The sequence below is a fragment of the Pseudomonas umsongensis genome, from assembly GCF_012647205.1.
In the GTDB taxonomy this organism is placed as follows: Bacteria; Pseudomonadota; Gammaproteobacteria; order Pseudomonadales; family Pseudomonadaceae; genus Aquipseudomonas; species Aquipseudomonas umsongensis.
The window spans coordinates 6580886-6637056 of record NZ_CP051487.1 but is presented as its reverse complement, the minus strand read 5'-3'; the positions used below and the strand labels follow the sequence as shown (position 1 = coordinate 6637056).

Here is a 56171-nt window from a genome sequence, read left to right as displayed (position 1 = left end):
TCGACCAGTGCCTGAATCTGCAAGTCAGGAACCTCTTGGCGCAAGCGCTCGCCGAGACTTGCTCCCAGGCTGTAAGCGAGATCGTGAGCGTCTTTTTCCGGGTTTTTTTCGGCGGCTTGGGCTACGGAAAAAAACACGCAAAACGATAAAAACAGGTAGCGCGACATCGACACTCTCCAGCCTGGGATGCGGCCGATTATGCCAGTGCGAATGCATTCAAAGGTGAACTGCTTTTGCGCCAGCGCAGAACATTTTCAGTTCGTTGCAACGCAGCGCTTTGGATACTGTCAAGATGCCCTAGCGGCGGTAGCAGCAGAGGTCTAGTATGAGCCGCACTCACCCCAGCCAGGAGGTAAACCATGTCGGCCACCAAGAAGCCTGTAAGTACTCCGTTGCACCTGCTCCAACAACTCTCGGGCAGCCTGCTCGAGCATCTGGAAAACGCTTGTTCCGAAGCTTTGGCTGATGCTGAAAAATTGCTCGCCAAACTGGAAAAGCAGCGCGGAAAAGCGCAAGAGAAACTGCACAAATCCCGCACCAAATTGCAGGACGCAGCGGCGGCCGGAAAGGCCAAGGCGCAAGCCAAGGCCAAGGGCGCGGTGAAAGAGCTCGAGGACCTGCTTGATGCACTCAAGGATCGTCAATCGGAAACTCGCGGCTACATCCTGCAACTCAAGCGCGACGCCCAGGAAAGCCTGAAACTGGCCCAGGGTGTTGGTCGCGTTCAAGAGGCTGTCGGCAAGGCGTTGTCCCTGCGTTCGGCCAAGCCAGCTGCGGCTCCTGCGAAGAAAGCCGCTGCCAAACCGGTTGCCGCAAAAGCACCGGCCAAGCCTGCCGCCAAACCTGCCGCCAAGGCACCGGTGAAAGCCGCAGCCAAACCTGCTGCAACCTCTGCAGCGAAAAAACCTGTCGCGGCCAGTGCTGCAAAACCGGCTGCTAGAACCGCTGCTGCCAAACCTGCTGCCAAGCCAGCTGCTGCCAAAACAGCGGCCGCGAAACCGGCTGCCAAACCGGCCGCCAAAACCGCCGCTGCGAAACCTGCCGTAGCCAAAACCGCAGCCGCCAAACCAGCCGCTAGAACTGCCGCTGCGAAACCGGCTGCCAAACCTGCCGTGGCGAAAACCGCTGCCAAGCCTGCTGCAAAACCAGCGGCCAAACCGGCGGCGAAAGCAGCTGCGAAACCTGCTGCAAAACCAGCGGCTAAAACCGCTGCGGCCAAACCAGCCACCGCCGCAAAACCTGCCGCGGCGAAACCGGCAGCAAAACCCGCCGCTGCAAAGCCAGCAGCAAAACCGGCAGCGAAACCAGCAGCGAAACCTGCCGTGAAAAAACCGACCGCTGTTGCCAAGCCGGCTCCGGCCCCTGCTGCCAAGCCAGCGACGCCAGCGCCATCCGCTTCGGCTGCTCCTACGCCGACAGCAACAACCTCGACAGCCTCCACCGCGCCAACGCCAGTGGCACCGTCGAACTCCAGCACCAACCCAACCAGCGCTTCTTAAGTGCCGGTTACCGCGACGCGCAGCTGATGCAGCGCGTCGCGGTGCAGGTGGGCGGCATCTGCCGTCACACCTTCCAGCCAGATCGCCAGGTCGGTCGCGACACCGTGCGGCCAATCCCGAGACGATCGCTCCAGGCGCAACAGCAGATTTCTCTCGGCCTCCAATTCTAGTGCCTTGACCTGTTCGCGCAGCAAGTGCAGCTCGGCATCCTGTTCGGCGGCAACCTTCCATTGCACGCGCAGCGCCCGCAACGGTTGCACGACATCGACGTCCCAGGCTTGTGCCACACCGCGAAGTTTCTCCAGGCGCTGTTCATCGCAGGCGATACCCCGCTGTCCCAGCCATGCCGCGCACAGCAGCAGACACACGCTGACGCCGGCCGCCTGCATTTGCAGGCATGCCTGTTCAACGCCCGGACGGGCATAAAGGGACAGGGAAAAGCTCCACAGGTCAGAGGACATAGTGCTACTCGCGCTAGTTGCGAGCGAAGCTGGTAGACTCCGCCGCCATTATGATTCGACTTCAGAACCTGACTTTACAGCGTGGCCCGCAACGTCTGCTAGAAGACGCCGAGCTGACCCTGCACGCCGGCCAGAAAGCCGGCCTCATCGGTGCCAACGGCGCCGGCAAATCGAGCCTGTTCGCCTTGCTTCGGGGTGAGCTGCACCCGGACTCGGGCGATTGCTTCCTGCCGGCCGACTGGCGTATCGCCCACATGCGCCAGGAGGTCGACACGCTCGAACGCCTGGCGGTCGACTACGTGCTCGATGGCGACTTGCGCCTGCGCCAGGTGCAACGTGACCTGGCGGCAGCCGAAGCGGCCCATGACGGTGCCGCACAGGCCCGCTACCACTCCGAGCTGGACAGCGCCGACGGGTACACCGCTGACGCAAGGGCGCGCAAGCTGCTGGCCGGCCTGGGCTTCACCAACGAGCAGATGGATCGCCAGGTCGGCGATTTCTCCGGTGGCTGGCGGATGCGCCTGAACCTGGCGCAGGCCTTGATGTGTCCTTCGGACCTGCTGTTGCTCGACGAACCGACTAACCACCTGGACCTCGACGCCATCATCTGGCTCGAGGAGTGGCTCAAAAGCTATCCTGGCACCTTGATGCTGATTTCCCACGACCGGGACTTCCTCGATGCCGTGGTCGATCACGTGGCTCACGTCGATCAACGCAAGATCACCCTCTATCGCGGCGGCTACAGCGCCTTCGAGCGTGCCCGAGCCGAACGCCTGGCCCAGCAACAACAGGCCTATGAGAAGCAGCAGGCGCAACGGGCGCACATGGAAAGCTACATCGCCCGCTTCAAGGCCCAGGCGACCAAGGCCCGCCAGGCCCAGAGCCGGATCAAGGCCCTGGAGCGCATGGAAGAGCTGACGGCGGCGCACGTCGACTCGCCGTTCGACTTCGTCTTCCGCGAGTCGCAGAAGATTTCCAGCCCGCTGATCGACCTGTCTGATGCCCGCCTGGGTTACGGCGAGAAAACCGTGCTGGAGAAGGTCAAGCTGCAACTGACTCCCGGTGCGCGCATCGGTTTGCTTGGCCCGAACGGCGCCGGTAAATCGACCTTGATCAAAAACCTTGCCGGTGAGCTCTCGCCTCTGGCGGGCCGCTTGACCCGTGGCGAAAATACCGTCGTTGGTTACTTCGCGCAGCACCAGCTTGACTCCCTGGATGCCAAGGCCAGCCCGTTGCTGCACTTGCAACGCCTGGCGCCAACCGAGCGCGAACAGACCCTGCGTGACTTTCTCGGGGGCTTTGACTTCCGCGGCGCGCGGATCGACGAGCCTGTACTGAATTTCTCCGGTGGCGAAAAGGCGCGCCTGGCGCTGGCGCTGATTGCCTGGGACCGGCCGAACCTGTTGCTGCTCGACGAACCGACCAACCACCTGGACCTGGAAATGCGCCTGGCGCTGACCATGGCCTTGCAGGAATTCAGTGGTGCGGTACTGGTGGTCTCCCACGATCGCCATTTGCTCAAAAGCACTACCGACAATTTCTATCTGGTGGCAGACGGCAAGGTCGAAGAGTTCGACGGTGACCTGGAAGACTACACCCGCTGGCTGGTGGAGTATCGCCAGCGCAATGCGCCGGTCAGCAACACCCCGGTTAACCCGGACAAGACCGACAAGAAAGCCCAGCGTCAGGCTGCCGCTGCATTGCGCCAGCAACTGGCGCCGCACAAGCGTGAGGCTGACAAGCTCGAAGCCGAGCTGGGCAAGCTGCACGAGAAACTCGCGAAGATCGATGCCAGCCTTGGCGACAGCGATATCTACGAGCCGATGCGCAAAAACGAGTTGCGTGACTTGCTGGCCGAGCAAGCCAAGCTGAAGGTGCGCGAAGGGGAGCTGGAAGAAGCCTGGATGGAAGCCCTGGAACTGCTGGAAAGCATGCAGGCGGAGCTGGAGGCGCTGTCCTGATGGAGGCGTTCAAGCTGCCGCTGCCAGCGATGTGGATCGAGCCGATCTGGCTCGCTGTGCAAATCCTGCTGATCCTGTTGGCTGGCTACATCGCCCAGCGTTTCGTTGCCAAGTGCCTGACCCGTCTCGGTGAGCGCTATCCGTTTCCGCCGCAGTTGCTGATGCCGCTGCGCGGCGGCCTGCGTTGGCTGATCATGGGCAGTGCATTGATTTTTGTGCTGGAGCGCCTGGGGGTTTCGGCCACGGTGCTCTGGACCGCGCTGTCGGGATTCGTCGCGGTGGCGGCGGTGGCGTTTTTCGCCATGTGGAGCGTGCTCTCCAATCTGTTGTGCGCGATCCTGATCTTCACAGTCGGGCCGTTTCGCCTGGGCGATGTGGTCGAGTTGGTGGACACCACCGACAAGCCCGGCGTCAAAGGCCGGGTAGTGGCGATCAATCTGCTGTACACCACGTTGATCGAGGCTGAAGAGCTGGGTACTGGTAGCGCGATGGTGCAGGTGCCCAACAGTTTGTTCTTCCAGCGATCGGTGCGGCGTTGGCGCGGGACTGACGTGTTTCCTTCCAGCGGGTTTGAAAAGTAGGCCTTCTGTTGCCTGATACACCGCCTTCGCGAGCAGGCTCGCTCCCACACTCGACCAGGTTCAACCAGGAGAGACGCAAGCCAAGGTGGGAGCGAGCCTGCTCGCGAAAGGGACCTAAAGGCATACAACGCTGGTCGGCAGTCGCCACTTCCTTCAAAAAATCGGTAGTCATCCACCCAAAGCCGCATTAGCTTAGACATCTGTCACGAGTCCGAGTCGAGGTGTGCAATGGAGCTTCAAACATGGCTGGCGTTTTTTGCCGCCTGCTGGGTGATCAGTCTTTCTCCCGGTGCCGGCGCCATTGCGTCGATGTCCAGTGGCCTGCAGTACGGTTTCTGGCGCGGCTACTGGAACGCCCTGGGCTTGCAGTTGGGCCTTGCTGTGCAGATTGCCATTGTTGGTGCCGGTGTCGGCGCGATTCTCACGGCGTCGGCCACTGCTTTCCATGCGATTAAATGGTTCGGTGTGGCCTACCTGGTTTATCTCGCCATCAAACAATGGCGTGCGCTACCCAGCGATATGAGCGATGACGCGGCGATCCGGCAGATTGGCAAGCCAATGGCCCTGGTGTTCCGAGGCTTCCTGGTGAACATCAGCAACCCCAAGGCGTTGGTGTTCATGCTGGCGGTGTTGCCTCAGTTCATTGATCCGCACGCGCCACTGCTGATCCAGTACGTGATCATCGGTGTCACCATGGTCTGCGTGGACCTGATCGTCATGGCCGGTTACACCGGTTTGGCTTCGAAGGTGCTGCGTATGTTGCGCACGCCGAAACAGCAACGGCGCATGAACCGTACCTTTGCCGGGCTGTTCATTGGCGCGGCGGCGTTCATGGCCACCCTGCGTAAAGCCACGGTTTAAGCATCAAGCACAAAAAAGGCGACCTCTTCAGGTCGCCTTTTGCGTTTATGCGCTGTCGTGCAATCGACGACAAAGCTTGAGTGAAACTGATTGGGAGTGAACAATATGTTACTTCGTATTTCCAATTGAGATTCGTTCATGATTGCCCCGTCCCGATTCCTGGCCTGGCTGTTAGCGCCGGTGTTTGCCCTGTGCAGCTTTAATCTGCTGGCCGACACCGTGGAAGGCGCTCCGCAAGCGCTGCACTTGCTCGATTACCTCGGCGCGGACTATCCGCAAGCAGTGCAGGCAGGCAAGGTCGTCAACGAATCCGAATACCGCGAACAGCTGGAGTTTGTCCAGGTGTTGCAAGGCTTGATCGCCGGCATGCCGGCCAAACCGGAAAAAGCCGGGCTGGAGCAGGGCGTCAGCGCGCTGCGCGAGGCGATCTCCGCGCGTCGGGACGGTGCGGACGTTGCCCGCCAGGCTCGGCAACTCGGCGCAAAATTGGCCGTGGCCTATGAAGTCAGCCAGGCGCCGATCATTACCCCGGACCCGACTCGCGGCGCGCCACTGTACGCCCAGCATTGTTCGGTGTGCCACGGCGAAACCGGCGCTGGCGATGGTCCGGCGGGTGTGGGGCTAACCCCAGCGCCGGCCAATTTGCGAGATAACACGCGCCTGGATCACCTGAGCCTCTACGCGATCTACAACACACTGGGCCTGGGGGTAGAAGGCACCGATATGCCGGCTTTCGGCGATCAGCTCGATGATCGTCAGCGTTGGGACCTGGCAACCTATATCGCCAGCTTCAGCGCCGATCCTCAGGCCGCCAGTAGCGACAAGACCTACAACATTGCCGATCTGGCCCGTCAGACGCCGGCCGAAGTGCAGGCCGCCGACGGTCCGCAAGGCGCAGCGACTTTCCGCGCGCAACGGGCTCAGCCGCCGCAAGCCAAGCGTGGCCCGGCGCAGTTGCTCGACTACACCGCGACTACCCTGGACAAGAGCGTCGCGGCCTACCGCGCAGGCGATCACGATCAAGCCTACGACCTGTCGGTAGCGGCGTACCTGGAAGGCTTCGAGCTGGTCGAAAGCTCCCTGGACAACGTCGATGCCAACGTGCGCAAAGACACTGAAAAGTCGCTGATGGCTTACCGTCAATCATTACAGGATGGCCTGCCGGTGGAGCAGGTGGAACAGCGCCTGGAGGCGGCCAAGGCCAAGTTGAAAGCGTCTGCCGGATTGTTGGGCAGCGATGGTTTGAGCTGGTCGCTGAGCTTCATTTCCGGCCTGCTGATTCTGTTGCGCGAAGGCCTGGAAGCCATCCTGGTGCTGGCGGCGATTCTCGCCTTCCTGCGTAATACCGGCCAACAGTCGGCGGTACGAAGTGTCAATGTCGGTTGGGGCCTGGCCCTGTTGGCCGGTCTGGGTACCTGGGCGCTGGCGGCGTATGTGATTGATGTCAGCGGCTCGCAGCGTGAGTTGCTGGAGGGTGCAACGGCCCTGTTCGCCAGCGTCATGGTGTTGTGGCTCGGTGTGTGGATGCATGACCGTCGTCATGCCGCGGCCTGGCAGGATTACATCAAGAGCAGCCTGGTGGGCGGTGGTGGACGTTTCGGTTTTGCGATCCTGGCGTTTTTCTCGGTGTATCGCGAACTGTTCGAAGTGATCCTGTTCTATGAAACCCTGTGGTTGCAGGCTGGCCCTGCGGGCCATGACGCAGTACTGGCCGGTGGTGCGACGGCGCTGGTGTTGTTGGTAGGCCTGGCCTGGGTGATCCTGCGCGGCTCGGCGAAACTGCCGTTGGCGCTGTTCTTCAGCATCAACGCCGGCCTGCTCTGTGCCTTGTCGGTGGTGTTCGCCGGGCATGGCGTGAAGGCGTTGCAGGAAGCCGGTATCTTCGGCACGCGGCCGGTGCCGTTCTTTGAGTTCGATTGGTTGGGGATTCATGCGGATGCGTATTCGCTGAGTGCGCAGGCGGTGGCGATCGTTGCGATCGTTGTGTTGTATGGTCGTAGTCGTGTGGCTGAAAAGCGGCGGGTTACGGCTTAACAGCATTCGCTTCGCTCATATTCGCGAGCAGGCTCGCTCCCACAGGATTTGCGTATAACCTGTGGGAGCGAGCCTGCTCGCGAAGCTTTTTAGAGAGGACAAGAACATGCGCGTATGGATCGATGCCGACGCCTGCCCCCGGGCGGCCAAGGACCTGGTGGTGAAGTTCGCCCTCAAGCGCCAGTTCGAAGTAGTGCTGGTGGCCGGCCAGCCACAGATCAAGCCCGGCCTGGCGCTGGTGAAGTTGATCGTGGTGCCAAGTGGCCCTGATGCGGCCGACGACTACCTCGTGGAGCACGCGGTACCTGGTGAGCTGGTGATCTGCAGCGATGTGCCGCTGGCCGACCGCTTGGTGAAAAAAGGCGTTGCTGCGCTGGACCCGAGGGGCAAGGAGTTCGATGCGCAGAACATGGGCGATCGCCTGGCCGTGCGCAACCTGTTCACCGATTTGCGCGAACAGGGGCAGATGAGTGGCGGGCCAGCGCCGTTTGGTGAGCGGGAAAAGCAGGCGTTTGCCAATGCGCTGGACCGGATCCTTACAAGGCTGACCCGCCAAGCTTGAACCTTGTAAAGAACCCTGTGGGAGCGGGCTTGCTCGCGAATGCGGTGTATTAGTCACCCTCATTGTTGAATGACACACCGCTTTCGCGAGCAAGCCCGCTCCCACATTTAATCGATGTCAGGCGTCGTTTTCGTGGGTCAGTTCGAGCACCCGGTCGACCAGTTTGTTAATGCCCGAAGCCGCTTCGCTGATCGATTGCGCCAGCATGTAGGCCGGTGTCGTCACCAGTTTGCGCGCCTTGTCTTCGACGATATCGCTCACGGCACATTCCTTGTGGGTGGCGCCCATCTTGTTCAGGGCCGCTGCCGTTTCTGCGTCGTTGCCGATGGTGCATGTCACGCCGGGACCATAGATTTTCGCCGCCAGGGCAGGTGAAATGCAGATCAGGCCGACCGGTTTGCCGGCCTCGGCAAAGGCTTCGGTCAATGCCAGGACATCCGGTTGCACCGTGCAGCCAGTACCTTCGATGGCAAAGTTGGAGAGGTTCTTGGCCGAGCCGAAGCCGCCGGGAATGATCAGTGCATCGAACTCCTCGGCGTCGGCTTCGCGGATATCCTTGATCTCGCCGCGGGCTATACGGGCAGACTCCACCAGCACATTGCGCGACTCGGGCATTTCTTCGCCGGTCAGGTGGTTGATCACGTGCAGCTGCGCGATATTCGGGGCAAAACACTGCACCTGCGCGCCACGCTGGTCCAGGCGCAGCAGGGTCACCACACTTTCGTAAATCTCGGCGCCGTCGTATACGCCACAACCGGAAAGGATCACTGCAACTTTTTTGCTCATGGGCTTTTCTCCAGATTCATGGCGTTAAATGTCCACTAATTTGTCACTCGTTGCCATAGGGATAATTCGAGGCTACACATAGGATCTGTCCTCAAGATTCCGACCAGGGCGCGTCATGGACTTCATTCTGTATGCGGTGCCGTTTTTCTTTGTGCTGATCGCTGTCGAGCTGCTGGCCGACCGTTGGCGCGGGGTCAGCAACTATCGGCTGGCGGACGCGATCAACAGCATCAGCACCGGTGTGCTGTCGACCACCACCGGCCTGCTGACAAAAGGCGTAGGGCTGGTGACCTATGCGTTCGCCCTCAAGCACCTGGCACTGTTCGAGCTCTCGCCCGACAGCATCTGGGTCTGGGTGTTTGCCTTCGTCTTTTACGATTTCTGCTACTACTGGCTGCACCGCATGGGCCACGAGCGCAACATCCTCTGGGCCGCGCATTCGGTGCATCACCAGAGCGAGGACTACAACCTCTCCACCGCCTTGCGCCAGACCAGCACCGGATTCCTCCTGAGCTGGATCTTCTACCTCCCCATGGCCGTCGTCGGTGTGCCGTTGCTGGTGTTCGTCAGCGTCGCGGCGCTTAACCTGCTGTACCAGTTCTGGGTGCATACCCGGCACATTCCCAAGCTCGGCTGGTTCGAGTGGTTTTTCGTCACGCCATCCAATCATCGGGCTCACCATGCACAGAACGCTCTCTACATGGATCGCAACTACGGCGGTGTGTTCATTATTTGGGACCGTCTATTTGGCTCTTTCCAGGAAGAAGACGACAACGAGCCAGTGATTTTCGGCGTAACAACACCGCTGGCGAGCTGGAACCCGGTGTGGGCCAACGTGCAGTTCTACGCACAGTTGTGGGCGGATGCGCGGCGCGCCGAAAGTACCTGGGACAAGCTGCGGATCTGGTTCATGCGCACCGGCTGGCGACCGGCGGACGTGGCGGCCAAGTACCCGATGAACAAGCCGGACCTGAGCCAGTTCCGCAAATTTGAAGTGCCGTTGGACGGGCGTCAGCAGCTCTACGTGCTGTTACAGTTCTGCGTTTATATCGCGTTAGGCAGCTATTTGATGAACCTCGCGCCCAATCTGTCGACGGCCGCGTTGGTGTTGGGCTGGGGAGCTGTGGCGCTGGGCCTGTTCGTGCTGGGCGTGGCCCTGGAGAATCGCCCGTGGGCGCTGAAGCTGGAGTTGCTGCGGCTGGCATCGAATGTGCCACTGGTATGGCTGGCGCCGCTGGTGGGGCTGTGGCCGGCCAGCGCGGTGGGCTGGGTCGGCCTGCTCAGTTACAGTCTGATCAGCGGTATCGGGCTCTACTGCTGCAGAAACCGTTTTACTCGATTGGCGTCTTAGGGTTGCCGGCATTGTGCTGTTGGGCTTTCAGGGCTTGCTCGTCGGCATAGATCTGCCTGGCCAGGCGAGCATTCTTGAACCGGCGGCGCAGCCACAGGCCCAACCCGAGGACGAGCAGGGCACCGAGCACCCACAGTTCGTATTTCTTGATGCTGCCGAGCATCCCTTCCAGTACCGCGCCAAAGTGATAGGCCGCCGCCGCCAGTGCGGTGGCCCAGATCGCAGCGCCAATTCCGTTGAGCAGCAGATAACGGCCCGGCGGATAGCCAGACAGGCCGATTGCCACCGGCATCACGGTGCGCAGGCCATAGACGAAGCGAAAGCTCAGGACCCAGATATCCGGATGCTTGCGAATGTGCTCGAGCGCCCGATCACCCATTAACTGCCAGCGCGGCTTGCGTGCCAGCAGCTTGCGCCCGTGCTTGCGTCCCAGGAAGTACCACAGCTGATCGCCGGCATAACTGCCGAAGAACGCCACGACCACCACCAGGTTGATGTCCATGTATCCACGGAACGCGAGGAAGCCCGCGAGCACCAGGATGGTTTCGCCTTCGAAGAATGTGCCTAGAAATAGGGCAAAGTAGCCGAAGTCATGCAGAAATTGTTGGAGCATTGTCTGGGTGCTGGCGAAATGAACGCGCAGCCTAACCCTTCGTACACATTCAGGAAAGTGTCCAAATGTGTCTCGACGTGAACATTTCCTACAAGGACAATGGAATGCGGCTACCTGTCACAGGTTGCACACAACTGTCATGTGATCGTCATAATGGCCGCTTATAACTGTCACGCTCGCCCGTCCGCGCGGGCTCAGGAGTCTGCCGTGAGCTTTACCCCCGCCAACCGCTTGTTCCCCGCAACCCGCCTGCGCCGCAACCGTCGCGATGATTTTTCGCGTCGACTGGTCCGTGAAAACGTGTTGACCGTCGATGATCTGATCCTGCCGGTGTTCGTACTGGACGGTGAAAACCGTCGCGAAACGGTGGCCTCGATGCCGGGCGTCGAACGCCTGACCATCGATCTGTTGCTGGAAGAGGCAGCCAAGTGGGTCGAGCTGGGCATTCCGGCGCTGGCGCTGTTCCCGGTGACACCTCCAGAGCTCAAATCGCTGGATGGCGCCGAAGCCTGGAACCCCGAAGGCATTGCCCAGCGCGCCACCCGCGCCCTGCGTGCACAGTTTCCTGAGCTGGGCGTGATTACCGACGTCGCGCTGGACCCGTTCACCACCCACGGCCAGGACGGCATTCTCGACGAAGAAGGCTATGTGCAGAACGACATCACCGTCGACGCACTGGTCAGGCAAGCCCTGTCCCATGCCGAAGCTGGCGCCCAGGTGGTTGCGCCTTCGGACATGATGGACGGTCGCATCCAGGCTATCCGCGAGGCCCTCGAAGTGGCCGGTCACGTCAACGTACGGATCATGGCCTATTCGGCGAAGTACGCCAGCGCCTATTACGGCCCGTTTCGCGATGCGGTCGGTTCGGCACTGAACCTGGGCAAGGCCAACAAGGCCTCCTATCAGATGGACCCGGCCAACAGCAACGAAGCCCTGCACGAAGTGGCGGCTGACTTGTCAGAAGGCGCAGACATGGTCATGGTCAAGCCAGGCATGCCCTATCTGGACATCCTCTGCCGGGTCAAAGAAGAATTCAAAGTGCCGACTTTTGTTTATCAAGTCAGTGGCGAATACGCCATGCACATGGCGGCGATCCAGAATGGCTGGTTGAGCGAAGGGGTTATCCTCGAATCCCTGACCGCTTTTAAACGCGCAGGTGCTGATGGCATCCTGACATATTTTGCCGTTCGTGCTGCTCAACTGTTACGAGAGCAACAATAGCCCTCCCAGGAACATTCGATGAATACCGAAGTACTCACTGAAGTTGCCGTAAAAGACGCCCAGCCTGTGGTGGAGCAAGTCGACGAGACCCCGCCGGAGCTGGAGCCAGCTCCGCCCGCGGCGGTCGTCGAGACCGCTGTGGCAGCGCCAGCGATTGCCATTCCCGGCCTGGATGACAGCAGCCTGTACATCCACCGCGAGCTGTCGCAACTGCAGTTCAACATCCGCGTGTTGGAACAGGCACTGGACGAGTCATACCCGTTGCTGGAGCGCCTGAAATTTCTGCTGATCTTCTCCAGCAACCTGGACGAGTTCTTCGAGATTCGTGTCGCCGGCCTCAAGAAGCAGATCACCTTCGCCCGGGAGCAAGCGGGTGCCGACGGCTTGCAACCGCACCAGGCCCTGGCCCGCATCAGTGAACTGGTACACGGTCACGTCGATCGTCAGTACGCGATCCTGAACGACATCCTGCTGCCGGAGCTGGAAAAACATCAGGTCCGCTTCATTCGTCGCCGTCACTGGACGACCAAGCTCAAGACCTGGGTGCGCCGCTATTTCCGTGACGAGATCGCCCCGATCATCACCCCGATCGGCCTCGACCCGACGCACCCGTTCCCTTTGTTGGTGAACAAAAGCCTTAACTTCATCGTCGAGCTCGAGGGTATCGACGCCTTTGGTCGCGACTCCGGCCTGGCGATCATCCCGGCACCGCGCCTGCTGCCGCGGGTGATCAAGGTGCCGGAAGAAGTCGGCGGCCCTGGCGACAACTATGTATTCCTGTCGTCGATGATCCACGCTCACGCCGATGACTTGTTCCAGGGCATGAAGGTCAAGGGCTGCTATCAGTTCCGCCTGACCCGAAACGCCGACCTGGCGCTGGACTCGGAAGATGTCGAAGACCTGGCGCGTGCCCTGCGCGGCGAGCTGTTCTCCCGTCGTTATGGCGACGCGGTGCGATTGGAAGTCGCCGATACCTGCCCGAAACACCTGTCCGACTACCTGCTCAAGCAATTCAACCTCAGCGAGAGCGAGCTTTATCAGGTCAACGGCCCGGTGAACCTGACGCGTCTGTTCAGCATTACTGGCCTGGACAGCCAGCGCGAGCTGCAATACACACCGTTCACCCCGCAGATTCCGAAACTGCTGCAGAACAGCGAAAACATTTTCAGCGTGATCAGCAAGCAGGACATCCTGTTGCTGCACCCGTTCGAGTCGTTCACTCCGGTGGTCGACCTGCTGCGCCAGGCCGCCAAGGACCCGCACGTATTAGCGGTGCGTCAGACCCTGTATCGCTCCGGCGCCAACTCGGAAATCGTCGATGCGTTGGTGGATGCGGCGCGTAACGGCAAGGAGGTCACCGCGGTGATCGAATTGCGCGCGCGGTTCGACGAAGAGTCCAACCTGCAGCTGGCCAGCCGTCTGCAAGCGGCCGGTGCGGTGGTGATCTACGGTGTGGTCGGCTTCAAGACCCACGCCAAGATGATGCTGATCCTGCGCCGCGAAGCGGGTGAGATCGTGCGTTACGCCCACCTCGGTACGGGTAACTATCACGCCGGCAACGCTCGCCTGTATACCGACTACAGCCTGCTGACCTCCGACGACGCCCTGTGCGAAGACGTCGGAAAACTGTTCAGCCAGTTGATCGGCATGGGCAAGACGCTGCGCATGAAAAAGCTGCTGCATGCGCCGTTTACCCTGAAAAAGGGCATGCTCGACATGATTGCCCGCGAAACCCAGTTCGCCCTCGAGGGCAAGCCGGCGCACATCATCGCCAAGTTCAACTCGCTGACCGATCCGAAGATCATCCGCGCGTTGTACAAGGCCAGCCAGTCGGGTGTGCGCATCGACTTGGTGGTGCGTGGCATGTGCTGCCTGCGGCCGGGCATCGCCGGGGTGTCGCACAATATCCATGTGCGCTCGATCATCGGTCGCTTCCTGGAGCACACCCGGGTCTTCTATTTCCTTAATGGCGGCGAAGAGCAGATGTTCCTCTCCAGCGCTGACTGGATGGAGCGCAACCTCGACAAGCGCGTCGAGACTTGCTTCCCGGTAGAGGGCAAGAAGCTGATCATGCGGGTCAAGAAAGAGCTCGAGCTGTACCTCACCGACAACACCCACAGCTGGAGCCTGCAGTCGGACGGCCGTTACATCCGCAATACACCGACCGGCAACCAGAACCCGCGCAGTGCGCAGGCTACCTTGCTGGAGCGGTTGGGTAGCCCGATCCTGGCGGTTCGGTAACACCGGCACGAGGTAAAAAAATGGCGATCCCTTTGGATCGCCATTTTTGTTTCCACCCTGTAGGAGCTGCCGCAGGCTGCGATCTTTTGATCTTGTTTTGAAGGGCAAAATCAAAAGATCGCAGCCTGCGGCAGCTCCTACAGGTTCAGCGCACGGTCAGTACGGTGTCTACGCGGGTAAGCCACTGCGCTTCGATCTCGAAGTCGGCCTGGGTCAGTTGGTTGTCCTCCAACCAGTTTTCCGGGAAAACAACTTCCAGGTGGTTGCCATTGGCGTTCAGTTCCACCTGAGGCATTTGCTGGGTGCCGCGGATGTGATGGAACAGGATCGCGAAGCGTAGCAACACGCAAAGACGAATCAGCTTGATGCCGTCATCGCCGAATTCGGCGAACTTGTCCTTGGGAATGTTGCGGCGGTGGCCGCGCACCAGGAGTGCAAGCATCAGTTGGTCTTCGCGGGAGAAACCGGCCAGGTCCGAGTGCTCGATCAGGTAGGCGCCATGCTTGTGGTACTGGTAGTGGGCAATGTCCAGGCCCACCTCATGCACCTTGGCCGCCCAGCCGAGCAGTTCGCGCCAGACGCCGTCTTCCAGGTCCCAGTCCTTGGCCACCTGATCGAAGGCATGCAGGGCCTTGCGTTCGACTCGCACCGCTTGTTCCAGGTCGACGTGATAACGCTCCATCAGCGACGTCAGGGTGCGTTCACGCACGTCTTCGTGATGATGACGACCCAGCAGGTCATAGAGAACGCCTTCGCGCAACGCGCCTTCACAGTGGTCCATGCGTTGCAGTTCAAGTGAATCGAAGATGGCTTCGAGGATGGCCAGGCCGGCCGGGAAAATCGCCCGACGGTCCGGCTTGATGCCCTCGAAGTCGATTTTCTCGACATCGCCAAGCTTGATCAGCTTGCGCTTGAGCCAGGCCAACCCTTCGGCATTCACTTCACCGGTGCCGTGGCCGCCGGCTTTCAGCGCCAGGCCGATGGCGCGGATGGTGCCCGAGGAGCCGATGGCTTCATCCCAGGTCAGGCGATGCAGGGCGTGTTCAATGCTCATGATCTCCAGCCGCGCCGCGGTATACGCCTGGGCGTAGCGGGCCGGGGTGATCTTGCCGTCCTTGAAATAGCGCTGGGTGTAGCTGACGCAACCCATCTGCAGGCTTTCGCGCAACAAGGGCTCGAATCTCTGCCCGATGATGAACTCGGTGCTGCCACCGCCGATGTCGGCCACCAGGCGTTTGCCCGGGGTGTCGGCGAGGGTGTGGGACACGCCCAGATAGATCAGGCGCGCTTCTTCACGGCCGGAGATGACTTCCACCGGGTGGCCGAGGATTTCTTCGGCGCGGTGGATGAATTCGTTGCGGTTACGGGCTTCACGCAGGGCGTTGGTGCCGACGATCCGCACGGCGCCTGGGGGCATACCGTTGATCAGTTGGGCGAAACGCTTGAGGCAATCGAGCCCGCGTTGCATGGATTCTTCGCTGAGGTGGCGTTCGTCGTCGATACCGGCGGCCAACTGAACCTTCTCCCCGAGACGTTCGAGAATGCGGATTTCGCCGTTCTGGGCCTTGGCCACGACCATGTGAAAGCTGTTGGAGCCCAGGTCGATTGCGGCGATCAAGGACAGATTCTTGGCTTGGGATTGCGGCATGGTCAGGGGTCTCGGTCGATAACCTCGACATCCTGCCACGATCAAAGGCTGCCGCCAACGCGTTGTGTTCAAAGCCGATCGTTCCCACGCTCTGCGTGGGAATGCAGCCCGGGACGCTCTGCGTCCCAAAGCGGACGCGGAGCGTCCGTTGAGGCATTCCCACGCGGAGCGTGGGAATGATCAGGTGGTCGCCTCAACCGTCCCAATGAAATTCGCCAACTCCACCGTCCGCGGATTGGCAAACAACTCCTTTGGATCGCCCACCTCATGCACCAAACCTTGATGCATGAACACCAACTTATCCCCAACCTCCCGGGCAAAGCGCATTTCATGGGTGACCATGATCAGCGTCATGCCTTCCTTGGCCAGTTGCCGAACCACGCTCAGCACTTCGTTGACCAACTCTGGGTCGAGCGCCGAGGTGATTTCGTCGCACAGCAGCACCTTGGGCGACATCGCCAGCGCACGGGCAATCGCCACCCGCTGTTGCTGCCCGCCGGACAGGCGATCGGGGAAGGCATCGAACTTCTCCCCAAGCCCGACCCGTTCCAGCATCTGTCGCGCCAGTTCGGCAGCCTGTGTCTTCGGTACTTTCTGCACCACCTGCGGCGCAAGCATCACGTTCTCGCCCACCGTCAGGTGCGGGAACAGGTTGAACTGCTGGAACACCATCCCGACTTTCTGGCGCAGGCTGCGCAGGTCGGCGCGGGCGGCGTCGAGGTATTCGCCGTCGACTTCGATGACGCCATCGTTGATCGATTCCAGGCCGTTGAGGGTGCGCAGCAAGGTCGACTTGCCCGAGCCGCTGCGGCCGATGATCGCCACCACCTGGCCTTGCTCGACACTCAGGTCGATGCCTTTGAGCACATGGTGGTCGCCATAGTATTTATGCAGGGCGGAAATTCTAAGCAGAGGCATGCAGTCTCCTTTCCAGGTAGCGCGCACTGAGGGACAAGGGGTAGCAGAGCAGGAAGTAGCCGAGGGCGACCAGGCCGTAGACCATGAAGGGCTCGAAGGTGGCGTTGGCCAACATGCCGCCGGTCTTGGTCAGTTCGGTGAAACCGATGATCGAGGTCACGGCGGTGCCCTTTACCACTTGCACGGAGAAGCCCACGGTCGGCGCCACGGCGATGCGCAACGCTTGTGGCAGGATCACGTAGCGCAATTGCTCCAGGGGATTGAGCGCCAGGCTCGACGAGGCTTCCCATTGGCCGTTGGGGATCGACTCGACGCAACCCCGCCAGATTTCCGCCAGGTAGGCGCTGGTGAACAACGTCAAGGCGATTGCCGCCGCGGCCCAAGGCGAAATCTCCACCCCGGCCAGCGCTACACCGAAGAACACCAGGAACAGCTGCATCAACAGCGGCGTGCCCTGGAACAATTCGATGTAGGTACGGGCAACGCTGCGCGGCAAGGCTTTTTTCGAGAGGCGCATGACCATGATCAACAAGCCGATCAGCCCGCCGCCAACGAACGCCACCAGCGACAACGCCAGTGTCCATTGCAGGCCCGTGAGCAGGTTGCGCACGATGTCCCAGAAGGTGAAATCGCTCATCGGCCGCTCCTCACAATGAACCGGTAGCCGATCCAGTTCAGCAACTGGCGGATCAGCAAGGCCATGCACAGATAGAGCAGCGTGGTCAGTGCATAGGTTTCAAAGGCGCGGAAGTTGCGTGACTGGATGAAGTTGGCAGCGAAGCTCAGCTCTTCAGTGGCGATCTGCGAACAGACCGCCGAACCGAGCATGACGATGATGATCTGGCTGCTCAGGGCCGGCCAGACCTTGCCCAGCGCCGGCAGCAGCACCACATGGCGGAAGGCTTCGAAGCGCGTCATCGCCAGGGCCGCCGCGGCCTCCAGCTGACCTCGCGGGACCGCCTGGACGCCGGCCCGGATGATCTCGGTGGAATAGGCGCCCAGATTGATCACCATCGCCAGCACGGCGGCCTGCCACTCGGAAATCTGCACACCCAGGGAGGGCAGGCCGAAGAAGATGAAAAACAACTGCACCAGAAACGGCGTATTGCGGATCAACTCGACATAGACCGCAAAAAAACCGGCGAAGGGTCGGATGTTCCACGCCCGCACCAGTGCCCCGACGATGCCCAGGCCCACCCCCAGCACTGCGCCGATGGCCGTCAGCTCAAGAGTGAACAGCGCACCGCGCAGCAACAGGTCGGTGTTGTGCACCACCGGCAAGAAATCGAACTGATAAGCCATCGCGTGTCTCCTGCGCGCCGGATCAGAGATCGGCCGGCAGCGGTTCTTTCAACCAGGCCAGGGCATTTTTCTCCAGCGCGCCGTCGCTCTTGGCGGTCACAAGAATCTGGTTGACCTTGTCCAGCAGCGCCGGCTCGTTCTTGTTCACGCCCACGTAGACGGGCGAGTCCTTGAGCTTCACTTTCAGCGCTGGCACGCGTTTCGGGCTCTTCTCGCTGATGGCGACCATTACCACGTTGCCGCTGGCGATCAGGTCCACTTGCCCCGCCAGATACGCGGCGATGGTCGAGTTGTTGTCTTCGAAGCGCTTGATGGTCACGCCTTCGGGGGCGACCTTGGTCAGCTCGATGTCTTCGATGGCGCCACGGGTGACGCTGACGGTTTTGCCCTTGAGGTCGTCGAGGCTCTTGATGTCGGCATCTGGAGGACCGAACACGGCGAGGTAGAAGGGCGCATAGGCGCGGGAGAAATCGATGACTTTTTCGCGTTCCGGGTTTTTGCCGAGGCTGGAGATCACCAGGTCGACCTTGCCGGTGGTCAGGAACGGAATGCGATTGGTGCTGTTGACCGGGGTCAGTTCGAGTTTGACCTTGAGCTGGTCGGCCAGCAGTTTGGCGGTGTCGATGTCCAGGCCGCGCGGCTTCATGTCCGGGCCAACCGAGCCGAAGGGCGGGAAGTCCTGCGGTACGGCGACCTTGAGAACGCCGCGCTGCACGACATCCTCCAGGGCGTCGGCGTGGGCGGGGGCCTGGCTCAGCACGAGGCTGGCGAACAAGGCTGCGAGGAGGGCGCTGTAACGCTGGGTCATGGCAAGTCTCCGGATCTTTGCGAAGGGATTTCTGCGGATCGACAGAGCATGGGCCATGCCAACATGGCGTTGGTGGGCCGCCAGGCCGCGGATTTGCTGGCGTCACACGGTCTTACTGGTCTGAACAGTCAGGTGGCGTTTCGCACCCCGATGGCGCAGCGGCGAAAGTCACCGAACCCCCATGGGGCACGACTTGCCGGGCGCTTCGAATAGCTTTACAACTGAGCGCTCATTGGCCTGGTTCGACTGGAAAACCATGAATTCGATCTCTCGCGCCGTACCTGAACTGGCGCTGCAAGCCATCCGCAAACTGATCACCGAACAGGGTTTCGGGCCCGGGGATGCCTTGCCCTCGCAGCGGGACCTGGCGGTGCAACTGGGGGTCAGTCGGGCGTCGTTGCGTGAGGCGCTGTCATCGCTCAGCGCACTGGGTGTCATCAGTATCCAGCCGGGCAAAGGCGTGTTCGTGCAGTCGCCGGTGGAGCTTGAGCGAAGCGAGGCCGCACCCGGTTGGCCCTTCGCGGCGCAGGCTTCGCCCCTGGATATCTTCCAGTTGCGTTACGCGCTGGAGGGATTCGCGGCGGGGCTGGCGGCCGTGACCTTGAGTACCGATGAGCTCGATGCGCTGGAAGATAACGTCGCCGCCATGCGCAACGACCTCAAGTGCGGCGACTTCGAAGCGGCAGCCCGCCTGGACTTCGAATTCCATCGGCGCATTTTGCTGGCCAGCGGCAATCAGGCGATGCTGAGCATCCTGACGGCCAGTGCCGAGATTTTCCTGGAGAGTCAGAAGCTACCGTTCATCCGGGCCGAGCGGGCCATGGAAACCTGGCATGAGCACCGCAAAATCCTTCGCGCGCTGGCGCGCCGGGCCTCGGGGGCCGCGCAAAAGGCCATGCACGAACACGTGCGCAATGCGGCGCTGCGTACCGGGATCGCTTTCGTCGCTCCCGCATTGGCGTGACCTGGGCTATACCCAAACTCATGGAACACCATAGCGAGACTCAATCATCTGCACCTTCCTGAACGAGGGAAGGGCGGCTATGATGGGCCACGTTTTTTTGCTTACAACCCTGGAGAATTCCATGAGCAGCGATCTTATCAAACACGTTAGCGACGCTAGCTTCGAGGCCGACGTACTCAAGGCTGAAGGCGCTGTACTGGTCGACTACTGGGCTGAATGGTGCGGCCCTTGCAAAATGATCGCTCCTGTCCTGGACGAAATTGCCGAGACCTACAAAGGCAAGCTGACCGTTGCCAAGCTGAACATCGACGAAAACCAGGAAACCCCCGCCAAGCATGGCGTGCGCGGTATCCCGACGCTGATGCTGTTCAAGAACGGCAACGTTGAAGCGACCAAGGTTGGCGCACTGTCGAAGTCGCAGCTGGCGGCTTTCCTCGACGCCAACATCTAAGCGTCGTAGTAGCGTGTCAGATAAAGGCCCCGCAGATAGCGGGGCTTTTTTCGTTGTAGAGGGCTAGACGCTCCGAAACTCAGGTGTTACATTCGGCCCCGCGCTGGTTTCTCCAGTGCCCCCTGCTAGCCGTCGCCGACGCTCTCCTTTTCGAATAAGTACGCGATCCTGTCGCCTTCTCCGCGGCGCGGCCTCATTAAGCCAAAAGCTTAATTTCCCCCCTCCATAAATGATTACGTCATTCCTATATGAATCTGACTGAACTCAAGCAAAAGCCGATTACCGAACTGCTCGAATTGGCCGAACAGATGGGCATAGAAAATATGGCCCGTTCGCGCAAGCAGGACGTGATTTTCTCCCTGCTGAAAAAGCACGCGAAAAGCGGCGAGGAAATCTCCGGTGATGGCGTGCTGGAGATTCTCCAGGACGGCTTCGGCTTCCTTCGCTCTGCTGACGCCTCCTATCTCGCCGGCCCAGACGATATCTACGTCTCGCCGAGCCAGATCCGTCGCTTCAACTTGCGTACCGGTGACACCATCGTTGGCAAGATCCGACCTCCTAAGGAAGGCGAGCGTTATTTCGCACTGCTCAAGGTCGACACGATCAACTTCGACCGTCCGGAAAACGCGAAAAACAAGATTCTCTTCGAGAACCTGACCCCGCTGTTCCCGACCGTGCGCATGAAGATGGAAGCCGGTAACGGTTCCACCGAAGACTTGACCGGTCGAGTCATCGACCTGTGCGCCCCGATCGGTAAAGGCCAGCGCGGTCTGATCGTTGCACCGCCCAAAGCCGGTAAGACGATCATGCTGCAGAACATCGCGGCGAACATCGCGCGTAACAATCCTGAAGTTCATCTGATCGTCTTGCTGATCGACGAACGTCCGGAAGAAGTAACCGAAATGCAGCGTACCGTGCGCGGCGAAGTGGTTGCCTCGACGTTCGACGAGCCGCCAACCCGCCACGTGCAGGTTGCCGAAATGGTGATCGAGAAGGCCAAGCGCCTGGTCGAACACAAGAAGGACGTGGTGATCCTGCTCGACTCCATCACCCGTCTGGCCCGTGCCTACAACACCGTGATCCCGAGCTCCGGCAAGGTATTGACCGGTGGTGTCGATGCCCACGCCCTGGAGAAACCGAAGCGTTTCTTCGGCGCTGCGCGGAACATCGAGGAAGGCGGCTCGCTGACCATTATCGCCACCGCGCTGGTTGAAACCGGCTCGAAGATGGACGAAGTGATCTACGAGGAATTCAAAGGCACCGGCAACATGGAACTGCCTCTGGATCGCCGTATCGCTGAAAAGCGTGTGTTCCCGGCGATCAACATCAACCGTTCCGGTACTCGTCGCGAAGAGTTGCTGACTGCCGACGACGAGCTGCAGCGCATGTGGATTCTACGCAAGCTGCTGCACCCTATGGACGAAGTGGCTGCCATCGAGTTCCTGGTCGACAAGCTGAAAACGACCAAGACCAACGATGAGTTCTTCCTGTCGATGAAGCGCAAGTAAGTTGATAGACCAGCAAAAGCCGGGGAAACCCGGCTTTTTGCTATCTGATTTTTGATCAACCCGTAGTTCGTGGTTCTGAAGCATGAGGTTCGGCGCTAAACTGCCTGCCCCCGAACGCCACGGCCAACACGAGGCTCACGCATGCAGTATCGCGACTTGCGCGACTTTATCAGCGGCCTGGAACAGCGCGGCGAACTCAAGCGCATCCAGGTTCCGGTGTCCCCAGTGCTCGAAATGACCGAGGTCTGCGACCGCACCTTGCGCGCCAAGGGCCCGGCCCTGCTTTTCGAAAAACCCACCGGTTTTGACATTCCCGTGCTCGGCAACCTGTTCGGTACCCCCGAGCGCGTGGCGTTGGGCATGGGCGCCGAAGCGGTCAGCGAGCTTCGCGAAATCGGCAAGTTGCTGGCGTTCCTCAAGGAGCCCGAGCCGCCCAAGGGGTTGAAAGACGCCTGGTCCAAGCTGCCGATCTTCCGCAAGATCATCTCGATGGCACCCAAGGTGGTCAAGGATGCGATCTGCCAGGAAGTGGTCATCGAAGGCGACGACGTCGACCTGTCGACGTTGCCCGTGCAGACCTGCTGGCCAGGCGACGTCGCGCCGCTGATCACCTGGGGCCTGACGGTCACCAAAGGTCCGAACAAGGACCGGCAGAACCTCGGCATCTACCGTCAGCAAGTGATCGGCCGCAACAAGGTCATCATGCGCTGGCTGAGTCACCGTGGCGGCGCGCTGGATTACCGTGAATGGTGCGAAAAACATCCCGGCCAACCGTTCCCGGTCGCCGTGGCGCTGGGTGCTGACCCGGCGACCATTCTTGGCGCCGTGACCCCGGTGCCGGACAGCCTTTCCGAGTACGCCTTCGCCGGCCTGTTGCGCGGTAACCGTACCGAGCTGGTGAAATGCCGTGGCAACGACCTGCAAGTGCCGGCTACCGCCGAGATCATCCTTGAAGGCGTGATCCATCCAGGCGAGATGGCCGATGAGGGGCCGTACGGCGACCACACCGGTTACTACAATGAAGTCGACAGCTTCCCTGTGTTCACGGTCGAGCGCATCACCCACCGGATCAAGCCGATCTACCACAGTACCTACACCGGGCGTCCACCGGATGAGCCGGCGATCCTGGGGGTGGCGCTGAACGAAGTGTTCGTGCCGATCCTGCAGAAGCAGTTCCCGGAGATCACCGACTTCTACCTGCCGCCCGAAGGCTGTTCGTACCGCATGGCCGTCGTGACCATGAAGAAGTCGTACCCGGGGCATGCCAAGCGGGTAATGCTCGGTGTCTGGTCGTTTTTGCGACAGTTCATGTACACCAAGTTCGTTATCGTCACTGACGACGATATCAACGCCCGCGACTGGAACGACGTGATCTGGGCCATTACTACGCGCATGGACCCCAAGCGTGACACGGTGATGATCGAGAACACGCCCATCGACTACCTGGACTTCGCCTCGCCGGTGTCCGGCCTGGGCTCGAAGATGGGGCTCGATGCCACGCATAAATGGCCGGGTGAAACCACGCGCGAGTGGGGCCGTGTAATCGTCAAGGACGACGCCGTGACCCAGCGGATCGATGCCATCTGGAATCAGTTAGGAATAGATTGATGCGTGTAACCTTGCAGCCCTCCGGAGCAGTACTGGATATCTTGCCCGGCGAGCGGATTCTCGATGGCGCACGTCGCCTGGGCTATGAATGCCCGCAAAGCTGTCGCAACGGTAACTGCCATGTGTGCGCGGCACTGCTGGTGGAAGGGCGCGTGGAGCAGGCGGGCGATGTGCGTGACCATGGCGAGTTCTACACTTGCATAGCAGAGCCGCTGGAAGACTGCATCGTGCTGTGGGATGGCGTGCTCGCGCTGGGAGAATTGCCGGTGCGCAGTCTGTCGTGTCAGGTCACCAGTTGCACCGAGGTCGGTGGTGATACCTGGCGGGTGCGGCTGCGGGCCCCCGCCGGCAAGCCGCCGCGATATCACGCGGGCCAGTATCTGATGATCCATCGCGACAACGGCGAGAAGTCGTCCTTCTCCCTGGCCTCGGCACCCTCCGGTGGCCGTGACCTGGAAATCCACGTGCTGGCGCGTGAAGCCAGCGCGCTCAACCTGATCGAGCAACTTCAGCGCAACAGCATGGTGCGTGTCGACATGCCGTTCGGTGATGCCCACCTGGCCGAGTTGCCGGACGGTCCGTTGGTGTTGATCGCCGCGGGCACCGGCATGGGCCAGGTCCATGGCCTGATCGAGCATTGCCGCGCCGAGGGCTTCAAGCATCCGGTGCACCTGTATTGGGGGGTGCGTCGTCCTGAAGACTTTTATGAAGTCGAACATTGGGATGAATGGCTGAAGCTGCCCAACCTGTTCCTGCATAAAGTCGTCAGCGATCAATGCGGTTGGCAGGGACGCTGCGGCATGTTGCATGAGGCAGTATGCGAAGACTTTCCTGATCTCAAAGCCCTGCACGTGTACGCCAGTGGTTCGCCGGCAATGGTCTACGGCACGTTGGATGCGCTGGTCGAGGCGGGGATGGACGCCCACCAGATGCGCGCCGATGTGTTTGCGTACGCGCCTCGATCTTGATCCACGATCTTGATCCAGCCCTTGTAGGAGCTGCCGCAGGCTGCGATCTTTTGACCTTGCCTTGAAGATCAAAAGATCGCAGCCTGCGGCAGCTCCTACAGTTCCTCCCGTTATAACTCTCTATATAGCCGATCGGTATTTATAAAATCATATAAATTTCGGTAGGTTATATATCGTTCAAGTAATTAATTAAGAGTTGCGCCAATGCGCTTCAATTACTTGAATACATATGTGCCTTATTGCTACAGCGGTGCGTTCTATTTAGTAACTGTCTACTCGCGGGGAGCTGAACGCTATTCGCCATGAGCGCCATTGAATCTTCGTTTCTGAATCTGTCCTATCCTCCGCAGCTGGATCTGGGGCCGCAACTCACGCACGAACAATTGCTCAGCTCGATGCAGTCGACCATGGCGCGCCACAAAGGCGGGCCGGTGTGGTTGTTCGCGTATGGGTCGCTGATCTGGCGCCCTGAATGCACGGCGGTCGAGCGCGTTCGTGGGCGAGTGCATGGCTATCATCGCGGTTTGTACCTGTGGTCCCACGAGCATCGTGGCACGCCGGAAATGCCTGGGCTGGTCTTTGGTCTGGATCGCGGCGGCTCCTGCAGCGGTTTCGCCTATCGCTTGCCTGATGAACAGCTGGACGCGTCGTTGTATGCGCTATGGAAACGTGAGATGCCATTTCCGTCCTATCGCCCGCACTGGCTCAACTGCCGACTGGAAGACGGCAACCAGGTTCAGGCATTGGGATTTGTCCTGGAGCGGCATCTGCCCAGTTATGCCGGCAACCTGCCGGATCATGTCCTGAGCCACGTGTTCGAGAACGCTTGCGGGCGCTACGGCACTACTCGCGATTATGTCGAGCAGACCGCCCACGCCCTGCGTAGCCACGCCATGCCAGACCGCAATCTGGAGGCGCGGCTCAAGCGCTGCAAGTCAAAGGATGATCAAGCCAGTGCTTCGCGGCTCTGACTGGCGACTTGCTTGTGCCATAGGGTTGGCGCCAGGAAGGCCATCGCCAGCAGGCAGGCGCTGATCAGCAAGATGAAACCGCCGTCCCAGCCGAAATGGTCCACGGTGTAGCCCATCGCTGCACTGGCCGCGACCGAACCTCCCAGGTAGCCGAACAGCCCCGTGAAGCCCGCAGCCGTACCGGCGGCTTTCTTCGGTGCCAGTTCCAGTGCCTGCAGGCCGATCAGCATCACCGGGCCGTAGATCAGGAAGCCGATGGAGACCAGCGCAATCATGTCGACAGTCGGGTTACCGGCCGGGTTGAGCCAATACACCAGTGTCGCCACGGTCACCAATGCCATGAACACCATGCCTGTCAGGCCACGGTTGCCACGGAAGATCTTGTCTGACATCCAACCGCACAGCAACGTGCCCGGAATACCGGCCCACTCATAGAAGAAATACGCCCAGGACGTCTTGTCCACAGTGAAGCCCTTGGCCTCCTTGAGGTAGGTCGGTGCCCAGTCCAGCACGCCGTAGCGCAGCAGGTAGACAAAGACGTTGGCCAGGGCGATGTACCAGAGCATCTTGTTGCGCAGCACGTACTTGACGAAGATTTCCTTGGCGCTGAATTCCTCTTCGTGGCTCGCGTCGTAGCCTTCCGGATAGTCGTTCTTGTACTTCTCGATTGGCGGCAGGCCGACCGATTGCGGGGTGTCGCGCATGGTGATGAAGGCAAACACCGCCACGGCCATGGCCACTGCCGCCGGTACATAAAACGCAGCGTGCCAGTCGTTGAACAGGCCCATGCCGATCAGGAACAGTGGGCCGATCAAGCCGCCACCCACGTTATGTGCCACGTTCCACAGCGACACCACGCCACCGCGTTCCTTCTGCGACCACCAGTGGACCATGGTCCGCCCACTTGGCGGCCAGCCCATGCCCTGCGCCCAGCCGTTGATGAACAGCAGGATGAACATGATGGTCACGCTGGACGTCGCCCAATGTGCGAAACCGAACGTGAACATCACCGCTGCAGAGACCAACAGGCCGAACGGCAGGAAGTAGCGCGGATTGGAACGGTCGGAAACGATGCCCATCAGAAACTTGGACAAACCATAGGCAATGGCAATCGCCGACAGCGCCACGCCCAATTCTCCACGGGTATAGCCCTCTTCGATCAGATAAGGCATGGCCAGGGAGAAGTTCTTGCGCAGCAGGTAGTAACCGGCGTAACCGATAAAGATACCGGCGAAGATCTGCCAGCGCAGGCGTCGGTAGGTGCTGTCTATTTTTTCTTCAGGCAGCGGAGCCTGATGTGCGGCAGGACGAAAGAAAGCAAACATTCAAGAGCTCCAAATTTCTTGTTTTGACTGCGGATGCGAATGTTACAGTTTCGTTACCGAAAATAGCATCGGTTCTCATCGACAAAACAGCGGAAATGTTGGAAATCGAGCGTTCTTTTATGAACATGTCGCTCAGACGTAAATGAAGGGCGGTGTAGGAAGCGTTACCGTTTCGACGTAGATGTGCCTGATCTGAACGCAATAGGGCAGCTTTTTGGGAAAGGTCCTGCGCTTTTACCGGAAGCCATGACCTTCAGCCCAAAGCCTTCGATCTTTACCCTTTGTCTGGCAGCCAGGTTTGGCGATGCAGGGTAAGAAGGGGGATGCGTTATGCGGTGGGTTATGTGTTTGGTGCTGTTGGTTTTGTCTGTTGAAAGTAGGGGAGGTGACGTGTTCCTGATACCGGAGCACAACCCCAAGCCGATTTATCCGCCAGCGCTGCAACGGGCCGGAATCATCGGTGATGTCAGGGTCAGGTTTACGGTCCATGCCGATGGCTCGGTCAGCAAGGTAAGTATTTTGCAAAGCGATCATCATGATTTGGCCGAGGCGTGCAGGGTGGCGATAGGGCAGTGGCGGTTCAAGCCATGGACGGTTGAGGATGGGAAGCCTGCGGAACAGGAAGTGATTGCGCCGATGGTCTTTGGATTCAATTCAGCGTTACCCCTTCATCTCAATGAATGGCTTAAGAAACTGAAATGTCGCGATCTAAATGCAGTCACGGCCAACACGCCGGAACACGCCTGGGCTGATACCACTGCGTTCCACTACACCCGTGCATATTTATCGAATGCCTTTTCTGCGACGACATTACCCAATGAGCGGCGCCTGGCGCTGATAGCCAGGATGAACAGGAAAGTACCGATCATTGTCAGGGAGTGCCTTAACAACCCGGTGTCCAGGTATGTGAGGTTTTTGCCGGAGGATATTCGCAAGTTGCTTTAGTTTGGGGCGGCCTGGACACCATTGACGGGAGTCCAGACCGTGTGGCGGGCTCAGCGAACCTGCACAACCACCTTGCCAACGGCCTTGCGCTGGCCCAGGTCATTGATGGCCTGCGCGGCATTGCTTAGCGGGTACACCTGCGACACCAGCGGCTTCAACTTGCCTTCGGCAAACCAGCCAAACAATTGCTGGAAGTTGGCGGCGTTATCCTGCGGCTGACGCTGGGCGAACGAGCCCCAGAACACGCCGAGTACAGCCGCGCCCTTTAGCAGCGCGAGGTTTACTGGCAGTTCGGGAATGCGTCCGCTGGCAAAGCCAACCACCAGCAGGCGGCCGTTCCAGGCGATGGCGCGGATGGCCTGGTCGAACAGGTCGCCGCCCACCGGGTCGTAGATCACGTCGGCACCCTGGCCATCGGTCAGGCGCTTGATTTCGTCCTTGAGGCTGGTTTCGCTGTAGTTGATCAGCTCGTCGGCACCTGCAGCCTTGGCCACGGCAAGTTTTTCCGCGCTGCTGGCCGCGGCGATCACCCGGGCGCCCATGGCCTTTCCGATTTCCACAGCCGCCAGGCCGACACCGCCGGAGGCGCCCAGTACCAGCAGGGTTTCGCCGGGATGCAGGTTGGCGCGCTGCTTGAGGGCGTGCATCGAAGTGCCATAGGTCATGCTGAAGGCGGCGGCGGTGTTGAAGTCCATGGAAGGCGGAATCGGCAACACGTTGTAACCCGGCACCGCGACCTGTTCGGCGAAGCTGCCCCAGCCGGTAAGGGCCATGACCCGGTCACCGACTTTCAGGTGGCTGACTTTTTCGCCCACGGCGCTGACTACGCCGGCGGCTTCACCGCCGGGGGAAAAAGGGAAGGGCGGCTTGAATTGGTACTTGCCCTCGATGATCAGCGTGTCGGGAAAGTTCACCCCGGCGGCGTGCACCTCCAGCAGGATTTCGTTCTTCTTCGCGACAGGACTGGCGACGTCTTCCAGCACCAGCGATTCGGCAGGGCCGAAGGCTTTGCACAGCACGGCTTTCATCAGGGCTATTCCTTTGGGAGTGTTGGCCGATAAGTGTAGGTGTGTGAGTCGACGGGTCAACGAGCATGCCCGGCCCTGATAACCAGCCATAAGCTTGTGCTGGCGTAGCGGCTGGTTATGCTAGGCCGCAAACCGGATAAGGAGCGAATTGTGAAAGCGTGGATCATGTTGTTGCTGGGCCTTTCCTTGCCTATGGCAGCGGTGGCCGAAGAGGCCAAGGAAGAGGTGGCGCCGAAGGTCAATTACGTCACCTTGAGCCCGCCGTTCGTGGGCAACTACGGGCTCGATGGCACGCCGAAGCTCAAGGTCTACAAGGCTGATGTGGCATTGCGTGTGACGGGTGACGAGGCCGCCAAAGCGGTGAAGGCCAACGAACCGTTGATTCGTAATCAACTGGTGGCGCTGTTTGCCCAGCAGTCCACCGAGACGATGAACAATGTCGAGGCTAAGGAAAAGCTGCGTCAGGAAGCCCTTAAGCAAACCCAGCAGATCATGAATGATGAAACCGGCAAGCCGGTGGTTGAGGACCTGTTGTTCAACAACCTGATCATTCAATAAGCTTTTTGCTGTGCGGACGGGCACTCGTTGCGAGAGTGCCTCTCTACTCGTTCCTCAGGACGCCAGGCTCTTGCGAAACCGCATCAGTGCAATGGTAAAAAACAGCAGGCCGATGGCACTTAATGCGAGCAAGTCTGGCCAGACGACACCGATGCCGGCGTCGCGAAACAGTATCGCGGCGCTGAGGCTGACGAAGTGCGTCGATGGCGAGCCCTGCATCACCCATTGCAGCCATTGCGGCATGCTGTCCAGGGGCGTACTGCCCCCGGAAAGCAGCAACATCGGGATAATCACCGGAATCGCCAACAAGCCGAACTGCGGTGTCGAGCGGGCGAGGGTCGCGAGGAAGATTCCAAGCGCCGTGCTGGCGAACAGATAAACCGCCGTTACCAGCAGGAAAAAGCTCATGGAACCGGCCAGCGGCACGCCAAGGGCGCCTTTGACAATCACCTCCAGCGAAACCCAGGTGCATAGCACCACCACCAGCATATTGCTCCAGACTTTCGCCAGCATGATTTCCAGTGCCGTCAGTGGCAGTACCAGCAGATGGTCGAGGGTGCCATGCTCGCGTTCACGCAGCAGCGCTGTGCCCGTCAGGATGATGGCCAGAATCGTGATGTTGTTGACGATCTGAATCACCGCCAGGAACCAACCACCCTCCAGATTGGTATTGAACAGCGCTCGTGTTGTCAGCAGCACGGGTGTCTGGCTGGCCGCGTCGCCCTGACCACTGTAGCTCAGCAGCTCGCGCTGGAAAATCCGCCCGATATAGCCTGCGCCCATGAACGCCTGGCTCATGGCGGTGGCGTCAACGTTGACCTGCACCGCTGGCTGGTGGCCGCCCAGCAGATCGGCCTGAAAATTGGCTGGAACATTGATCACGAAGGTGTACCGCCCGCTGTCCAGCACTTCGTCCAGTTGACCATAAGGCAGCGGCACCGGCGGTTGGAATTCCGGCGGCCGCAGAACCTGAGCCAGTTGGCGCGACATGGGGCTGTGATCTTCATCGACCATGGCCACGCTGGCGTTGTGCACACCGATCACTGAGCCCGCGGCCGGCATGTAGATCGCCACTGTAAAGGCGTAGAACAGGAACAGCAGCAACACACTGTCATGTCGCAGGCTGGTGAGCTCCTTGAGGCCAAGACGCAGGATGTGCCCAAGCTTGTGCATCAGACCTCCTGCTTTTTCAGCATGGCCAGGCTGAGCCCGGTGAACCCGAGAAAGAACCCGAACAGTGCCAGGCATTGTGGCCACAACTGCCGGATATCCAGGGCCTTGGTAAAGGTGCCGACAGCGATATCGAGAAAATAGCCTGCCGGAAACAGCATCCCCATGACCGCGGCCGCACCATCGAGCGACGATCGCGGCACGATCAAACCGGAGAACTGGATGGTCGGCAGACTGGTGATGATCATAGTGCCGAGAATCGCGGCGATCTGGGTTCGGGTGAACGCCGAAATCAACAGGCCCATGCTGGTGGTCGCCAGCACGTAGAGCAATCCGCCGAAGGCCAGGGTCAATGCGCTGCCCTTGAAAGGGACGCCGAACAGCCAGCGGTTCATGGCTGCCAGCACGGCGAGATTGATCAGACTGACGGCCAGATACGGCACCTGTTTACCTAGCAGGAACTCCAGGCGGGTCAGCGGTGTGGCGTAGAAGTTGGTGATCGAGCCCAGTTCCTTCTCCCGCACAATGCCCAGAGCAGTCAGCATGGCCGGGATGAACGCCAGGATCAGCGCCATTACTCCAGGGCCGATGGCGTTGACGCTGACGACATCCTGGTTGTAGCGGAAACGGGTTTCCAGTTTGGCTGGTGCTTGCCGGGGTGGTGCGGGACTGGACTGATCCGCCAGTTGCTCCAGGTTGGCCTGGTGTACCGCTTCCACATAGTTGCGGCTGGTTTCAGCGCGAAACGGCATCCCGCCGTCGAGCCACGCCGCTACCGCAGGTTGGCGACCGGCGAACAGATCCCGACCGAATCCGGGGGGAATCTCCAGCGCCAGTTTGATTTCCGAGCGCTGCAGTCGTCGATGCAACTGCGTTGGATCGCTTATCGGGGGTTGCTCGTCGAAGTAACGGGAGCCGCGGAAGGCCTCCAGATAAGCCCGGCTTTGTGGGGTCTGGTCCTGGTCGTAGACCGCGAAGGCGAGTTTCTCCACGTCCAGGGAAATGCCATAGCCGAAAATCACCATCATGAGCATCGCCCCGAGCAGTGCGAAGGCCAGGCGCACTCTATCGCGCAGCAGTTCCTTGCTTTCACGACTCGCCAGCGCCCTCAGCCGCCCAAAGCTGAAGCGACGATCGTTCATCGATGTGGTGGGTGCGAGCGTTGTGTCGATGGGTGTTGATGGCGCCGTTGTTGCGACCGGGCCCTGGGCCTGTTCCAGGCAGGTGACGAACGCGGCCTCGAGCGTCTGGCCGTTGAACTGCTGTTGCAGTGCTGCCGGGGTGTCGCAGGCCAATACCTTGCCTGCGTGCATCAATGAGATGCGGTCGCAGCGCTGGGCTTCGTTCATGAAGTGGGTGGACAGGAATATCGTCACCTCCTGTTCACGGGACAATTCGGTCAGCAGTCGCCAGAAATCGTCCCGCGCCGCCGGATCAACGCCGGAGGTGGGTTCGTCGAGGATCAGTACTTCCGGGCGATGCAGTACCGCCACCGCCAGGGATAATCGTTGGCGCAGACCCAGCGGCAATGCACCGGACGACTGATGGGCGACGCTGGCCAGGCTGAAGCGCTGGATCAGTTCGTCGATGCGCTGAGTGCTGTCGGCCTGGGGCAAATCGAACAGTCGCGCATGCAGGTCCAGATTCTGTCGCACGCTGAGCTCGCCATAGAGCGAGAAGCTCTGAGACATGAAGCCGACGCGCTTGCGGGTGGCCAGGTCCTTGGCGTTTACTGGGTTGCCCAGCAACGTGGCACTGCCTTCACTGGCCGGGATCAGCCCGGTGAGCACTTTCATGGTGGTGGTTTTTCCGCAACCGTTGGATCCCAGAAACCCGAAGATCTCGCCGCGACCGATGGCGAAGCTGACTTTGTCCACAGCGGTGAAATCGCCGAAGCGTAGGGTCAGGTCATGGGCTTCGATGGCGATGTCAGCCTTGGCGTTGGTCCGGGGAGGGATCACTAGCGGCCGGTTGTCGTGGCCGGTGTCGCCCTGAAAGTGGGTGAAGGCTACATCGAGTTTGCCGCTGGGGGTTACCGCCCGCAGGTCGCGGCTCAAACCGCCGGCGATCAGCTTGCCGTCATCGAGCATCAGGCAGTGTTCGAACTGCTCGGCCTCTTCCATGTACGCGGTGGCGACCAGCAGCGTCAGTTGCGGGCGTTGGCGCCGAACGTCATCAATCAACTCCCAGAAATGCCGTCGGGACAAAGGATCGACGCCAGTGGTCGGCTCATCGAGGATCAACAAATCCGGCTCATGGATCAGCGCACAACAGAGGCCGAGCTTCTGTTTCATTCCGCCCGACAGCTTGCCGGCCGGGCGCTCGGCAAATCGCAGCAGATCGGTGGCCAGCAGCAGGCTGTGCATGCGCTGATCGCTTTCGGCCCCGGACAGCCCGAACAGTGTGGCGAAAAAGTGAATGTTCTCGCGGATCGACAGATCAGGGTACAGGTTGCCGCCCAGGCCTTGAGGCATGAACGCTATGCGCGAGTAGAGGCTGTTGCGGTGGCGCCGGTCCTGGATCGAGCCACCGAGCACTTCCAGTTGGCCCTCCTGTAGCGTCTTCACGCCGGCAATCAATCCCAGCAGGCTGGATTTGCCGGCGCCATCCGGGCCAATCAACCCACACCGGGTACCGGTGGGCAGACTGAGCGTGATGTCGGTCAGTGCACGCCGCTCGCCATAGCGGTGCTGAAGGCGAGTGGCATGCAGTGCCAGGCCGGTCATTGAAGATTGGCCGGCCAGTCAATGGGAGCGGTGCGCACGTAGCCGTTGCCGGGCATCCCCGGTTTGGCCTGGGGCACGGCGCTGGGGCGGGTCAGGCGTAGCTTGACCCGAAACACCAGCTTCTGACGTTCGTCGCGGGTCTCGACTTCTTTGGGTGTGAACTGCGATTTGGCCGCCACGAAGCTGATTTTTGCCGGCAACGGCTGGTCGGGCAGGGCGTCCAGCAGGATCCGCGCTTCATCGCCGACCGCCAGGCGTCCGGCGACGGATGCTGCAAGATAGAGGTTCATATATTGGTCGTGCGGGTCAATCAGCAGCAATACTCGCCCACCCGCGCCGAGCACTTCTCCAGGTTCGGCCATGCGAAGCTGAATGATCCCGTCGATAGGAGCCCGCAAGCTACTGTCGTCGATTTCGCTGTTTAACTGAGCCACTTGCGCTTGTGCAGCGCCAATGGCGGCGCTGACGGCGGACACCTGCGCGCGGGCCGCGGTAACAGCCGCGTTGGCGGTATCGAAGCGTGACTGCTGTTGGTCGATGATCTGGCCGCTGGCGAAACCGCGATTGAACAACGCCTGAGAGCGTTTGAGTTCTTGCTGGGCGAGCAGTTGCTCGCTCTGGCGCAGTTTCACATTGGCCTGGGCCGCGGAAAGATTCTCCTGAGCGCGTATCACTTCGGCTTCAGCCTGGTTGCGCTGGGCTTCGAGGGTCCGGGTGTCCATGCGGGCCAACATTTGACCCTGGGTTACCTTGTCGCCTTCGTCCACCAGCACTTCAGCCAATCGACCGGGTGTTTTACTGGCGATCTGGACTTCAGTGGCTTCAAGTCGACCATTGCCGACATGCAACCCTTCGGGCAGCCGGTTAACGGTCGACCGCCAATAACCAATCACTCCGGCGGCCAGCAGCACAGCCCCCAGTAAAAATACGAAGAAAAGCGAAGAACGGCTGTGCGTCGACATGTCGGCATCCTGCGTCTATAGCGTCCCAGTCTGGCAGGAACGCGCTTGAGCACCTTGATGATAGTCAACTGAGGGTCAAGCCTGACTGGTTGGCAAGGTCAGCCAGAGTGACAGGCGGCCGTGCATTGATCAGCGCAGACCAAGCACCGCCGCCCATTGCTCGGCGGTCACGGGCATCACCGACAGTCGCGAGCCTTTCTGTACCAGTGGCATTTCGGCCAGCGCCGATTGCTGTTTCAGGAAATCCAGCTTCAACACTTTGGAAAACGTTTCGCCGTGAGCGACATCGATAGCGCTCCAGGCGTTTTTCTCGGCAGTGGCCTTCGGATCGTAGTAATGACTCTCGGGCTCCAGTGCGGTTGGGTCCGGATAGGCGGCTTTGACGATCTTTCCAATCCCGGCAATCCCCGGCTCAGGGCAGCTCGAATGGTAGAAAAAGAACTCGTCCCCCACCGCCATTGCGCGCAAAAAATTACGCGCCTGATAGTTGCGAACCCCGTCCCAGCGCGCTCTGCCAAGCTGCTCCAGGCCTTTGATCGAGAGTTCGTCGGGCTCGGATTTCATCAGCCAATAGGCCATGGTTTGGCTCCTTGCGAAGTGGGTGGAAAGGTCGTCGGGCAATTTTATGACAAACCGACGGTCGGTTGACGCCAGCATTTGCGTGCGGGTTCACGTTGTCGCAAAATGCCGGCCTTTCAAGCTTGACGCTGCTGCACGGCCTACAAATGGAAACCGCTGCTGACATCGTGTTGATATGCCTTTGGGGGGCAATCGATGAAACGCAAACCGGATTTACTTTGGATTTTGGTTATTTTGTTCGGCCTTGGCGTCGTAACCACTGGCTATGCCCAAAGCCTGTGGAACAACAAGACCGATGCACCCATCGAGGTCTCGGCGCTGCAGCAACAGTCGACAGCCTTCAAGCGCTGATCCTTGCTTTTTGACGCCTGAGCGCGGTGGCGTCTAGCCTGCGTAATACCAGGCCTTGTCCGTCACCGTTCCTTGCAACGGCACATCCCAGCTCGCTTGAGCCAGTCGCTCGACCTTCTGGCATTCATGGGCCAGCCCTAGCAATGTCGGTTTACGCCAGTCATTGCGGCGCGCCAGGTAGGCGAGGCTTCGATCATAGAAGCCGCCGCCCATGCCCAGGCGTCCGCCAACATCGTCAAACCCCACCAATGGCAGCAGCACCAGGTCCAGCGCCCAGACTTTGCGTTGTCGTGCGAGGTTGTGCCTGGGTTCGAGGATACGGAAGCGATTGGGCTTGAGCTTTTCGCCTGGGCGGATGCGCTGGAACACCATTTTGGTTCGCGGCCAGGCACTGAGCACCGGCAGATAGGTGGCCTTGCCCCGACGTTGAGCCGCACGCAACAACAGGCGCGGATCGATTTCACCGTCGGTGGGCAGGTAAAGAGAGATGTGTTTGGCGCGGCGGAACAGCGGTTGCTGGGCCAATTGCTTGTACAGCCCGCGAGCCGCCTGGCGCTGCTGACTGGTTGTCAGTGCGCGGCGGGCCTTGCGCAGCATGCGTCGAAGTTGCGGTCGAGGGAGCAGCGCAGGTTCGGTCATGGATTTTGGCTTCGGCAATACGGTTACCTAAAGCGCCTCTGTAAAAAAGCAGAGCAGTAAAAACGCCGATGCCGGTATTAAAACCGGCATCGGACTGGAATCAGGCTCCCCGGATGTGCCGCTGTCGACTTAGCCCTTGAACCCGAAAGTTCAAGGTGGAAGACGCAGTAGGCTTTAAGGCTTTCCGTCTAGCGGACATGCACACCAGCCCAACGTGCGACTTCCAGGGTATAGCAAATCGGCTCAGGGACATCGCCAACTGGCAAGCACCCCAGGGAGTGATCAGAGTATACCGCAAGCGGTGACGCGAATCAGCCCTTGGTGACATCCGGATCAGTGGCGAGCACCAGATCGACGCGATCGAGCAGGTCGCGCACCTGTTCGCGGGTTGAACCGCTGGCCTGGATATCCGGTCGTTCTTCCTTGTGCAGCAAATCGTGCGTGATGTTCAGCGCGGCCATCACGGCGATGCGATCGGCGCCGATGACTTTGCCGCTGCTGCGGATTTCGCGCATCTTGCCGTCCAGGTAGCGAGCGGCGCTCACCAGGTTGCTGCGCTCTTCCTGGGGGCAGATGATCGAATATTCTTTGTCGAGGATCTGCACAGTGACGCTATTGCTTGAACTCATGAGTCTTGCTCCAGGGCCTTGAGGCGCGAAATCATCGATTCGACCTTACGCCGGGCGATTTCGTTTTTTTCAATGAGGTGCGCGCGTTCCTCGCGCCAGGTCTTTTCCTGAGCTAGTAAGAGTCCGTTTTGGCTCTTAAGTTGCTCGACTCGGGTAATCAACAGTTCGAGTCTGGCCATCAGCGCTTGCAGGTCGGTGTCTTCCATTGTGTCCACTGTTCGTCTGATGGGTGGTAACTGTAGGAGCGAGCATGCTCGCGATGAACCTGAGAACGCCGCGGGGTGTCAGGACCCCAGGGATATCGTTGACGACCATCGCGAGCGTGCTCGCTCCTACAGGGGTAGTCGATGTAGGATACAAGGCCTTCATTCTAGACATAGCGCCGTCTGGCGCCTAGCTGCCCATGACCATTCAGAATTCCCCGTACCAAGGCTTCGCCACCCTGCTGACCTCCAGCGGTCATAACGTCTCGCCTGCCGAACTGCACGGCCTGCTGCTCGGCCGCAGTTGCGCCGGCGCCGGTTTCGACGCCGAAGGCTGGCTGATCGACGCCGCCGAACTGCTCGAAAGCGAGCCGCAGGACAACGTTCGCAGCGCCCTGATCGGCCTGCAAGAGATGGTCAAGGGTGAGCTCACCGGCGACGACGTAACCGTGGTCCTGTTGCTGCCGACCGACGACGCTCCGCTGACCGAACGCGCCGTGGCTCTGGGCCAGTGGTGCCAAGGCTTCCTCAGTGGTTTCGGCTTGAATTGCCGCGACAGTAGCATGCTCAGCACTGAGGCAACTGAAGTGTTGCAGGATCTTGCAGCCATTTCCCAGGTGCAAGACGCGCTGGAAGAGTCCGAAGACGGCGAAACCGACTATATGGAAGTCATGGAGTACCTGCGCGTCGCGCCGCTGCTGCTGTTCTCGGAAACCAAGAAAGACGCAGCGGCTGCGGCCAAGCCGTCGCTGCACTGATCAATGCCAGGGAACGCCATCTGCCCATGATTCATATCCCGAAATCGGAATACAGCCGTCGCCGCAAGGCCCTGATGGCGCAGATGGAACCCAACAGCATCGCCATCCTGCCCGCCGCCGCGGTAGCCATCCGCAACCGCGACGTCGAGCACGTCTATCGCCAGGACAGCGACTTCCAGTACCTCAGCGGTTTTCCCGAGCCTCAGGCCGTGTTGGTCCTGATGCCAGGGCGCCTGCATGGTGAATACATCCTGTTCTGCCGTGAACGCAACGCCGAACGCGAGTTGTGGGACGGCCTGCGCGCCGGGCAAGAGGGTGCGATTCGCGACTTCGGTGCCGACGACGCCTTCCCGATCACCGATATCGACGACATCCTGCCCGGCCTTATCGAAGGCCGTGACCGCGTCTACTCGGCAATGGGCAGCAACCCGGAATTCGACCGGCACCTGATGGAATGGATCAACGTGATCCGCTCCAAGGCCAACCTCGGCGCCCAGCCGCCGAACGAATACGTTGCCCTGGATCACCTGCTGCACGACATGCGCCTGTATAAATCGGCGGCAGAGGTGAAGGTGATGCGCGAAGCCGCACGGATTTCCGCCCAGGCACACGTGCGTGCGATGCAGGCCAGCCGCGTCGGGTTGCATGAGTTCAGCCTGGAAGCCGAACTCGATTACGAGTTTCGCAAAGGCGGGGCGAAGATGCCGGCCTACGGCTCGATCGTCGCGGCGGGGCGCAATAGCTGCATCCTGCATTACCAGCAGAATGACGCGCTGCTCAAGGACGGCGATCTGGTGCTGATCGACGCCGGTTGCGAGATCGACTGCTACGCCAGCGACATCACGCGTACCTGGCCGGTCAACGGCAAATTCAGCGCAGAACAGAAGGCAATCTACGAATTGGTGCTGGCCGCCCAGGAAGCCGCGTTTGCCGAGATTGCCCCGAACAAGCACTGGAACCAGGCCCACGAAGCCACGGTGCGGGTGATTACCTCGGGCCTGGTCGAGCTGGGACTGATGCAGGGTAACGTCGACGAACTGATCGCCAGCGAAGCCTACAAGGCATTCTACATGCACCGCGCCGGTCATTGGCTGGGCATGGATGTGCATGACGTCGGCGAGTACAAGGTCGGTGGCGAATGGCGCGTGCTGGAAGTGGGCATGGCGCTGACCGTGGAGCCGGGGATCTACATTGCTCCGGACAACCAGAGCGTGGCGAAGAAATGGCGCGGCATTGGCGTGCGCATCGAGGACGATGTCGTGGTCACCAAGGCCGGCTGTGAAATCCTGACGAAAGGCGTACCGAAAACCGTCGCCGAGATCGAGGCCCTGATGGCGCAAGCACGGACACAAGCGGCATGAATCGAGTCAACCTGGCGATTATCGGTGGCGGCCTGGTCGGCGCCAGTCTGGCGTTAGCCTTGCAGGCCGGGGCAAAGGCCCGTGGCTGGAAGATCGTGCTGATCGAACCGTTTGCCCCCGGGGACAGCTATCAACCCAGTTACGATGCGCGTTCCACGGCGTTGTCCTTCGGTGCGCGGCAGATTTATCAGCGCCTGGGCGCCTGGCAGGAAATCTCCCGCCGCGCAGAGCCGATCAAGCAGATTCACGTCTCTGACCGTGGGCGTTTTTCCACGGCGCGACTGTCGGCGATGGAAGAGGGCGTTCCGGCGCTGGGGTATGTGGTGGAAAACGCCTGGCTTGGCCATTGCCTGTGGCAAGGCCTGGACCAGGACGTGATCAGTTGGCGTTGTCCGGCGGAAGTCACGCGCATGGAGCCGCTCACTGATGGCTACCGCCTGACCCTGAATGACGAAACCACGCTCGATTGCGACCTTGCGGTGCTCGCCGATGGCGGCCGTTCAGGCTTGCGCGAGCAACTGGGCATCGGCATCAAGAAACGCCCATACAACCAGAGCGCGCTGATCGCCAACATCACCCCGAGCGAAGCCCATGACGGCATGGCGTTCGAACGTTTCACCGACGACGGCCCAATGGCGTTCCTGCCGTTGCCGGACAATCGTTGCGCGCTGGTCTGGACCCGCCAGGGCATGGATGCACAGCGCCTGGCCGCCCTTGATGAGCGCAGTTTCCTGAGCGAGCTGCAGGGGGTGTTCGGTTATCGCCTTGGCACGTTGAAGCAAGTCGGTGTGCGGCACTTGTATCCGCTGGCGCTGGTGGAGGCCGAAGAGCAGGTGCGCTCGCACCTGGTGGTTCTCGGCAATGCTGCCCACAGCCTGCATCCGATTGCCGGCCAGGGGTTCAACCTGTCCCTGCGCGATGCCCAGGCGCTGGCCGATGCGCTGCTCGCCAGCGAACGTCTGCCGGGCGACTTCGCCACTTTGCAGGATTACCGCGAGCGCCAGCGATTGGACCAGAGCCTCACCGTGGGCTTCTCCGACCAGGTCACGCGCCTGTTCGGCAGTACTCAGCCGCTGGTCTCATTGGGCCGCAATCTGGGCCTGCTCGGTCTTGATCTGCTGCCGCCGGCCAAGCGCTGGTTCGCCCGGCAAGCCATGGGCCTGGGTACTCGCCCTGATGTTTAAGTGGCTGACGCGCAGGTTTGGCAAGGCCCGCTTGATGTGCCGGTTCATGAACCTCTATCCGCCGTACCTTGGTGCCGGGGTTCGGGTGCGGTACATCAGCGATGACTTTCGTGATGTCCAGGTGTCCATGGGCTTGAGTTGGTACAACCGCAACTACGTCGGCACGCAGTTTGGCGGCAGCCTGTATTCAATGGTCGATCCGTTCTTCATGCTGATGCTGATGGAAAACCTTGGTCGCGAGTACATCATCTGGGACAAGTCCGCCGACATCGATTTCATTGCGCCGGGCAAAGGCCCGGTATTCGCCCGTTTCAACATCGATGACACCTTGCTCGACGAGATCCGCCGGCAGACGGCGGAGGGCAAGAAGTACCTGCCGCAATTGCAGGTCGATATCCATGACGGCGCCGGCCACCTGGTGGCGCGTGTCGGAAAAACCCTTTACGTGCGGCTCAAGCCGCAAGCGAGACAGGCTTAAAGCATGGAAATGCGCGCAGATCTGCTGATTGTCGGGGCCGGAATGGTCGGCAGCGCCCTGGCGCTGGCGTTGCAGGACAGCGGGCTGGAAGTCCTGCTGCTCGATGGCAGCCCGTTGAGCGTCAAACCCTATGACCCGCAGGCGCCGTTCGAGCCGCGCGTGAGTGCATTGTCCATTGCCAGTCAGCGAATTCTCGAACGCCTGGGTGTTTGGGACGGTATTGCCAGCCGGCGCAGCAGTCCCTACAGCGACATGCACGTCTGGGACGGCAGCGGCACCGGGCAAATCCACTTTTCGGCGGCCAGCGTGCATGCCGATGCCCTGGGCCATATCGTCGAGAATCGTGTGGTTCAGGACGCCTTGCTCGACCGCTTGCACGACTGTGACCTGGGCATGCTGGCCAATGCGCGCCTGGAACAAATGCGCCGCTCCGGCGACGACTGGCTGCTAACCCTGGCCGATGGCCGCACCTTGCGCGCGCCGCTGGTGATCGCGGCGGATGGGGCCAACTCGGCGGTGCGACGCCTGACTGGTGTCGCCACGCGGGAATGGGATTACCTGCATCACGCCATCGTCACCAGCGTGCGCAGCTCTAAACCTCATCAAGCGACCGCCTGGCAGCGGTTTACCGACAATGGCCCGCTGGCGTTCCTGCCGCTTGAACGCGACGGTCAGCAGGATTGGTGCTCGATCGTCTGGTCGACCACGCCGAGCGAAGCCGGGCACTTGATGGAACTCGATGACGAGGATTTCTGTCGTGCGCTGGAGCGGGCCTTCGAAGGTCGACTTGGCACGGTACTGAGTGCGGACCCACGCCTGTGCGTGCCGCTGCGTCAGCGCCATGCCAAGCGGTACGTGGCAGAGGGCCTGGCCTTGATCGGCGATGCCGCGCACACCATTCACCCGCTGGCCGGGCAGGGCGTGAACCTCGGTTTCCTGGATGCTGCCGTGCTGGCCGAAGTGCTATTGCAAGCGGCAACCCGTGGCGAGCGACTGGCGGACGTGAAGGTGCTGAGCCGTTACGAACGTCGGCGGATGCCGCATAACCTGGCGTTGATGGCGGCAATGGAAGGTTTTGAACGGTTGTTCCAGGCTGACCCGTTGCCGGTGCGCTTGTTGCGTAATGTCGGGTTGAATTGGGTCGATCGGATGCCCGAGGCCAAGGCGCTGTTTGTGCGTGAGGCGTTGGGGTTGATCGGGGATTTGCCGGCGCTGGCCAAGGCCTGATGTCCTTGGTGTGGCTGATGGCCTCTTCGCGAGCAAGCCCGCTCCCACATGGGAATGCATTTCAAATGTGGGAGCGGGCTTGCTCGCGAAGGCGTCAGCACATTCACTATCAATTCCCGCTGTGCAACATCTGGTAACTCCTCCGGAAACTGTTCGATTGAGAAGCGAAATGTGAGTCCTTATCATTTGACCTCACTTTTTCAATCGAGAGACCGCTCCCATGTTGGCACCGAAGCGTCTACTGACCGCACTGGCCCTGACCCTGATCGGCAGCACCGCCGCCCAGGCCGCTGACGAGGTGGTGGTCTATTCCTCGCGCATCGATGAACTGATCAAGCCAGTGTTCGATGCCTACACCGCGAAAACCGGCACCCAGGTGAAGTTCATCACCGACAAGGAAGCGCCGCTGATGCAGCGAATCAAGGCCGAGGGTGAGAACACTCCCGCCGACCTGCTGCTGACCGTCGATGCCGGCAACCTCTGGCAAGCCGAGCAGATGGGCATCCTCCAGCCCTTCACCTCGAAAACCATAGACGCCAACATTCCGCTGCAATACCGTGCGGCCTCCCACGCCTGGACCGGCCTGAGCCTGCGGGCGCGGACCATCGCCTATTCCACCGACCGAGTGAAACCGGGCGAACTGACCACCTACGAAGCACTGGCCGACAAGAACTGGGAAGGCCGCCTGTGCCTGCGCACGGCGAAAAAGGTCTACAACCAGTCCTTGACCGCCACCCTGATCGAAGTGCACGGCGCCGAGAAAACCGAGCAGATCCTCAAGGGCTGGGTCAACAACCTGTCCACTGACGTGTTCTCCGACGACGTGGCAGTGCTCGAGGCCATCAATGCTGGCCAGTGCGACGTGGGCATCGTCAATACCTACTACTACGGTCGCCTGCACAAGCAAAAACCGGATCTGCCGGTTAAACTGTTCTGGCCGAACCAGGCGGATCGCGGCGTGCACGTCAACCTGTCGGGCATTGGCCTGATCAAGCACGCGCCGCATGCGGAAGCGGCCAAGGCCCTGGTGGAGTGGATGACCACGCCAGAGGCACAGAAGATCTTCGCTGATGTGAATCAGGAATACCCGGCCAACCCGACCGTGCAACCCTCCGCCGAAGTCGCTGCGTGGGGCAAGTTCGTCGCCGATACCCTGCCGGTGGAAGTTGCCGGCAAGCGCCAGGCCGAAGCGATTCGCATGATGGATCGCGCTGGCTGGAACTGAGTCGCCCGCAATAAAGAGCAAAAGATCGCAGCCTTCGGCAGCTCCTACAGGGTGATCACCGACCCAATGTAGGAGCTGCCGGAGGCTGCGATCTTTTTGCGTTTTCCCTACACTTCAAGATTTTGCGAGAGCTATACCTTGGCCCACCCCGCCCAACGCCGCTGGTATCCCCTGGTCTTCGCCATCGCTGCGCTGGTCCTGCTTCCCCTGAGTGTCCTGCTGCTGTCCTGGCAAGCCATCGACCCGCAGATCTGGTCCCACCTCTGGGAAACCCAGATGCCGCGCCTGCTGGGCAACACCCTGACCCTGGTATTCGGTGTCGGCGTTGGCGTCACGGTCCTGGGGGTGAGCCTGGCCTGGCTCACCAGCCTTTGCGAATTCCCCGGTCGGCGTTGGCTGGACTGGGCACTGATGCTGCCCTTTGCGATTCCGGCCTACGTGCTGGCATTCGTCTTTGTCGGGCTGCTGGATTTTGCCGGTCCCGTGCAAACCCTGTTGCGAGAGTGGTTCGGCAGCGGCCTGCGTTTGCCGCGTGTGCGCTCCACGGGAGGGGTGATCCTGGTCCTGGTGCTGGTCTTCTATCCTTACGTTTATCTGCTGGCGCGCACCGCTTTCCTGGCTCAGGGCAAGGGGCTGATGGAAGCGGCACGGGTGCTCGGTCAATCCCCATGGCAGGCGTTCTGGCGCGTGGCGATGCCCATGGCGCGCCCGGCCATCGGTGCTGGCGTAGCCTTGGCGCTGATGGAAACCCTGGCGGATTTCGGTGCCGTGTCAGTGTTCAACTTCGACACCTTCACCACCGCCATCTACAAGACCTGGTACGGGTTCTTCAGCCTCTCCAGCGCCGCGCAACTGGCCAGCCTGTTGCTGCTGGTGGTGATGCTCGTGCTCTACGGCGAGCGGCGTGCCCGCGGCGCCAACCGTGCGAGCAATGAACGGCCACGGGTCAAGGCGTTGTATCACCTGCGCGGTCTCAAGGCACTGTTGGCGACGGGGTGGTGCGCTCTGGTGTTCGCCTGCGCCTTTGTCATTCCTATGCTGCAGCTGGTGGTGTGGTTCTGGCAGCGCGGTCGCCTGGATCTGGATGAGCGTTACACCGGCCTGATCATTCACACGTTGTACCTGGGGGCGATGGCGGCGTTGATCACCGTCAGTGTCGCCCTGGTATTGGCGTTTGCCCGGCGGCTGGCGCCGACCCGGGGGATTCGCGCCGGGGTGAGCCTGGCCAATCTTGGCTACGCCTTGCCCGGATCGGTGCTGGCGGTTTCGATCATGCTGGCGTTCAGTTACCTCGATCGCGTGTTGGTGATCCCGCTCTCCGGCTGGCTCGGCGGGGCTGGCAAGCCGTTGTTGCTGGGCAGTCTGTTGGCGCTGCTGCTAGCTTACCTGGTGCGCTTCATCGCTGTGGCCTACGGTCCGCTGGAAAGCAGTCTGGCGCGTATACGGCCATCTTTGCCCGAAGCGGCACGTAGCCTGGGCGTCAGTGGGCCGCGACTGTTTTTCAAAGTGTATCTACCTTTGCTGCTCCCCGGTTCGATGAGCGCGGCCTTGCTGGTGTTCGTCGATGTGCTCAAGGAAATGCCCGCGACCCTTCTGATGCGCCCGTTCGGCTGGGACACGCTGGCGGTGCGGATTTTCGAAATGACCAGTGAAGGTGAGTGGGCGAGGGCGTCTTTACCGGCCTTGACCCTGGTTTTGGTCGGGCTGCTACCAGTCATCGGATTGATACGACGTTCGGCGCATCGAAACAGCTAGGTGCCAGTCCTACACCTTGCGGCTACAATGCGCGGCATTCGGTGCGGTCCGTCTGACAGATAAGGTAGTGAAAGCGGCTGGAAGCCTTTTATTTCAAGGTTCCCGCACAAATTATCACTCGACCGCACCTTCGCCACGCCCGGAAGGAGAAACCCATGGGACAGCGTACGCCTCTGTATGACCTTCATCTTGCCCTCGGCGCGAAGATGGTCGATTTTGGCGGTTGGGATATGCCTCTGCATTATGGATCCCAGGTCGAGGAGCACCATCAAGTGCGCCGCGATTGCGGTGTTTTTGATGTATCCCACATGACCGTGATCGATGTCGACGGCCCCCAGGCCAAGGCTTGGCTCCAGCATTTGCTGGCCAACGACGTCGAACGCCTGCATAAACCCGGTACCGCGTTGTACAGCACCATGCTCAATGAGCGCGGCGGTATCGTCGACGACATGATCGTCTATCGTCTCGAAAGCGGTTACCGCTTGGTGGTCAACGCCTCCACCCGCGACCAGGACCTGGCGTGGATGCAGGCGCATCTCGATGGTTTCGACGTACAGCTCAACGAGCGATCCGAATTGGCAATGCTGGCCATTCAAGGCCCCCATGCCCGGCACAAGATTGCCGAGCTGGTGAGCCAGGCACGCGGCGCACTGATCCAGAAACTCAAGCCGTTCGAAGGTCGGCCCGACGGTGACTGGTTCATCGCACGCACCGGCTACACCGGTGAAGACGGCCTGGAAATCATTCTGCCTGCCGACCAGGCGCCGGGGTTCTTCAACGATCTGGTGGGGGCGGGCATTTCCCCCATAGGCCTGGGCGCGCGCGACACCCTGCGGGTCGAGGCGGGCATGAACCTGTACGGTCAGGACATTCACCAGGACGTTTCCCCGCTGGCCTCCAATATGGCCTGGAGCATCGCGTGGGAGCCTTCCACTCGCCAGTTCATCGGCCGTCCGGCGCTGGAAGCCGAGCGCAGCGGTGGCGTACAACATAAACTGGTCGGTCTGGTCCTTGAGGAACGCGGGGTTTTGCGCGCTCATCAGGTGGTTCGCATCGCCAATGTTGGCGAAGGGGAGATCACCAGTGGTAGTTTCTCTCCTACGCTAAGCAAGTCCATTGCACTGGCGCGGGTGCCGATGGCCACCGCCGACCGCGCGGAAGTGGAAATCCGTGGCAAGTGGTACCCGGTCCGAGTGGTCAAGCCGACCTTCGTGCGCCATGGCAAAACCTTGATCTAACCTTTCCCGGCGGATGTTGACCGCCGATAAATTTCCTGAGGACACAGAACATGAGCAATATCCCTGCCGACCTGCGTTTTGCCGAGAGTCACGAATGGGCTCGCCTGGAAGCCGATGGCACCGTCACCGTGGGCATCAGCGATCACGCGCAGGAAGCGCTGGGTGATGTGGTGTTCGTTGAGCTGACTGAAGTCGGCAACGTCTTCGCCGCCGGTGATCAGTCTGGTGTGGTGGAGTCGGTCAAGGCCGCTTCCGACATCTATTCCCCGGTTGCCGGTGAAGTGATCGCGGTCAACGAAGCTCTGAGCGGTGAGCCTGAGTTGCTCAACTCCGACCCGTACGGCGCGTGGATCTTCAAGCTCAAGCCAAGCAACACGGCTGACCTGGACAAGCTGCTTGATGCAGCGGGTTACAAGGCCGCCATCGGCGAGTAAGCCTTCAGCGTTATCTCAAAGCCCCGACCTGTCGGGGCTTTTTTGCTTCTGGCGATTTTTCCCCTTTAGGAGCGAGCACGCTCGCGATGGTCGTCAACGATGACGCTGGAAGCCTGACACCCCGCGGTGTTCTCAGGTTCATCGCGAGCATGCTTGCTCCTGCAAGGGTTCGGGTCTGGCATCGACTGCTATGCTGGATTGACCGAGTTGCATCGACGCTGAGCGCCAGCCAAGAGAGAGCCCGTCATGTCCCAGTTGCCGTCCCTGAGCCAGTTACGCGACCCCAATGCCTTTCTTCGCCGCCACCTTGGCCCTGATGCCGCCGAGCAGCAGGCGATGCTCGACAGCCTTGGCCTCGGCAGCCGGGTCGAATTGATCGAGCAGACGGTCCCGCCGGGAATCCGCCTGAACCGACCACTCGACCTGCCGCCAGCCCTCGACGAAGAAGCCGCACTGGCCAAGCTGCGCGGTTACGCTGAGCAAAACCAGGTCTGGACCAGCCTGATCGGCATGGGCTATCACGGCACGTTGACCCCCGCCGTCATCCTGCGCAACGTCCTGGAAAATCCCGGCTGGTACACCGCGTACACGCCCTATCAACCGGAAATCGCCCAAGGCCGGCTTGAAGCGCTGTTGAATTTCCAGCAGTTGACCATCGACCTCACGGGACTTGAACTGGCCAACGCCTCGCTGCTGGATGAAGCCACTGCGGCCGCGGAAGCCATGGCCCTGGCCAAGCGGGTTGCCAAGTCGAAAAGCAATCTGTTCTTTGTCGACGAAAACTGCCATCCGCAGACCATTTCCGTGGTGCAGACCCGTGCCGAAGGCTTCGGGTTCGAGCTGATCGTCGACGCTGTGGATAACTTGAAACAGCACCAGGTATTTGGTGCACTGCTGCAATATCCCGACACCCACGGCGAGATCCGTAATCTACGTCCGCTGATTGATCATCTGCATGCCCAGCAGGCGCTGGCGTGTGTCGCCACTGATTTGCTGAGCCTGCTGCTGCTCACCCCGCCGGGGGAGCTGGGTGCCGACGTGGTGTTCGGTTCATCCCAGCGTTTTGGCGTGCCCATGGGTTACGGCGGCCCTCACGCGGCGTTTTTCGCCAGCCGTGACGAGTACAAGCGGGCGATTCCCGGCCGCATCATCGGCGTGTCAAAAGACGCCCGCAGCAACGTTGCCCTGCGCATGGCGCTGCAAACCCGCGAGCAGCATATCCGTCGTGAAAAGGCCAACTCGAACATCTGCACCGCTCAAGTGCTGCTGGCCAATATCGCCAGCTTCTACGCGGTTTATCACGGCCCCGAAGGGCTGAAACGGATTGCCCAGCGCGTCCATCGGCTGACCTGCATCCTTGCCGCGGGCCTTGAGCGCAAGGGCATTACCCGTCTCAACCAACAATTCTTCGACACCCTGACCCTGGAGGTCGGTGGCACCCAGACCGCAATCATCGAAAGCGCCCAGGCCGCGCAAATCAACCTGCGCATTCTGGGGCGTGGGCAATTGGGTGTGAGCCTCGACGAAACCTGCGATGAAACCACGGTGGCGAAACTGTTCGACCTGTTCCTGGGGGCCGATCATGGGCTCAGTGTCGACGAGCTGGACGCTGAAACCCTGGACGGCGGCATTCCCGACACGCTGGCACGGACCTCGCCCTATCTGCGCCACCCGGTGTTCAACGCCCACCACAGCGAAACCGAGATGCTGCGCTACCTCAAGCAACTGGAAAACAAGGATCTGGCACTCAATCAATCGATGATCCCGCTGGGCTCGTGCACCATGAAGCTCAACGCCACCAGCGAAATGATCCCGATTACCTGGCCGCAGTTCGCCAACCTGCACCCGTTTGCGCCCAGAGAACAGGCCCTCGGTTATTCATTGATGATCGAAGAACTGGAGCGCTGGCTTTGCGCGATTACCGGTTTTGATGCGATCTGCATGCAGCCCAACTCCGGGGCCCAGGGCGAATATGCCGGCCTGCTGGCGATCCGCAAATACCACGAGAGCCGCCAGCAGGGCGGGCGGGATGTCTGCCTGATTCCTTCGTCGGCCCACGGCACCAATCCGGCCTCGGCGCAGATGGCCGGGATGCGCGTGGTGATCGTCGAGTGTGACGAGGCGGGCAACGTCGATCTGGAGGACCTGAAAGACAAGGCCGCCCAGGCCGGGGATAAGCTGGCGTGCCTGATGGCGACTTATCCATCGACCCACGGCGTGTATGAAGAAGGCATCAGCGAAATCTGTGAAGTTATCCACAGCCACGGCGGCCAGGTGTACATGGACGGCGCGAACCTCAACGCCCAGGTCGGGCTGGCGCGCCCGGCGGACATTGGCGCCGATGTGTCACACATGAACCTGCACAAGACCTTCTGCATTCCCCATGGCGGCGGCGGGCCGGGCATGGGGCCGATTGGCGTGCGCGCCCACCTGGCGCCGTTCGTGGCCAATCACCCGGTCGTGCCTATCGAAGGACCGCAACCACAGAATGGCGCAGTCAGTGCGGCGCCCTGGGGCAGTGCCAGCATCCTGCCGATCAGCTGGATGTACATCGCCATGATGGGGCCGCAATTGGCCGACGCCAGTGAAGTGGCGATCCTGGCGGCCAATTACCTGGCGCGGCACCTGTCCGGCGCGTTTCCGGTCCTCTACACCGGCCGCAACGAGCGAGTGGCCCACGAATGCATTCTCGACCTGCGCCCCCTCAAGGCGCTGACCGGCATCAGCGAGGAGGACGTTGCCAAGCGCCTGATGGACTACGGCTTCCATGCACCCACCATGTCGTTCCCGGTGCCGGGAACGTTGATGGTCGAGCCCACCGAAAGCGAATCGAAGGCAGAGCTGGACCGTTTTATCGGCGCGATGCTGAGCATCCGCGCGGAAATTACCGAGGTGCAGAACGGCAACTGGCCGGCCGAGGACAACCCGTTGAAGCGAGCGCCGCATACGCTGGCGGACATCACTGGCGTGTGGGAACGGCCTTACAGCATCGTGCAGGCGGTCACACCGGATGCGCACACCAAGGCGCACAAGTATTGGCCGGCGGTGAACCGGGTGGACAATGTCTACGGCGACCGGAACCTGTTTTGTGCGTGTGTGCCGCTGGACGAATACCGTTAGGCAAGGTCAAAAGATCGCAGCCTGCGGCAGCTCCCACATGGTAATGCGATCCCCCGTAGGAGCTGCCGCAGGCTGCGATCTTTGCTTTTAAACGTCCATAAAAAATGCCGCTCATATGGGCGGCATTTTTTGTTCGGCAACCTTATTCCGAAGCCACGGCATTCTTCGCCAGGATCGCATTCGCCAGTTCCATATCCGTGGCCTGCAAACCCGGGTTGTCGGCGCGGACTTTCTGCATTGCCGCTTCCAGGTACGGGCCGCGGATGCTGCCGTCACTGGCCACAAAGCTGCCGGCATCGTCCTGGGCCGCGACGATCATCTTGTTATCCTTGAACGTCAGGTAGGTCGAGCCGGTGGTTGCACCGGAGGTAAGGACGTTACGCCAAAAGCTATCAGCCATCGCCGAGCCGACAGGCAGGGACAACAAGGCGATGGTAGCGACAGCAACTTTGAAACGCATGATGGGTGACTCCACTGATTAACTGCGATGTTGGATTGTCGACCCCCAATCGAGTTCCGTAACGGTCCACCTACTTCTGCTCGCTCTGCGGAGTCACCCGCAACACCTCCTCAATCGTCGTCAGGCCCGCCGCCACTTTCTGCGCCCCCGACAGTCGCAGGCTGCGCATGCCCTCCTTGAACGCCTGGCGCCGCACCGCCAGCAAGTCAGTGTCGGGATTGATCAGCGCCTTCAAGCCGTCGCTCAATTGCATGATTTCGTACACCCCGGCACGACCGTGGTAGCCGGTATCGCGACATTCCAGGCAGCCAATGGCGCGCTGGGCGTTGCCAGGCAAGGGGGCCTGCCAGGGCCGGGTCAGGGTTTGCCAGTCTTCCTCGCCCAGGGTTTGCGGGGCCTTGCAGTGTGGGCACAGGGTGCGCACCAGGCGTTGGGCCATCACGCCGAGTACGGTGGCCTTGATCAGGTAGTGCGGCACGCCCAGTTCCAGTAACCGGCTGATGGCGCTGGGTGCATCGTTGGTGTGCAGCGTCGATAACACCAGGTGCCCGGTGAGGGCCGCCTGGATGGCCATCTCGGCGGTTTCCAGGTCGCGGATCTCGCCGATCATGATGATGTCCGGGTCTTGCCGCATCAGCGCCCGGACACCGGCGGCGAAAGTCAGGTCGATGTTGTGCTGGACCTGCATCTGGTTGAACGCCGGCTCGACCATTTCTATCGGGTCTTCGATAGTGCAGAGGTTGACTTGCGGCGTCGCCAGTTTTTTCAGCGTGGTGTAGAGCGTAGTGGTCTTGCCCGAACCGGTCGGCCCGGTGACCAGGATAATGCCATTGGGCTGGCGGGTCATGTCCTGCCAGCGCCGCAGGTCATCGGCGGAAAAACCCAACTGATCGAAATCCTTGAGCAGCACTTCCGGGTCAAAGATCCGCATGACCATTTTTTCGCCGAAGGCCGTGGGCAAGGTCGAGAGCCGCAACTCGACTTCTCCACCCTCCGGAGTCTTGGTTTTCACCCGGCCGTCCTGGGGTTTGCGTTTCTCCGCAACGTTCATTCTGCCCAGGCTTTTGAGGCGACTGACGATGGCCATGGTCACCTGGGGCGGGAATTGGTAGACGTTGTGCAATACGCCGTCGATGCGGAAGCGCACCGTGCCCTGTTCGCGTCGGGGCTCGATGTGGATATCGCTGGCGCGCTGCTGGAAGGCGTACTGGAACAGCCAGTCGACGATATTGACGATGTGCGCGTCGTTGGCGTCGGGCTCCTGGTCGCTGGCGCCGAGGTTGAGCAACTGCTCGAAATTGCCCAGGTGGCTGACCTGCTGATCGGCGCTGTTCGCGCCGCTGACCGATTTGGCCAGGCGAAAGAACTCCACGCTGAAACGCTGGATGTCCACCGGGTTGGCCACCACGCGCTTGATCGGCAACTTCAGCACGTGGGCCAGGTCTGCTTCCCAACCCGTTACATAAGGCTGGGCGCTGGCGATGGTTACTGCGTCGCGATCGACCGACACCGCGAGAATCTTGTGGCGCTGGGCGAAGGCGTAGGACATCAGCGGCGTCACGGCCGCGACGTTGATTTTCAGCGGATCGATCCGCAGGTAAGGCTGGCCCGCCTGCTGGGATAGCCACAGGGTCAGGCTTTCAAGGTCGAGGTGCTTGCCCGGACGGCTGAGGTCGTCCAGGTGTTGGCTGGCGATGAACTCCAGCGGGTGTATCTGGCCATCGGCGGCGTGACGGCGTCGGGCGTTCAACGCCTGTTCGGCCGAGTCCTGGCTGACAAAGCCCTGGGCGACCAGTTCACGCAGCACATCATTGAGGTCCAGCCAGCGGTCCTGAAGGGCGATTTGAACGGACATGCGGGCTCCTTTTGAAAACAGTGCGCAAAGGATAGTCGTGACCCTGCAAGCCGTTGGGCCACTACCCGACGAAGCCGTATCGGGGTTTTTCAGCCCGCCGCCAGAACCGCTTCTCCCCAGGCGCAATCCGCCGCTTGCAGATCGACCGAACAGACGCTGATCAGGTTGCGCAGTTTTTGCGCAATCACCTGGGCGCGATGCCAGCTCAAGCCGTCGACGACCACATCGATGGCCAGCAAATCGTCGTGACGCTGCACCTGCACCTGCTGCGGGGTCAGGCACTGCAAGGCGAACAGGTTGAGCGCGCGGCATAACAGGTCCGGTTCGGCTTCGGCGAGCAATTGATAGTGAACGCGGCAATGGGTGTTGCCGGCATTCCAGGCATCGGCGCGGGTTAGCGAGGTATTCACGGCTTCCAGGTAAGGCATGCTCGATCTCCAATCTGACTGGAGAAATTTTTACATTCGGCGGCGGGTATTTCTTATCTATGATTGGACATATTCGCGTTATGTTGAATTAAGTAATTCGCAAGATCATCATTTGAAGGTTTTTTTATGCATAGCGAGTTGGACAGCTACGACCGTAGGATTCTCGCCTTGCTGCAGGAGGATGCTTCGCTTTCAAGCGCGCAGATCGCCGAACAGGTGGGGCTTTCGCAGTCACCCTGTTGGCGGCGGATTCAGCGAATGAAAGAGGAGGGGATCATTCGCAGCCAGGTCACCTTGCTCGACCGCAAGAAAATCGGCCTGAACACGCAGATTTTTGCCCAGGTAAAACTCAACGCCCATGGCCGTTCGAACTTCACCGAGTTCACCGAGGCCATTCGAGGTTTTCCTGAAGTATTGGAGTGCTACGTGCTGATGGGGGCGGTGGACTTCATGTTGAGGATCGTCGCGGCGGATATCGAGGCGTACGAGCGGTTCTTCTTCGAGAAGCTGTCGCTGGTGCCGGGGATACAGGAGGTGAACTCGATCGTGGCGTTGTCGGAGATCAAATCGACGACCAGTTTGCCGGTGTTGCGGTAAAGCAAAAGATCGCAGCCTGCGGCAGCTCCTACAGGGGTACACAATTCTATGTAGGAGCTGCCGAAGGCTGCGATCTTTTAGCGGTGTTACAGACGCAGAAGCATCTTCCAGGCACGATTCTGATAAACCGCGATCGCCTGCTGCTTGCGCGCATCCAGGGTTTCGTCGGTGATCGGCTCGTTGGCCAGTTGCGCCAGCTTGTTCAGCTCGCCGTAGAGGCGATCCATTTCCGGGATCTCCAGCACGTTGCGTGCGTGGTGCAACCAGACCTGAATGCGCTCGATACGCGGCAGTTGCTCGGCCAGGTCTTCCGGCTGTTGCTGGTAGCGCTGCAATTGCAGCGAGGTGGCTTCCTCGCCCAGCAGGCGCGGCAGCCAGCTGCCCAATTGCGCGGCGCCCTGGCGATTGCCCCGGGTATTACGCTCGGCGGTCCAGGTGCGGGCCAGCAACCAACGCGAGGTGTTCAGGGAGAACAAGCCCCAACGCGGGTCTTCGAGTTCTTCGAGGAACTGCTCCGGCGCGGCTTTGCGAACGTCTTCATCGTCCAGGCCAGCCTGTACCAGCGGGCGCCAGTCTTCCAGCAGGGCGTCGAGGGCGACACGCAAATCGTGGGTCGACTGGCGCGGTGCGGCTTGACCGAGGCTGCTGATCAGCGCGCGCATTTCAGCCAGGTTCTCGACCCAGTCCTGCAACAGGCGCCAGTGGCCATTGAAACGATACTGCTCGGCCAGGCGCTGGCTGCTGCCCAGCAAGTGCCAGCTGAGTGCGGCGAAGGCGTCGTCCAGTGGCGTTTCGGCGCTGATCTGCGGTGCCGGCAGGCTCAAGGAGTAACTGTGGGCGTCGTACAGGCGATAGCCACGTTCGGCCTTGCTGATGTCGCATGGCATCAGCGCCAGTTTTTCAGCCAGTTCGGCGGCCAGTTCCAGCAGCGCAGCGGGTTCGCCTTCGCGCAATTCCAGTTCCAGTTCGCAGATTTCTTCTTTTTGCTTGCCGACCACCACGTGGCCCAGGTCCAGTGCCGCTTCGATGACCACTTTGGTCTTGCCGCGGCCCCAGGCGATTTCCGCGCGCTCGCGGACGAAGTCGGTGGTGAAGATGGCTTTCAGGGTTTTCTTGTCCAGCTCGGCCAGTTCTTCGGGCCAGCATTCGCCGTCCAGTTTTTTCAGGTCGAGCTTGGCTTTGGGCAGGTTCCAGTCGTACTCGTTACGTACGGACAGGCCAGCGACGCTTTGGCCGCGGGTCTTGAGGGTCTGGATCACTTCTTCGCCATCCTTGCGCAGGCGCAGGGCGACTTTGGCCCGGGCCAGGTCACGCTCAGGGGTGTCGAAGTATTGATTCATCAACTCACGGCGTTCCCAGCCACTTTTGTTGCGTTTTTTCAGTAACGGGTGCTCGCGCAGGGCGGCGAGGGTTTCGCGGCTGACGCGGAGCTTGATTTCGGTTTCTTTCTGCATGGCCGGAAAATCCAGGATCGGGAGCGCAGCCGGGGGAAAAGGTGGCTGCCAAGGTCGTGCAGTGTACAGGACTCAACCTGCCTACGCCGTGCGACGGTTTATTCCTGTCACCGGATGGCTCTATGATGGACTTCAATTCGGGAGTTGGAGTCAGCGATGCCTTTGCCGTCCATGAAAGATCAGTTCGCTGCACTGATCGCTGCGCCATCCGTCAGTTGCACCCAGCCAAGCCTCGATCAATCCAATCGTCCGGTGATCGACTTGCTGGCCGCCTGGCTCGGTGATCTGGGTTTTGCCTGCGACATCCAGCAGGTCAGCCCCGGCAAATTCAACTTGCTGGCCAGTTTTGGCAGTGGCCCCGGCGGGCTCGTGCTGGCCGGTCACAGTGATACGGTGCCATTCGATGGCGCGTTGTGGCAGACCGACCCCCTGAAGCTGACTGAGGTCGACGGGCGCTGGGTCGGCCTGGGCAGTTGCGACATGAAGGGCTTTTTCGCCCTGGCCATCGAAGCCGTCCGGCCGCTGCTCGACCAACCGTTCAAGCAGCCGCTGCTGATCCTTGCCACCTGCGATGAAGAAAGCTCGATGTCCGGCGCCCGGGCACTGGCCCAGGCGGGACGGCCGCTGGGACGTGCAGCCGTGATCGGCGAGCCGACCGGGCTCAAGCCGATCCGCATGCACAAAGGCATCATGATGGAGCGCATCGATATCCTCGGGCAGAGCGGCCACTCCTCGGACCCGCGCCTGGGGCACAGCGCACTCGAAGCCATGCACGATGCCATCGGTGAACTACGCGGCTTGCGCCTGTTGTGGCAGCGTGAATTCCGTAATCCGCAATTCAGCGTGCCGATGCCGACCATGAACTTCGGCTGCATCCATGGTGGCGACAACCCCAACCGCATCTGCGGCCAGTGTTCGCTGGAGTTCGATCTGCGGCCGTTGCCGGGCATGGATCCCAAGATCCTGCGAGCCGATATTTCGCAGAAGCTCAAGGCGATTGCCGAGCGGCACCAGGTAAAAATCGATTACGCACCGCTCTTCCCCGAAGTGCCTCCTTTCGAGCAGGCTGAGGATGCGGAACTGGTACGCATTGCCGAAAAGCTCACCGGCCATGGCGCCGAAGCAGTGGCATTTGGCACCGAAGCGCCTTATCTTCAGCGACTTGGCTGCGAAACACTGGTGCTTGGCCCGGGCGATATCGCCTGTGCCCACCAACCGGGGGAATTCCTCGAAATGTCACGTTTGCAGCCTACGGTGCATCTATTACGACAGTTGATTGAACATTACTGCCTGACGCCGGCCCAAAAATCGGTACCAACCGGTTGAATGCGCAGTTTAAATTGCCGGTGTCCCAACCCGTATTCATGAGGAGAGCGCGCGTGTCGCCAAGCCTGTTCCGACGATAACCATCAGCCCGCTGTGCGTTTTCTGTTCCGCCCTTTTTTCGGCTGCTATTTATTACAGGCCCAGGTTCATGCCCGAATACGTCAATTGGCTTCGTCACGCTTCGCCCTACATCAACGCCCACCGCGATTGCACCTTTGTCGTCATGCTGCCCGGCGATGGCGTTGAACACCCTAACTTCGGCAACATCGTCCACGACCTGGTGTTGTTGCACAGCCTGGGCGTGCGCCTGGTGCTGGTGCACGGTTCGCGCCCGCAAATCGAAGCACGCCTCGAGTCTCGCGGCCTGACCCCGCATTACCACCATGGAATGCGCATTACCGATGCGGCGACCCTGGAGTGCGTGATCGATGCGGTCGGCCAACTGCGCATCGCCATCGAAGCGCGGCTGTCCATGGACATGGCGTCTTCGCCGATGCAAGGCTCGCGCCTGCGGGTGGCCAGCGGCAACCTGGTGACGGCGCGTCCCATCGGCGTGCTTGAAGGTGTCGACTATCACCACACCGGTGAAGTGCGTCGGGTTGACCGCAAGGGCATCAATCGCTTGCTGGACGAGCGCTCCATCGTGCTCTTGTCGCCACTGGGCTATTCGCCGACCGGCGAAATTTTCAACCTCGCTTGTGAAGATGTCGCCACGCGCGCGGCCATCGACCTGGGCGCAGACAAACTGCTGCTGTTTGGCGCCGACCTTGGTTTGATCGATGAACACGGCAGGCTGGTACGCGAACTGCGTCCGCAGCAGGTGCCGGCGCATTTGCAGC

At 60.7% G+C, this 56171-nt stretch carries 53 protein-coding genes and 1 other RNA gene (2 of these 54 running past the window's edge); 31 read left to right on the top strand and 23 right to left on the bottom strand.

Annotation, left to right across the window (positions count from 1 at the left end):
• On the bottom strand, nt 1-167 hold the 5' end (the start) of the coding sequence (locus tag HGP31_RS30135; RefSeq protein WP_168759111.1) for an FKBP-type peptidyl-prolyl cis-trans isomerase. It extends 499 nt beyond the left edge of the window; only the first 167 of its 666 coding nucleotides appear in the window; it begins with the start codon at nt 165-167; the stop codon falls past the left edge of the window.
• Between the two features lie 192 nt (nt 168-359).
• Here HGP31_RS30135 and HGP31_RS30130 point away from each other — a divergent pair, with 192 nt between their 5' ends.
• Nucleotides 360-1499, top strand: coding sequence for an AlgP family protein (locus HGP31_RS30130; RefSeq protein WP_168759110.1), 1140 nt, complete (start codon nt 360-362; stop codon nt 1497-1499).
• Here HGP31_RS30130 and HGP31_RS30125 read toward each other — a convergent pair.
• Nucleotides 1496-1960, bottom strand: coding sequence for a TIGR02444 family protein (locus tag HGP31_RS30125; protein WP_168759109.1), 465 nt, complete (start codon nt 1958-1960; stop codon nt 1496-1498). The two genes, HGP31_RS30130 and HGP31_RS30125, sit on opposite strands and share 4 nt — an antisense overlap.
• A 50-nt stretch (nt 1961-2010) precedes the next feature.
• Between HGP31_RS30125 and HGP31_RS30120 the strand changes: the two genes are divergently transcribed.
• From HGP31_RS30120 to HGP31_RS30100, 5 genes are all read left to right on the top strand, one after another.
• The gene (locus HGP31_RS30120; protein WP_008066418.1) at nt 2011-3921 is read left to right on the top strand and encodes an ATP-binding cassette domain-containing protein; all 1911 of its coding nucleotides are present in this window, start codon (nt 2011-2013) and stop codon (nt 3919-3921) included.
• Nucleotides 3921-4502: a mechanosensitive ion channel family protein gene (locus HGP31_RS30115; protein WP_020797242.1), complete on the top strand. Its 582-nt coding sequence runs from the start codon at nt 3921-3923 to the stop codon at nt 4500-4502. Before HGP31_RS30120 ends, HGP31_RS30115 begins: the two co-directional genes overlap by 1 nt.
• Nucleotides 4503-4730: 228 nt before the next feature.
• The gene (rhtB, locus tag HGP31_RS30110) at nt 4731-5363 is read left to right on the top strand and encodes a homoserine/homoserine lactone efflux protein (protein WP_151143718.1); all 633 of its coding nucleotides are present in this window, start codon (nt 4731-4733) and stop codon (nt 5361-5363) included.
• Between the two features lie 138 nt (nt 5364-5501).
• Nucleotides 5502-7397, top strand: coding sequence for an FTR1 family protein (locus HGP31_RS30105; RefSeq protein WP_168759108.1), 1896 nt, complete (start codon nt 5502-5504; stop codon nt 7395-7397).
• A gap of 106 nt (nt 7398-7503) precedes the next feature.
• Complete coding sequence (locus HGP31_RS30100; RefSeq protein WP_020797245.1) at nt 7504-7959, top strand: YaiI/YqxD family protein; 456 nt, start codon at nt 7504-7506, stop codon at nt 7957-7959.
• Nucleotides 7960-8076: 117 nt separating this feature from the next.
• Here the strand turns inward: HGP31_RS30100 and elbB are convergent, their stop codons facing one another.
• Nucleotides 8077-8745, bottom strand: a complete 669-nt coding sequence (elbB, locus tag HGP31_RS30095; protein WP_020797246.1) for an isoprenoid biosynthesis glyoxalase ElbB — start codon at nt 8743-8745, stop codon at nt 8077-8079.
• A gap of 115 nt (nt 8746-8860) precedes the next feature.
• Here elbB and HGP31_RS30090 point away from each other — a divergent pair, with 115 nt between their 5' ends.
• A complete protein-coding gene (locus HGP31_RS30090; protein WP_168759107.1) occupies nt 8861-10096 on the top strand; it encodes a sterol desaturase family protein in 1236 nt (411 codons plus the stop codon).
• Here the strand turns inward: HGP31_RS30090 and HGP31_RS30085 are convergent.
• A complete protein-coding gene (locus tag HGP31_RS30085) occupies nt 10077-10709 on the bottom strand; it encodes a DedA family protein (RefSeq protein ID WP_020797248.1) in 633 nt (210 codons plus the stop codon). The two genes, HGP31_RS30090 and HGP31_RS30085, sit on opposite strands and share 20 nt — an antisense overlap.
• A gap of 207 nt (nt 10710-10916) precedes the next feature.
• Here HGP31_RS30085 and hemB point away from each other — a divergent pair, with 207 nt between their 5' ends.
• Together hemB and ppk1 are read left to right on the top strand one after the other, a co-directional pair.
• Nucleotides 10917-11930 carry a porphobilinogen synthase gene (hemB, locus tag HGP31_RS30080; protein WP_168759106.1) on the top strand — a complete coding sequence of 338 codons (1014 nt, stop codon included), beginning with the start codon at nt 10917-10919 and terminating at the stop codon, nt 11928-11930.
• An 18-nt stretch (nt 11931-11948) separates the two neighbouring features.
• Nucleotides 11949-14171 carry a polyphosphate kinase 1 gene (gene ppk1 / locus HGP31_RS30075; protein ID WP_020797250.1) on the top strand — a complete coding sequence of 741 codons (2223 nt, stop codon included), beginning with the start codon at nt 11949-11951 and terminating at the stop codon, nt 14169-14171.
• Between the two features lie 145 nt (nt 14172-14316).
• Here the strand turns inward: ppk1 and ppx are convergent, their stop codons facing one another.
• The 5 genes from ppx to HGP31_RS30050 form a co-directional block, all read right to left on the bottom strand.
• Nucleotides 14317-15819, bottom strand: coding sequence for an exopolyphosphatase (gene ppx / locus HGP31_RS30070; protein ID WP_083349891.1), 1503 nt, complete (start codon nt 15817-15819; stop codon nt 14317-14319).
• A gap of 180 nt (nt 15820-15999) precedes the next feature.
• Nucleotides 16000-16737: an amino acid ABC transporter ATP-binding protein gene (locus tag HGP31_RS30065; RefSeq protein ID WP_020797253.1), complete on the bottom strand. Its 738-nt coding sequence runs from the start codon at nt 16735-16737 to the stop codon at nt 16000-16002.
• Entirely contained in the window at nt 16724-17374 is a 651-nt protein-coding gene (locus HGP31_RS30060; protein WP_033044598.1) for an amino acid ABC transporter permease, read from the bottom strand. The genes HGP31_RS30065 and HGP31_RS30060 overlap by 14 nt, the downstream gene beginning before the upstream one ends.
• Entirely contained in the window at nt 17371-18039 is a 669-nt protein-coding gene (locus HGP31_RS30055; RefSeq protein WP_168759105.1) for an amino acid ABC transporter permease, read from the bottom strand. Before HGP31_RS30055 ends, HGP31_RS30060 begins: the two co-directional genes overlap by 4 nt.
• A 22-nt stretch (nt 18040-18061) precedes the next feature.
• Nucleotides 18062-18847 (bottom strand): transporter substrate-binding domain-containing protein, encoded by a 786-nt coding sequence (locus HGP31_RS30050; protein ID WP_020797256.1) that lies wholly within the window; start codon nt 18845-18847, stop codon nt 18062-18064.
• A 256-nt stretch (nt 18848-19103) separates the two neighbouring features.
• Here HGP31_RS30050 and HGP31_RS30045 point away from each other — a divergent pair, with 256 nt between their 5' ends.
• The 6 genes from HGP31_RS30045 to HGP31_RS30020 all read left to right on the top strand — a co-directional run bounded on the left by HGP31_RS30045 (nt 19104) and on the right by HGP31_RS30020 (nt 25317).
• A complete protein-coding gene (locus HGP31_RS30045) occupies nt 19104-19811 on the top strand; it encodes a FadR/GntR family transcriptional regulator (RefSeq protein ID WP_083350198.1) in 708 nt (235 codons plus the stop codon).
• A 121-nt stretch (nt 19812-19932) separates the two neighbouring features.
• Complete coding sequence (gene trxA / locus HGP31_RS30040; protein ID WP_003206727.1) at nt 19933-20262, top strand: thioredoxin TrxA; 330 nt, start codon at nt 19933-19935, stop codon at nt 20260-20262.
• A 248-nt stretch (nt 20263-20510) separates the two neighbouring features.
• Nucleotides 20511-21770: a transcription termination factor Rho gene (rho, locus tag HGP31_RS30035; protein WP_003206716.1), complete on the top strand. Its 1260-nt coding sequence runs from the start codon at nt 20511-20513 to the stop codon at nt 21768-21770.
• Nucleotides 21771-21911: 141 nt separating this feature from the next.
• Nucleotides 21912-23378: a 4-hydroxy-3-polyprenylbenzoate decarboxylase gene (ubiD, locus tag HGP31_RS30030; RefSeq protein WP_020797260.1), complete on the top strand. Its 1467-nt coding sequence runs from the start codon at nt 21912-21914 to the stop codon at nt 23376-23378.
• Nucleotides 23378-24346, top strand: a complete 969-nt coding sequence (locus HGP31_RS30025) for a CDP-6-deoxy-delta-3,4-glucoseen reductase (protein ID WP_020797261.1) — start codon at nt 23378-23380, stop codon at nt 24344-24346. Before ubiD ends, HGP31_RS30025 begins: the two co-directional genes overlap by 1 nt.
• A 302-nt stretch (nt 24347-24648) precedes the next feature.
• A complete protein-coding gene (locus tag HGP31_RS30020; protein ID WP_020797262.1) occupies nt 24649-25317 on the top strand; it encodes a gamma-glutamylcyclotransferase in 669 nt (222 codons plus the stop codon).
• On the opposite strand, the gene glpT is transcribed toward HGP31_RS30020, so the two are convergent.
• The gene (gene glpT / locus HGP31_RS30015; protein ID WP_033045731.1) at nt 25293-26642 is read right to left on the bottom strand and encodes a glycerol-3-phosphate transporter; all 1350 of its coding nucleotides are present in this window, start codon (nt 26640-26642) and stop codon (nt 25293-25295) included. The genes HGP31_RS30020 and glpT overlap by 25 nt on opposite strands.
• Before the next feature lie 330 nt (nt 26643-26972).
• Here glpT and HGP31_RS30010 point away from each other — a divergent pair, with 330 nt between their 5' ends.
• A complete protein-coding gene (locus HGP31_RS30010; RefSeq protein WP_168759104.1) occupies nt 26973-27587 on the top strand; it encodes an energy transducer TonB in 615 nt (204 codons plus the stop codon).
• Nucleotides 27588-27637: 50 nt separating this feature from the next.
• On the opposite strand, the gene HGP31_RS30005 is transcribed toward HGP31_RS30010, so the two are convergent.
• The gene (locus HGP31_RS30005) at nt 27638-28615 is read right to left on the bottom strand and encodes an NADPH:quinone oxidoreductase family protein (RefSeq protein WP_168759103.1); all 978 of its coding nucleotides are present in this window, start codon (nt 28613-28615) and stop codon (nt 27638-27640) included.
• 150 nt (nt 28616-28765) lie between these two features.
• On the opposite strand from HGP31_RS30005, the gene HGP31_RS30000 reads away from it, so the two are divergent.
• Complete coding sequence (locus HGP31_RS30000) at nt 28766-29173, top strand: flagellar basal body-associated protein FliL (protein ID WP_020797266.1); 408 nt, start codon at nt 28766-28768, stop codon at nt 29171-29173.
• Between the two features lie 54 nt (nt 29174-29227).
• On the opposite strand, the gene HGP31_RS29995 is transcribed toward HGP31_RS30000, so the two are convergent.
• The 4 genes from HGP31_RS29995 to HGP31_RS29980 form a co-directional block, all read right to left on the bottom strand.
• The gene (locus tag HGP31_RS29995; protein WP_033042145.1) at nt 29228-30346 is read right to left on the bottom strand and encodes an ABC transporter permease; all 1119 of its coding nucleotides are present in this window, start codon (nt 30344-30346) and stop codon (nt 29228-29230) included.
• Nucleotides 30346-33069, bottom strand: coding sequence for a ribosome-associated ATPase/putative transporter RbbA (gene rbbA, locus HGP31_RS29990; RefSeq protein WP_168759102.1), 2724 nt, complete (start codon nt 33067-33069; stop codon nt 30346-30348). Before rbbA ends, HGP31_RS29995 begins: the two co-directional genes overlap by 1 nt.
• Nucleotides 33066-34031: an HlyD family secretion protein gene (locus tag HGP31_RS29985; RefSeq protein ID WP_168759101.1), complete on the bottom strand. Its 966-nt coding sequence runs from the start codon at nt 34029-34031 to the stop codon at nt 33066-33068. Before HGP31_RS29985 ends, rbbA begins: the two co-directional genes overlap by 4 nt.
• A gap of 129 nt (nt 34032-34160) precedes the next feature.
• Entirely contained in the window at nt 34161-34610 is a 450-nt protein-coding gene (locus tag HGP31_RS29980; protein WP_033042140.1) for an EVE domain-containing protein, read from the bottom strand.
• A gap of 195 nt (nt 34611-34805) precedes the next feature.
• On the opposite strand from HGP31_RS29980, the gene HGP31_RS29975 reads away from it, so the two are divergent.
• Nucleotides 34806-34961, top strand: coding sequence for a hypothetical protein (locus HGP31_RS29975; RefSeq protein WP_020797268.1), 156 nt, complete (start codon nt 34806-34808; stop codon nt 34959-34961).
• A gap of 33 nt (nt 34962-34994) precedes the next feature.
• Here HGP31_RS29975 and HGP31_RS29970 read toward each other — a convergent pair whose 3' ends face one another.
• The 4 genes from HGP31_RS29970 to HGP31_RS29955 all read right to left on the bottom strand — a co-directional run bounded on the left by HGP31_RS29970 (nt 34995) and on the right by HGP31_RS29955 (nt 36435).
• Complete coding sequence (locus HGP31_RS29970; RefSeq protein WP_033042138.1) at nt 34995-35600, bottom strand: 5-formyltetrahydrofolate cyclo-ligase; 606 nt, start codon at nt 35598-35600, stop codon at nt 34995-34997.
• A 102-nt stretch (nt 35601-35702) separates the two neighbouring features.
• Nucleotides 35703-35881: non-coding RNA, 6S RNA (ssrS, locus tag HGP31_RS29965), on the bottom strand.
• 30 nt (nt 35882-35911) lie between these two features.
• Nucleotides 35912-36229: a cell division protein ZapA gene (locus tag HGP31_RS29960; RefSeq protein WP_008055229.1), complete on the bottom strand. Its 318-nt coding sequence runs from the start codon at nt 36227-36229 to the stop codon at nt 35912-35914.
• Nucleotides 36226-36435, bottom strand: coding sequence for a TIGR02449 family protein (locus tag HGP31_RS29955; protein WP_007982902.1), 210 nt, complete (start codon nt 36433-36435; stop codon nt 36226-36228). Before HGP31_RS29955 ends, HGP31_RS29960 begins: the two co-directional genes overlap by 4 nt.
• 197 nt (nt 36436-36632) lie before the next feature.
• Here HGP31_RS29955 and HGP31_RS29950 point away from each other — a divergent pair, with 197 nt between their 5' ends.
• From HGP31_RS29950 to gcvP, 10 genes are all read left to right on the top strand, one after another.
• Nucleotides 36633-37190 carry a YecA/YgfB family protein gene (locus HGP31_RS29950; RefSeq protein ID WP_020797270.1) on the top strand — a complete coding sequence of 186 codons (558 nt, stop codon included), beginning with the start codon at nt 36633-36635 and terminating at the stop codon, nt 37188-37190.
• Between the two features lie 26 nt (nt 37191-37216).
• On the top strand, nt 37217-38551 hold the full coding sequence (gene pepP / locus HGP31_RS29945; RefSeq protein WP_020797271.1) for a Xaa-Pro aminopeptidase: 1335 nt from the start codon (nt 37217-37219) through the stop codon (nt 38549-38551).
• The gene (ubiH, locus tag HGP31_RS29940) at nt 38548-39735 is read left to right on the top strand and encodes a 2-octaprenyl-6-methoxyphenyl hydroxylase (RefSeq protein ID WP_020797272.1); all 1188 of its coding nucleotides are present in this window, start codon (nt 38548-38550) and stop codon (nt 39733-39735) included. Before pepP ends, ubiH begins: the two co-directional genes overlap by 4 nt.
• Nucleotides 39728-40213 (top strand): DUF4442 domain-containing protein, encoded by a 486-nt coding sequence (locus HGP31_RS29935; RefSeq protein ID WP_033042136.1) that lies wholly within the window; start codon nt 39728-39730, stop codon nt 40211-40213. Before ubiH ends, HGP31_RS29935 begins: the two co-directional genes overlap by 8 nt.
• 9 nt (nt 40214-40222) lie before the next feature.
• Complete coding sequence (locus HGP31_RS29930) at nt 40223-41440, top strand: 2-octaprenyl-3-methyl-6-methoxy-1,4-benzoquinol hydroxylase (protein ID WP_168759239.1); 1218 nt, start codon at nt 40223-40225, stop codon at nt 41438-41440.
• 220 nt (nt 41441-41660) lie between these two features.
• Nucleotides 41661-42665, top strand: coding sequence for an extracellular solute-binding protein (locus HGP31_RS29925; RefSeq protein WP_020797275.1), 1005 nt, complete (start codon nt 41661-41663; stop codon nt 42663-42665).
• A gap of 138 nt (nt 42666-42803) precedes the next feature.
• Nucleotides 42804-44420 carry an ABC transporter permease gene (locus HGP31_RS29920; protein WP_033044230.1) on the top strand — a complete coding sequence of 539 codons (1617 nt, stop codon included), beginning with the start codon at nt 42804-42806 and terminating at the stop codon, nt 44418-44420.
• Nucleotides 44421-44575: 155 nt separating this feature from the next.
• Nucleotides 44576-45658: a glycine cleavage system aminomethyltransferase GcvT gene (gene gcvT / locus HGP31_RS29915; protein WP_020797277.1), complete on the top strand. Its 1083-nt coding sequence runs from the start codon at nt 44576-44578 to the stop codon at nt 45656-45658.
• 50 nt (nt 45659-45708) lie between these two features.
• Nucleotides 45709-46092: a glycine cleavage system protein GcvH gene (gene gcvH / locus HGP31_RS29910; RefSeq protein WP_020797279.1), complete on the top strand. Its 384-nt coding sequence runs from the start codon at nt 45709-45711 to the stop codon at nt 46090-46092.
• 246 nt (nt 46093-46338) lie between these two features.
• Nucleotides 46339-49212 carry an aminomethyl-transferring glycine dehydrogenase gene (gene gcvP, locus HGP31_RS29905; RefSeq protein WP_168759100.1) on the top strand — a complete coding sequence of 958 codons (2874 nt, stop codon included), beginning with the start codon at nt 46339-46341 and terminating at the stop codon, nt 49210-49212.
• A gap of 142 nt (nt 49213-49354) precedes the next feature.
• On the opposite strand, the gene HGP31_RS29900 is transcribed toward gcvP, so the two are convergent.
• From HGP31_RS29900 to HGP31_RS29890, 3 genes are all read right to left on the bottom strand, one after another.
• Nucleotides 49355-49672, bottom strand: a complete 318-nt coding sequence (locus tag HGP31_RS29900; RefSeq protein ID WP_020797281.1) for a DUF2388 domain-containing protein — start codon at nt 49670-49672, stop codon at nt 49355-49357.
• 70 nt (nt 49673-49742) lie between these two features.
• Nucleotides 49743-51527 carry a type IV pilus assembly ATPase TfpB gene (gene tfpB, locus HGP31_RS29895; protein WP_020797282.1) on the bottom strand — a complete coding sequence of 595 codons (1785 nt, stop codon included), beginning with the start codon at nt 51525-51527 and terminating at the stop codon, nt 49743-49745.
• An 89-nt stretch (nt 51528-51616) separates the two neighbouring features.
• Complete coding sequence (locus HGP31_RS29890) at nt 51617-51955, bottom strand: hypothetical protein (RefSeq protein ID WP_020797283.1); 339 nt, start codon at nt 51953-51955, stop codon at nt 51617-51619.
• Nucleotides 51956-52081: 126 nt separating this feature from the next.
• On the opposite strand from HGP31_RS29890, the gene HGP31_RS29885 reads away from it, so the two are divergent.
• Complete coding sequence (locus HGP31_RS29885) at nt 52082-52552, top strand: Lrp/AsnC family transcriptional regulator (RefSeq protein ID WP_020797284.1); 471 nt, start codon at nt 52082-52084, stop codon at nt 52550-52552.
• A gap of 86 nt (nt 52553-52638) precedes the next feature.
• On the opposite strand, the gene HGP31_RS29880 is transcribed toward HGP31_RS29885, so the two are convergent.
• Nucleotides 52639-54006 carry a CYTH domain-containing protein gene (locus HGP31_RS29880; protein ID WP_020797285.1) on the bottom strand — a complete coding sequence of 456 codons (1368 nt, stop codon included), beginning with the start codon at nt 54004-54006 and terminating at the stop codon, nt 52639-52641.
• Between the two features lie 156 nt (nt 54007-54162).
• Here HGP31_RS29880 and argE point away from each other — a divergent pair, with 156 nt between their 5' ends.
• Together argE and argA are read left to right on the top strand one after the other, a co-directional pair.
• A complete protein-coding gene (gene argE, locus HGP31_RS29875; protein WP_020797286.1) occupies nt 54163-55332 on the top strand; it encodes an acetylornithine deacetylase in 1170 nt (389 codons plus the stop codon).
• 148 nt (nt 55333-55480) lie between these two features.
• Nucleotides 55481-56171: the 5' portion of an amino-acid N-acetyltransferase gene (argA, locus tag HGP31_RS29870; RefSeq protein WP_020797287.1), read on the top strand. Its footprint extends 608 nt past the window's final position; only the first 691 of its 1299 coding nucleotides appear in the window; the start codon lies at nt 55481-55483; the stop codon falls past the right edge of the window.

Coding starts and splice junctions, on each gene's coding strand:
- HGP31_RS30130 (WP_168759110.1), top strand. CDS start 360: ATGTCGGCCACCAAGAAGCCTGTAAGTACTCCGTTGCACCTGCTCCAA.
- HGP31_RS30125 (WP_168759109.1), bottom strand. CDS start 1,960: ATGTCCTCTGACCTGTGGAGCTTTTCCCTGTCCCTTTATGCCCGTCCG.
- HGP31_RS30120 (WP_008066418.1), top strand. CDS start 2,011: ATGATTCGACTTCAGAACCTGACTTTACAGCGTGGCCCGCAACGTCTG.
- HGP31_RS30115 (WP_020797242.1), top strand. CDS start 3,921: ATGGAGGCGTTCAAGCTGCCGCTGCCAGCGATGTGGATCGAGCCGATC.
- rhtB (WP_151143718.1), top strand. CDS start 4,731: ATGGAGCTTCAAACATGGCTGGCGTTTTTTGCCGCCTGCTGGGTGATC.
- HGP31_RS30105 (WP_168759108.1), top strand. CDS start 5,502: ATGATTGCCCCGTCCCGATTCCTGGCCTGGCTGTTAGCGCCGGTGTTT.
- HGP31_RS30100 (WP_020797245.1), top strand. CDS start 7,504: ATGCGCGTATGGATCGATGCCGACGCCTGCCCCCGGGCGGCCAAGGAC.
- elbB (WP_020797246.1), bottom strand. CDS start 8,745: ATGAGCAAAAAAGTTGCAGTGATCCTTTCCGGTTGTGGCGTATACGAC.
- HGP31_RS30090 (WP_168759107.1), top strand. CDS start 8,861: ATGGACTTCATTCTGTATGCGGTGCCGTTTTTCTTTGTGCTGATCGCT.
- HGP31_RS30085 (WP_020797248.1), bottom strand. CDS start 10,709: ATGCTCCAACAATTTCTGCATGACTTCGGCTACTTTGCCCTATTTCTA.
- ppk1 (WP_020797250.1), top strand. CDS start 11,949: ATGAATACCGAAGTACTCACTGAAGTTGCCGTAAAAGACGCCCAGCCT.
- ppx (WP_083349891.1), bottom strand. CDS start 15,819: ATGCCGCAATCCCAAGCCAAGAATCTGTCCTTGATCGCCGCAATCGAC.
- HGP31_RS30065 (WP_020797253.1), bottom strand. CDS start 16,737: ATGCCTCTGCTTAGAATTTCCGCCCTGCATAAATACTATGGCGACCAC.
- HGP31_RS30060 (WP_033044598.1), bottom strand. CDS start 17,374: ATGAGCGATTTCACCTTCTGGGACATCGTGCGCAACCTGCTCACGGGC.
- HGP31_RS30055 (WP_168759105.1), bottom strand. CDS start 18,039: ATGGCTTATCAGTTCGATTTCTTGCCGGTGGTGCACAACACCGACCTG.
- HGP31_RS30050 (WP_020797256.1), bottom strand. CDS start 18,847: ATGACCCAGCGTTACAGCGCCCTCCTCGCAGCCTTGTTCGCCAGCCTC.
- HGP31_RS30045 (WP_083350198.1), top strand. CDS start 19,104: ATGAATTCGATCTCTCGCGCCGTACCTGAACTGGCGCTGCAAGCCATC.
- trxA (WP_003206727.1), top strand. CDS start 19,933: ATGAGCAGCGATCTTATCAAACACGTTAGCGACGCTAGCTTCGAGGCC.
- rho (WP_003206716.1), top strand. CDS start 20,511: ATGAATCTGACTGAACTCAAGCAAAAGCCGATTACCGAACTGCTCGAA.
- ubiD (WP_020797260.1), top strand. CDS start 21,912: ATGCAGTATCGCGACTTGCGCGACTTTATCAGCGGCCTGGAACAGCGC.
- HGP31_RS30025 (WP_020797261.1), top strand. CDS start 23,378: ATGCGTGTAACCTTGCAGCCCTCCGGAGCAGTACTGGATATCTTGCCC.
- HGP31_RS30020 (WP_020797262.1), top strand. CDS start 24,649: ATGAGCGCCATTGAATCTTCGTTTCTGAATCTGTCCTATCCTCCGCAG.
- glpT (WP_033045731.1), bottom strand. CDS start 26,642: ATGTTTGCTTTCTTTCGTCCTGCCGCACATCAGGCTCCGCTGCCTGAA.
- HGP31_RS30010 (WP_168759104.1), top strand. CDS start 26,973: ATGCGGTGGGTTATGTGTTTGGTGCTGTTGGTTTTGTCTGTTGAAAGT.
- HGP31_RS30005 (WP_168759103.1), bottom strand. CDS start 28,615: ATGAAAGCCGTGCTGTGCAAAGCCTTCGGCCCTGCCGAATCGCTGGTG.
- HGP31_RS29995 (WP_033042145.1), bottom strand. CDS start 30,346: ATGCACAAGCTTGGGCACATCCTGCGTCTTGGCCTCAAGGAGCTCACC.
- rbbA (WP_168759102.1), bottom strand. CDS start 33,069: ATGACCGGCCTGGCACTGCATGCCACTCGCCTTCAGCACCGCTATGGC.
- HGP31_RS29985 (WP_168759101.1), bottom strand. CDS start 34,031: ATGTCGACGCACAGCCGTTCTTCGCTTTTCTTCGTATTTTTACTGGGG.
- HGP31_RS29980 (WP_033042140.1), bottom strand. CDS start 34,610: ATGGCCTATTGGCTGATGAAATCCGAGCCCGACGAACTCTCGATCAAA.
- HGP31_RS29975 (WP_020797268.1), top strand. CDS start 34,806: ATGAAACGCAAACCGGATTTACTTTGGATTTTGGTTATTTTGTTCGGC.
- HGP31_RS29970 (WP_033042138.1), bottom strand. CDS start 35,600: ATGACCGAACCTGCGCTGCTCCCTCGACCGCAACTTCGACGCATGCTG.
- HGP31_RS29960 (WP_008055229.1), bottom strand. CDS start 36,229: ATGAGTTCAAGCAATAGCGTCACTGTGCAGATCCTCGACAAAGAATAT.
- HGP31_RS29955 (WP_007982902.1), bottom strand. CDS start 36,435: ATGGAAGACACCGACCTGCAAGCGCTGATGGCCAGACTCGAACTGTTG.
- HGP31_RS29950 (WP_020797270.1), top strand. CDS start 36,633: ATGACCATTCAGAATTCCCCGTACCAAGGCTTCGCCACCCTGCTGACC.
- pepP (WP_020797271.1), top strand. CDS start 37,217: ATGATTCATATCCCGAAATCGGAATACAGCCGTCGCCGCAAGGCCCTG.
- ubiH (WP_020797272.1), top strand. CDS start 38,548: ATGAATCGAGTCAACCTGGCGATTATCGGTGGCGGCCTGGTCGGCGCC.
- HGP31_RS29935 (WP_033042136.1), top strand. CDS start 39,728: ATGTTTAAGTGGCTGACGCGCAGGTTTGGCAAGGCCCGCTTGATGTGC.
- HGP31_RS29930 (WP_168759239.1), top strand. CDS start 40,223: ATGCGCGCAGATCTGCTGATTGTCGGGGCCGGAATGGTCGGCAGCGCC.
- HGP31_RS29925 (WP_020797275.1), top strand. CDS start 41,661: ATGTTGGCACCGAAGCGTCTACTGACCGCACTGGCCCTGACCCTGATC.
- gcvT (WP_020797277.1), top strand. CDS start 44,576: ATGGGACAGCGTACGCCTCTGTATGACCTTCATCTTGCCCTCGGCGCG.
- gcvH (WP_020797279.1), top strand. CDS start 45,709: ATGAGCAATATCCCTGCCGACCTGCGTTTTGCCGAGAGTCACGAATGG.
- gcvP (WP_168759100.1), top strand. CDS start 46,339: ATGTCCCAGTTGCCGTCCCTGAGCCAGTTACGCGACCCCAATGCCTTT.
- HGP31_RS29900 (WP_020797281.1), bottom strand. CDS start 49,672: ATGCGTTTCAAAGTTGCTGTCGCTACCATCGCCTTGTTGTCCCTGCCT.
- tfpB (WP_020797282.1), bottom strand. CDS start 51,527: ATGTCCGTTCAAATCGCCCTTCAGGACCGCTGGCTGGACCTCAATGAT.
- HGP31_RS29890 (WP_020797283.1), bottom strand. CDS start 51,955: ATGCCTTACCTGGAAGCCGTGAATACCTCGCTAACCCGCGCCGATGCC.
- HGP31_RS29885 (WP_020797284.1), top strand. CDS start 52,082: ATGCATAGCGAGTTGGACAGCTACGACCGTAGGATTCTCGCCTTGCTG.
- HGP31_RS29880 (WP_020797285.1), bottom strand. CDS start 54,006: ATGCAGAAAGAAACCGAAATCAAGCTCCGCGTCAGCCGCGAAACCCTC.
- argE (WP_020797286.1), top strand. CDS start 54,163: ATGCCTTTGCCGTCCATGAAAGATCAGTTCGCTGCACTGATCGCTGCG.